Source organism: Vibrio sp. V12_P9A6T4, from assembly GCF_963874835.1.
Classification (GTDB): Bacteria; Pseudomonadota; Gammaproteobacteria; order Enterobacterales; family Vibrionaceae; genus Vibrio; species Vibrio anguillarum.
This window is the reverse complement of sequence record NZ_CAWNJO010000050.1, coordinates 1-41,541: the sequence shown is the minus strand read 5'-3', so window position 1 is coordinate 41,541 and position 41,541 is coordinate 1. Positions and strand designations below refer to the sequence as shown.

Sequence of the window (41,541 nt, the reverse complement as noted above, 5' to 3'; positions counted from 1 at the left end):
ATTCTAGAGTTAATTTCCTCTTTCTCATCGTGACGGTATCAGTAAGAGAATAAGCTTCGTTGATGAGGTCAATTGGAAGTAAGTCAGACAAAGTCTCAACGTTGCTAGGTTTCCAATCATTAATTATGTTTAGAGCTTGAGAAACATCCATAAAAAAATCCAAGTGCATTAAATACACTTGGATTTTGACAGCTCTGAAGGATCGTTCAACCGATCACTTTGGCCTTAACTGATCGGCATTACTCCCGCAGGAAGCCTTTTCTTAAGAGTAAACTGTGGATTAGTTTACGCCACGAGATTTCAAGAATTCAGCATAAGTGCCTTTGAAATCGGTCAGTTTGTTATCACGGATTTCAATGATGCGCGTTGCCAGTGAGTCCACAAATACGCGGTCGTGAGATACGAAGAACAGAGTTCCTTTGTAGTTCTCCAAAGCCGTGTTGAGTGATTCGATCGATTCCATGTCCATGTGGTTGGTTGGCTCATCCATCAACAGCATGTTTGGCTTATGCATCATTAGTTTACCAAGCAACATACGACCTTGTTCACCACCAGAGATGACCTTAACGGATTTCTTGATGTCATCTTGGCCAAACAACATGCGCCCTAAGAAGCTGCGGATCACTTGCTCGTCATCCCCTTCTTGACGCCATTGGCTCATCCAGTCAAACAGGTTCATATCTTCGGCAAAATCGTGCGCGTGATCTTGAGCGTAGTAACCAATGTTCGCGTTTTCAGACCATTTATAGCTGCCGCTACGAGGCTCAAGTACACCCGCTAAGGTGTTAAGCAGTGTCGTTTTACCGACGCCGTTTTCACCAATGATCGCTACGCGTTCGCCCACTTCAAAAATGGCGTTGAAGTTACTGAACAGATCGTTTTCAAAACCTTGGCTAAGGTTTTCAACTTCTAACGCGTTACGGAACAACTCTTTCGATTGTTCAAAACGAATGAAAGGGTTTTGGCGGCTAGACGCTTTAACTTCGTCCAATTGGATCTTGTCAATCTGCTTAGCTCGTGACGTCGCTTGCTTCGCTTTAGATGCGTTCGCAGAAAAGCGTGCAACGAAAGTTTGCAGTTCAGCAATCTGTGCTTTCTTCTTGGCATTATCAGAGAGCAGACGAGCACGCGCTTGCGATGCCGCTGTCATGTACTCGTCATAGTTACCCGCGTAAAGACGTAGTTCACCATAATCCAAGTCAGCCATATGTGTACATACGCTGTTTAAGAAGTGACGGTCGTGCGAGATGATGATCATGGTGCAGTTACGTTGGTTTAGCGTATCTTCTAGCCAGCGAATGGTATCCATATCCAAGTTGTTGGTTGGTTCGTCAAGCAGCATGATGTGCGGTTCAGCAAACAAAACTTGCGCCAATAGCACACGCAGTTTCCAACCTGGTGCCACTTCGCTCATCAAACCAAAGTGCTGTTCAAGAGGAATGCCTACTGCAAGCAACAATTCACCGGCTTTAGACTCGGCCATGTAGCCGTCCATTTCTGCGAATTCAGTTTCGAGATCCGCAACCTTCATGCCATCTTCTTCGGTCATTTCAGGCAGAGAATAGATACGGTCACGTTCTTGTTTAACTTTCCACAACTCTTTGTGGCCCATGATTACCGTATCGATAACCGTGAACTCTTCGTAAGCGAATTGATCCTGATTTAGTTTCGCCACACGTTCGTTAGGATCATAGCTAACGTTACCACTCGAAGGTTCAAGCTCTCCGCTTAGAATCTTCATAAATGTTGACTTACCACAACCGTTAGCGCCAATCAGGCCATAGCGATTACCTTCGCCAAACTTAACGGAAATGTTTTCAAACAGAGGCTTTGCGCCAAATTGTTGAGTGATATTCGCGGTGGAGATCAAAACCAGTACCTTAATAAATGTGAATTGTATAAAAAACTGCGCAACGTTACTTGTTCAAGGCTCGAACTGCAAGCGATGTTTTTGTTTCACTGCCCTCGTAGTGCTAGTAACTCGCTCATTTAATGCCTACCTGCCACTGATCATAAGTTTCGAGAGAGCAATCACATCCCCTGCGCTGGTTTTTGATACTTATTGATACATCTGCGACTATCACTGCAAACCTATAGGATACCCGTATGATTTCAGTTGCTTTGGTGGATGACCACCTCATGGTTCGCTCTGGTTTTGCACAACTGTTATCGGTTGAACCAGACATTCATGTCCACAGTGAGTATGGTAGCGCGCGCGAAGCATTTCGTGCGCTGGTGAACGCTTCTATCGATGTGGCAGTTATCGACATTTCAATGCCCGACGAAAGTGGGCTTGTGTTGTTAGAGAAACTGCGCCGCGCTCAGCCGGACTTTAAAGCCATCATTCTCTCTATTTATGATTCAGCGTCCTTTGTCAGTAAAGCGCTAGAAGCTGGCGCTTGTGGTTATTTATCAAAACGTTGTGGGCCTGGGGAGTTAGTGAGCGCCATTCGTACCGTGGCTAATGGTGATCGCTATTTGTGTGCCGATGCCTTAATTAACCTAAGCAATGCTTCAGGTACGCCATCTGTCCTTGAAGGGTTAACTAAACGCGAAAGAGAGGTGTTTGATCACCTGATTTTAGGCAAAGACGTCAAAGAGATTGGTTACGATTTATCAATTAGCCACAAAACGATTCACGTGCATCGGGCAAATATTTTAAGCAAACTGGGGCTTACCAACAATGTGGATCTCATCCGCTTTGCTATTACTCACCAACTGTTGGTTAACGAGACGTTATAGAAGCGACTATGCATTTTCATCATCGATTTTCTGAAGCTTTACCTCGGTTGTCTCTTTCCTCTGGCTTTAGCTATGCATTTGCATGCGTTTTGTATTCAATTGGTTGGTTTTGTTTATGGAACATCAGCCGCTACTTAACTCCTGATTTATTGCTGGCTGGTCTGTTTTTGCCCACAGGCTTAAAGCTGGCCACACTCGCTCTTGCACCACGTCGTTTTTGGCTTGGGATCACTTTATGCGAAATGGCTATAGTGGCGTTGCTCGGGCATGTGTTGGCTATCGCTGCTCATGAATATCTATTACTGCTGTTTGCATTGATCTCTTATTGGCTGGCGATTGCCTTTCAATCTCTCTGGACATCACTGCACGTTTATTGGAAAAAACTGTTGGCGCTTACCGGGTTGACGGTCGTTTACGGCATCTTATGTGGAAGCTCGGTTTTGCTGTTGGTCAAACCGCTCAACCTCGAACTGCATTACGTGGCACAAGCGACCGTTTCAGCTCTGACCGGCGGTATACTGCTCACTCCGTTCTTATTTCTCCTGTACGATTATCTACATCAGCAGATCTGGAGACCACTGTCACCCGATCTTATTCATCAGGACGTAACACTTCGCCCCTCTGCGTTGCTGTGGTGTTTGCTTTTTTTTAGTGGCGGATTGATCGCGGAGTTAACCTTGCTAGAGCAGCTCAAACCGATCGCCCTGCTCATTTTCCTGCTTCCCAATATTTTTATGGCTTATAAATACGGTTGGCAAGGCGGCGTATTGGCTAGTCTAATGAACAGTATTTTGCTTGCTACGGCACGGCAAATGACAGGTTCATTTGAATCCGATATTGAACTACAAAGTTTTATAGCGACGCAGGCTTTTGTTGGTTTAGGGCTTGGTATCGCGATTAGCCGTCAATATTTCTTGGCGCAACGCTTAGCTAAAATTAACCAAAAGCTGGCAATCGAACTCGCGAACAAACAGCAACTGGCTCGGCAATTAGTCAAGGTTGAAGAGCAAATCCGAAAATCAGTTGCACGCGAACTGCATGATGAAATTGGCCAAAATATTACCGCGATACAGATCCAATCCATGCTCGCTAGTCGCTTGGCACAAAATGAAAAACAAACCAACATCGCTGAGACGATCAACACGCTCGCGCTACGAATTCACTCATCGACACGTCAATTATTAACCGAGCTTCGCCCTCATGCGCTTGATGAATTGGGGCTTGAGAGTGCAATTCGGCAGCTTGCAAGTGAAATGAAATTTGCGGAACGACACGTCGATTTTCGTCTGAATTTCGGAATTTTTGCAGAGCGTTTAGATGACATTACGGCCGTTACACTGTATCGAATTATTCAAGAGCTGCTTAATAACGTGTGCAAACATGCACAAGCATCAGCCGTGCAATTAAGCCTTGTTCCCGGTGACATGTTCAGTGTCGAGCTGCGTGATAATGGCATTGGTTTAGCTTCCGATTGGCGCAGCAAAGGCCAAGGCTTACTCGGCATCGAAGAACGCGTCAGCGCACTGGGTGGCACATTTTTAATTGAATCGCAGCGTAGCCAAATACCGCTTGGGACGCGCATAACTGTTAACTTGCCCACAAAACCGCTCACAATATCAACAAACTAGGAAAATTTCCTAGTCACTTATAACTTTGTCTCATTCATTTGGTGAATCACTCCGATACCATCTCTTAGCACTAGGGAGAAACATTGCATGCTGGGTTTTCTGATTTCAAAACCGACATCAGCACCTATAGAACCACAGGACATTGATGCAACCTATCGTTACTGGCGCTTGCATTTAATGTTATCGATGTACGTCGGCTATGGGGTGTTTTATTTCACACGCAAAAGTCTCAATTTTGCTATGCCTGCGATGCTTACTGATCTCGGGCTTGAACATTCCGATGTGGGTCTGCTTGGTACGCTCTTTTACATGACTTACGGTTTGTCAAAGTTTGTTTCTGGCATGGTCAGCGACCAATCAAAACCGAGTTACTTCATGGGTTTGGGGCTGGTTGCAACGGGCGTGATCAATGTGCTGTTTGGTTTGAGCTCTTCCCTAGCCGCATTTACCGTGCTTTGGACATTGAACGCTTTTTTCCAAGGTTGGGGATGGCCGCCGTGCGCTAAATTGCTCACTACTTGGTATTCCCGATCTGAACGTGGGTTTTGGTGGTCTATCTGGAACACTTGCCACAATTTAAGTGGCGCGCTCATTCCGATCAGCATTGGTTTTATCGCTGTGACTTTTGGTTGGCGGTACGGATTTATTGCACCGGGTTGCTTGGCGATCATCGTTGGTTTAGTGCTCTGCTTTCGCATGCAAGATAAGCCCACAACGTTAGGGTTACCCCCAGTGGGTGAGTGGCGTAACGATGAATTAGAAAAGCGCCATGAGTCTGAAGGTAAAGGGCTGCCATTTCGCCAAATTTTAAGTCGTTACGTGCTAGGGAATAAGTACATTTGGCTGTTATGTAGCTCCTATCTACTGGTGTATGTGGTGCGTATCGCGCTAAATGATTGGGGTAATTTATACCTCACTGAACGGCATGGTTATGAGCTTTTTTCGGCCAACGCTGCCGTATCAATGTTTGAAGTCGGAGGATTTTTAGGATCGCTATTTGGTGGTTGGGGCTCGGACAAATTTTTTAAAGGCAATCGAGCGCCGATGAACTTGATTTTTGCGCTAGGCATTTTCATTTCAGTGGCCGCGTTATGGCTAACACCGATTGACAACTTTGTGGTGTTGTCGGGCTGCTTCTTTTCCATCGGATTTTTTATTTTTGGTCCGCAAATGATGATAGGAATGGCCGCCGCTGAATGTTCGCACAAGAATGCGGCTGGAACCGCGACCGGTTTTGTCGGCTTATTTGGCTATCTTGGTGCAGCGTTAGCCAGTTACCCATTGGCTGTCATTATTGAACAATTTAGTTGGGAAGGATTTTTCAGTGTCATTACCCTCTCAGCCGCACTGATTGGATTACTGATTTTGCCCTTTTTAAAAGCGCAGCAGCGTGCAGGGAATGCCGTCACTATGTCATAACCTTTCCTCACGTTGTTTTCTGATTTCGCTGTGTCATGCAGCAAAAACGAAATCACAGGAATGTGATGAAACTTAACGCTGCCCTACGTCTACGTTAAGTAATGAAAATAACAAGAGGAAACAGACATGAAAGATAGATTACCTCGCAGTGTACTTGCTACCTGCATTCTCGGTGCTTCGCTTGCCGCGCCTCAAGCATTTGCTGAAGGCCGACTCGTGGTTTATTGCAGTGCCACTAACGCCATGTGCGAGACAGCGACTAAAGCCTTTTCTGATAAATATGACGTAAAAACCTCTTTTGTTCGCAATGGCTCTGGCAGCACGCTGGCCAAAATCGAAGCAGAGAAGAAGAACCCACGCGCGGATGTTTGGTATGGCGGCACGTTGGATCCTCAATCACAGGCGGGTGAAATGGATCTCTTACACGCTTACCAATCCCCGCAGCTTGAATTCATTATGGATGGATTTAAAGATCCAGCGAAACGCAAAGGGAACTACTCTTCGGCCGTTTATATGGGTATTTTAGGTTTTGGGGTGAACACTCAACGTTTGGCTGAAAAAGGATTACCGATCCCGCGCTGCTGGAATGATTTAACCAAACCTGAATATAAAGGAGAGATTCAAATCTCTGACCCACAAAGTTCGGGGACTGCCTATACCGCATTAGCCACCTTCATTCAACTTTGGGATGAAGATAAAGCCTTTGATTATTTCAAAGCACTCGACAAAAACGTCTCTCAATACACCAAATCAGGTGTTACCCCTTCACGTAACTCAGCGCGTGGTGAAATTGCGATTGGTATTGGTTTTTTGCATGACTACTCACTCGAACAATCGAAAGGAGCACCGCTGGAGCTGATTTCGCCTTGTGAAGGTACAGGTTATGAAATTGGTGGTGTGAGCATTATCAAAGGGTCGCGTAACCTTGATAACGCGAAACGGTTTGTTGACTGGGTCATGTCAAAAGAAGGACAAGAGCTGGCATGGAAAGAAGGTCAATCTTTCCAAATTTTAACTAACACTCAAGCGGAACAATCCCCCAACGCCCTCGACCCTAAAAAGTTAACCTTGATCGATTATGACATGGATACCTATGGATCCTCCGATGAACGTAAGCGATTGATTAATAAGTGGGTTAATGTCGTAAAAATGGGTGAATAGCCAACGCACTCCCTTATCTTAGCCTCGATGGGCAGTGCCTACTGCCCTTTTTATAAAGCCAATACCAGGCTTATCACTGTGTGGCTACAAATAACTTTGGTACAGAAAAATGAATGAATTTACAGCAGGCACTGCACCACATCGGCCGCTAAAAACCTCGCATAGGGACCCGATTTTTTATTGGATCCTGACGTTATTGTGTGCGTTTGTGCTGTTGCCCTCTTTTGCACTTGATTACGGAGTGTTTGATTCAACATCGCAAGAGTTTTATGCCGCTATGGGTTGGAGCCGTGCCAATATTTCTTGGTTATGGTTTGCGCTTCCGGGTGTACTTCTCATTCGCCCTTGCTATGCAGGTAATAAGTACGCCAAACACCGTCACTATTTTGATATCGGTTATTCAGCGGCATGCATGTTTTTCGTGTTGGTCAGCTCTTGGTATACTCAGCAAGGTTTAGGTTATTCAACCATTGCACTATTTATTGCCTTAAGTGCTGTCATGACATTAGCATTGGCTCGTCTTGAGTTTTTGGGCGGTGACAGCTTCGTGATTGGTGCTCTGATCTCGATTATTCTCTTGATCACGATTTTTATTATCTTTCCGAGTATCGCCATCTTTGTACCGATGTTCCAAGATGAAATGGGGAACTTTGTTGCGTGGCAATTCATTGAAATTTTGAGCCGAGCGCAGATCATACAAATTGTTTGGAACTCCGTACTGCTTGGCGTATCTGTGGGTATAGGTGCCACTTTCTTTGGTTTGATCTTTGCTATCTATACCACACGCATTGCCACTCGCTCCGCTTTCATTGCGCGAATTTTTTCTATTCTTCCCATTGTGACTCCCCCTTTTGTCGTTGGGCTTGGGGTGACTTTAATGCTTGGGCGCTCCGGTTATATCACCGAACTCATGGTGGATTGGTTTGGGTTACAACAGACAAACTGGCTGTATGGTTTTACAGGCATTTGGATGGCACAAGTGCTCGCCTTTGCTCCTATGTCATTCATGATTTTAGATGGCGCGATGAAATCCCTACATCCATCACTGGAAGAGGCGTCCTACACACTTCGAGCCAATCGTTATCAAACTTTTTTTAAAATTGTCATGCCATTGCTCAAACCTGCTTTGGCCAACAGTTTCTTAATCATCTTTGTCCAATCACTGGCCGACTTCAGTAACCCGCTTGTACTTGGGGGCAGTTTCGATGTGTTGGCCACTCAGATTTACTTCTACATCGCAGGAGCTCAATTAGATTACGCTTCCGCCAGCACACTTGGGGCCGTCTTGTTGCTATTTTCGTTGGCGATCTTTGTTGTCCAATATCTGTGGATAGGAAAGCGTTCATACGTCACCATTTCCGGCAAATCATATCGTGGCGATGTGCAAGCGCTGCCTACCTTACTTAAACATACGGTTTCGGCACTGCTCTATTTTTGGATGGCATTTAACATCTTGCTTTATGGCAGCATCATCTTCGGCAGCTTCACCGTGAACTGGGGTGTGGATTACAGCTTAACGCTTAAAAACTATATTCATCTGTTTGGCATGGGAATGAGTGAAGGTGCTTGGCCATCACTCATCACGACGATGATTTATGCCGGCGTTGCAGCGCCATTGACCGCCTTCTTTGGTCTGTTGATTGCGTATATCGTTGTCCGTCAGCAATTTTACGGTAAGAAAGTGATTGAGTTTGCAACCATGCTTTGCTTCGCCGTTCCGGGCACGGTTGCGGGGGTATCTTACATTCTTGCATTTAATGATGCGCCTATTTACCTCACCGGTACCGCAGCCATTGTTGTGATTTCCATGGTGATGCGTAACGTGCCAGTAGGTATTCGCGCAGGTATTGCAGGGCTAGGCCAACTTGATAAATCGCTCGATGAAGCGTCACTCAGTTTGCGGGCTAACTCCTTTAAAACCATTACTCATATTCTGTTGCCGTTATTACGACCAGCAATTCTCTCAACACTGATTTACAGCTTTGTTCGAGCAATGACGACCGTCAGCGCCATTATTTTCTTGGTGACGCCAGAAACACGGGTGGCAACGTCTTACATCCTGAATCGTGTAGAAGATGGTGAGTATGGAGTTGCGATCGCATATGGCTCTATTTTGATTGTTGTGATGTTGGCTATTATTTTAATTTTTGATTTTATCGTTGGTGAGGCACGTGTTTCTCGTTCTAAAGCCAATAACCAAGAATAACCATTGGAGATATCACCATGGAAAATGAAAACTTTGTTGTTTTAAAGAATGTCTGCAAGCGTTTTGGCGATAAAACCGTCATTGGTAATTTGGATTTAGAAATCAAAAAAGGCAGCCTTGTAACACTGCTCGGCCCTTCAGGATGTGGAAAAACGACCGTGCTGCGTTTGGTCGCAGGGCTCGAAAAACCAACCAGCGGCCAAATTTTTATTGATGGTGAAGACGTCACGAGTACCTCCATCCAGCAACGTGACATCTGCATGGTGTTTCAATCTTACGCTCTGTTTCCTCACCTTTCCTTACATGACAACGTAGGTTATGGCCTAAGAATGATTGGCTTGAGTAAAGATGAAGTGAAACAGCGAGTGGATGAAGCCTTGAAATTGGTTGATTTAGAAGGCTTTGGGGAACGTTACGTTGACCAAATTTCAGGAGGTCAGCAACAGCGAGTAGCGCTCGCTCGCGCGTTGGTGCTTAAGCCTAAGGTATTGCTATTCGATGAGCCGCTCAGTAACTTGGACGCCAATTTAAGACGCAGCATGCGTGAAACTATTCGAGAGTTGCAACAGCGTTTTAATATCACCTCTTTGTATGTGACGCACGATCAGGCTGAGGCCTTTGCCGTTTCTGATACTGTGATTGTGATGAAAGATGGCGACATCATGCAGCAGGGGTCACCAACTCAACTGTATAAGCACCCAACCTCGATGTTCATGGCCAACTTCATGGGCGAAGCCAATATTTTTGAGGGTCAATATGATGGTGAACATTTGATCATCAATGGCTATAAGATCCCCGCTAATGATGACAGTGTCACGGCTTTGCCTGCGGGAAATTATCAAATTGGTGTTCGACCAGAAGCTATTTTGCTCTGCGCGGACGGTGATGCCTGCCAACAGTGTCAAATTACCAGTATTGCTTACATGGGGTCGATGTATGAAGTGTTGGTTAAATGGCACAACAAAGAGCTGTTACTGCAACTCAACTCGTCACAATTTGACCCCAGTTACGCTGATCACCCTTACCTGACGATCAACCCCGTTGGGTTATTCCTACTACCTGAAGATGCTTAATACTGCTTAGCTTGACCAAACGCCTCCAAACGAATGGAGGCGTTTGTGTCTTAGTGAGAGCAATGAAAAAGATCCACCCGCACAAGTGAGATTGGTTATAATCATCAGCCCGTTAGCACCAAGGCATGAGTTGGGTTATCATCCTTACCTTGGTTTGTCGCCACTAAAAATGGGCGAGTGATGCTCAATCAATGAGTTTAACTTGTCTGTACGGCGCTCTTCTCATCGCACAATTAAGAGACATTTCATGTTACTTCCCACACAAACAAGTTGGGTTATTTTAGCGGGTGGGCAAGCCAGCCGTATGGGTGGACAAGACAAAGGGCTGATTGAACTCAATGGCCAACCTTTGATTCAACATGTCATGAATAAGCTTAAGCCGCAATCTACTAGCCTGACGATTAACGCTAATCGTAACCATGCACAGTATCGTCAGTTTGCGCCTGTCATTTCCGATACCATGGCTGATTACCCTGGGCCACTCGCTGGAATTCAGGCAGGGTTAACCCATGCACAAACCGATTGGGTAGGATTTGTCCCTTGCGATTGCCCGTTGATCAATGACGATCTTGTTGCGCGTTTTTGCCATGCTGTTCAAGACTCGCATGATATTTTAGTCGCCCATGATGGTCACTTCGCTCAACCCGTATTCACCCTTATTCACCAACGTGTGCTGCCAACACTGACTGCATTTTTAGAACGTGGCGAGAGAAAAATCACCCGTCTTTATCAAGAATGCCACACAGATTACGTTGACTTTAGCGACTCGCCAAACTGCTTTTTTAACCTCAACACGCCTCAAGATCTGGCACAATTTGGAACTTTGACATCATGAAATATCAAGCGCCTTCATGCCCTTTACTTGGTTTTGCGGCCTACTCTGGCACAGGAAAAACGACCCTGCTTGAAGCCTTATTGCCCAAGTTAAGGGCAGCAGGCCTAACATTAGGCGTACTTAAGCACGCGCACCACGATTTTGATATTGATAAACCAGGTAAAGATAGCCATCGGCTGCGTAAAGCGGGGGCAAGCCAGATGTTAGTTGCATCGCGCTATCGTCATGCCATGATGACTGAAACGCCAGAAGCCGAACCCGATTTTGAATATCTTTTATCTCGCTTTGATTGCGATAAACTCGACGTAATTTTAGTTGAAGGGTGTAAAAACCTCGCCTTTCCAAAAATTGAATTGCACCGTGCTGAAGTGGGTAAACCTTGGCTATATCCAAATGATGAAAATATCATCGCTATCGCCGCGGATGAAGTTGTGAAAAGTGCTTTACCACAGATGAACATCAATGATCTCGATGCAATAGCGGCGTTTGTGATTGAATATGTACAGCGTTGTAAATGAAATATCCTGCGCTATTTCGGTGGTGAAAGCGTGACAATTATCCCACTTAAAGGCAAAATCTAGCCCATTACATGTTGGTTAGTCATGTTTCAGCGCTACCAACGCCCCCATTTTCAATTGGTTGATAGTAAGCGATCAGCCTTTGTTTATTTTCCCGAAATTGGGAATGACGATTTTAGAGAGATGATCATGGCTCGCACCATTTTGTACACTTACAAAAATGAAGATAAAACGCTGACTTTTTCTTACGAAAAGCATCACAACATTCAAGAAGCAGTAGCCGAAGCAGAAGGTATTGATATTACTGATTTTTTAAAAATGGAACAGCAGCTGGAAATGATTTCTGACGCAAAAGCGGTACGCAATTACCGCGATAACCACTTTAAAAAGTTAGGTTTTAGCAAGCTAACACTGCAACAAAAAGAAAACGTAGGTGTGGGTAAAAAAGGTGCTAACACCAAATAAACAGAACTTAGGTTAAAGAGTTAACTTTTGACTGATATAAAAAAGGGCCCGTTTGATTATAGGCCCTTTTTGTTTGATTTTATGATTTGATATTAAGGAAAGCCGCACCACGTACGCCGCCTGAATCACCATGTTTTGCTTTGATGATCTTCGGACATTTCGCGACAGAAAGCAGGTATTTCGGTACGCGTTTAGGCATCTCTTGGTAGATCAATTCAAAGTTTGATAAACCGCCACCGAGTGCAACAACGTGTGGGTCATTGGCTGTGAAGATGTTGGCAAAACAGATGGCAAGTAGTTCCATAAAGCGCTCAACATGCTCAACGGCTTTCGCTTCACCTGCTTCATTAGCGTGAATGATATCAATCGCTTCTTTGTGCTCGCCATAATAGTGCTCGTACAATAGCTCAAAACCGCGGCCAGAGAGATAACTGTCTAAGCATCCTTTCTTGCCACAACCACAGCCGAGCATCGGCGCGTTATCGCCAAGATGTAACCATGCATCAAGAGGCAGACGCATATGACCAAACTCCCCTGCTACGTGGTTACGACCAGAGAATACTTTCCCTTCATAGATAAGGCCGCCACCAAAACCTGTGCCGAGAATTAGGCCCATAACCGAAGGCTCATTTTTCAGCTCATCGTCCCATGCTTCAGAAAGCGCAAAGCAGTTTGCATCGTTTTCAATCTTCACGCTGCGGCCAATTTTTGCTTCTAAATCAGCACGCAATGGTTTGCCTTTTGCAGCAGGAACGTTGACGGTTAATACCGTAGCATCATCAGCATCTTCCATACCTGGTAGGCCAAGGCCTATTTTGCCTTCCACACCCAATTGCGCGTCATATTTATTCACCAACTGCGCAATGGTTTCAACTAGCAGATTGTAGTCGTTTGTTGGGGTAGGAACGCGCTCCGTTGCTACGCGTTCTAACTTCTCATTAAACGCACCAAACTCAATTTTAGTGCCACCGACATCAAAGCCGTAGTACATGCAATCTCTCCTAAAATTTGCTCATCAATGAGCTAAAAATAAAACTTTGGGCATTATCCACAGAGCTCAGCCTACAATCCGTGACCGAGTACCAATTTATCTGGTCTATAGGTTCGATTGAACAATTACTCATCACCGAATCGATCAACTTTAGAGTCACGTCTCGCTTTGCTGCTGGTCGATGAAACGTTTCAAGACTGGCCTGCTCAAATCATGCTTTAGGCGGGTTTTACTCAGCAAGTAACTTTCCCGAAACACTTCAAACCATTGGCTTAATAGCAGAGAGGCTTGATGCTCACCCACTTCAGCCAATACCAATGACGCCACTTCAGCCGTTGATAAATGCTGCTCATTATCAGATTTACGCATCATATATTGTGATACGCTTTTAGGTGCGATAGACATCACCGGAAGCGCATCCAAATAAGGTGATTTGCGAAACATTCGTCTTGCCTCGCGCCAGCTTCCATCAAGCAATATCAACAGTGGTTTGCGTTTATCGTGCGCGCTGGGAGGGCTTTGCATTACTCGAGGCTTTTCATCCACATACTCTTCGGGAAAAATGACGACTGGTTGATAAGCGGGATTATTCAACAGTGCTAGTATTTCCGCGTGAGGTTCGGTGCGATTCCACTGATAAACGTAAGTTTCTTTAATCACATCGGCAATTAGTCGACCAGTATTACTGGGTTTAAATACTTCATTTTCAGAAACCAGCAGTAATACTGCGATATCCGTATCCATATCCGGTTGATGGCCGCATAAGCAGTATTGCGTGGCGACCTGACAATAGGCGCAACGTTCAACTTTCGCACCACGAGCTTGAAAAGGTTTGGTCGATAACGCTAAGCGATGTTGGAACAAATGGTTAAATGCGTGGATTCTCATAAATCAGGGCGGCAAGCTGGAAAGTGCTGCCGATTGTACTTACAGTACAAGCAGATTCCTAGCACAAGACCATTGAAGATGAGCCATTAAGCATGAACCTGAACCCTGAATTGATCCGTTTGAGCGTATTTTTCGCTGTATTTATGCTTTGTGCGCTGTGGGAATGGTCTTGCCCACGTAAAACACTCACCCAAAGTAAAGCCACTCGCTGGCTGAATAATTTAGGTTTGGTTGGTTTAAATAGCGTGTGCTTATCGCTATTGATGCCAGTGTTAGCCATTGAAGCGGCTTATTGGGCGCAGCAAGACTCGATTGGTCTTTTTAATTGGGTGGATTTACCACAAGTGGCTGAAATTGCGCTGTCAGTTATTATTCTTGATGGCGTGATTTACGCCCAGCATGTGCTTTTTCACTTCTCTCCTTGGTTATGGCGTTTACATCGCATGCACCACGCTGACCAAGATATTGATGTGACCACTGGCTCGCGGTTTCACCCATTCGAAATGATTCTCTCTTTGTGGATCAAAATCACTTGCGTGATCATGTTGGGTGTCAGCCCATTCGCGGTATTGATATTTGAGGTTGTGCTCAATGCGAGCGCGATGTTTAACCACAGTAACGCAAAATTACCGTTGAAAATGGACCGTTGGCTTCGCTGGTTGGTGGTGACACCTGACATGCATCGGGTGCATCATTCAATCATTGTGCGAGAAACTCACTCCAATTTTGGTTTTTTCTTGTCATGTTGGGATCGGCTATTTCGTACTTATCGTGCGCAGCCAGAATTGGGCCATAAGCAGGTCATTATCGGCCTACCACTCTTTCGAGAGAAGCGTGAGCAGTGGTTGGATAAAATGCTTACCCAACCATTTAGAAAAAAGTGACAACGTCATGAAAATACAGAAATTCGCACTGGATAAGCTAGTTGAGCGTATATTTATGCAACATAGCCTGCTGTTCACCCGCAACTTCAGCCACCTGCTCTGAACTTTCGACCATGGCTTCAAGCTGTAATTTAGTTTGCTCACCTTGCGATGAAACTTGGCTGATAGATTGGCTTACATCGGCCGTCGCTCGCTCTTGCTCTTCTGTTGCAACGCTTATCTGCTCAACTCGAGCACGAATCTGTTCCACTGCTTTTTCTATCTGCTCAAATGTTGTTTTGACTTCTTGACTCGATTGCAGCGCATTACTCATCTCTTGGCGCGAATCCGATACCGCTTGACGAGAGCGCTGCGTTGCATTGGTGAGTTCATTCATCATGTCTCGGATATTGGTGGTTTGCTGTGATGTATCGCTGGCCAATTTTCGTACTTCATCGGCCACAACCGCAAAACCACGCCCTTGTTCGCCAGCTCTTGCTGCTTCAATCGCGGCGTTCAACGCCAGTAAGTTGGTGCTGTCAGCAATACCGCTGATCATATCCACCATCTCGCGAATTTTCTTCACGCGCTGGTCAAGCTCGTGCATTGCTTCATCGTTTAAATGCAGTGTATTTTCAAGAGATTCCAAGCGAACACGGTTTTGTTCCACTACTTTCACCCCTTGCGTAGAAAACTGGCTGGCAGCCACTGATTCTTCATAAGATTCACTGGTCACAAGCGCGATATTCCGAATCGCCGATTCCAACTCACTCACGGTGGAAACCATGTTAACCAACGAATCATTTTGTGCGGCTAAACTGCGGTTGGATTTATCGGCTGCATCGTGACTGGTTTCGGCATTTTGGTAGAGCATTTCACAATTGCGCGTTACGGTAGAAATTGAATATTTTGTTGATTCAATAACTTGGTTTAGTTGTAGAGCAACTTCTTTAAATTCACTCGGGCCAATCAAGCGAGCGGGTTGAGAAAAATCGTGTTGAGTTAATAATGCAAGCTTGGCCAATAAGTTATTCAGCCCCAGCTTTAGCCAGTGGCGTAACCCTAGCCATGCAAGTAAAACCAAAGCGACCAGAATAATGCCGCCAGTATATTGTACTTGCTTAACCATTAGCATTGCGTCATGAACCACGTTCTCACTGTGTTTGATCAACTCACTTGCGGTGGCAGAAATCGTATTTAGCAGTGCTACCGTGTCTTTGGCTAGCTGCGCAGCTTGTGCCATTTCTTGTCGCTGCTGCTGTGCTTGCCCAATTTTATTTAAGATCAGTGCTAAAATGCCATGCTCAACAAAACCCGCTTTAACCATTTCATAAGGTGCCGTCAGGCTTGCAAACTCCATAACATCAGGATGCCACTCTTTGAAATCATCAAAGGCTAGCTCAATTCCTGCCATGCGATTACGGATTTCCTTAAATTGCACTTTGGCCTGTTCAGGATCGCTTTGCATCATTAACAGTAAGAAGGTACTTTCCATCGAACTTGCACTGGCAATAAAGCGGTTAGCCGCATCCATCGATTCCGGGTTATCTAATGCGAGAAATGAACTGATCCGGTTCATCTCCGGTCCAATGGAGCTTAATCCGTAACGAAACGCGGTGGCGGCGTTATCGATAGCATTCTGCTGTTCAAGCAAAGAGGCCTGCGTTGATAAAATAGAATAGGTGAGCTGCTGAAATGCCGCACTTTTGCTGCGTAACGACACTTGATGATCTTGAGTAATCGCGTTACCGATACGAGTAGCGATGGAGAAAAGTTGGTCAATAAGTTGGTCCGTCTGCTGGTTTAACTGGCTTAATTGCTGGTTTACCGCTTCTAATTCTGCCGATTCCGTTGTGCGAATGCCATCGCCGAGAGATTGTACTTGTTCTAATATATTTTGCGTCAACCTTGCATTATTTAATGCCAAAGGTAGTGTTTGTTCAGACAATCCAGAAAACTGTAGCCCTACCTTATCGATGCTTTTTAAACTGGTGATGGATAAAAGGACCACCAGTAACGTCATCGTGATGAAAATGGCACTGATGGTTTGAATCAACGACAGTGAATGTCGATTATTTATTGAGGAATTCATGATAAATGCAACTAAGTGATTAGAGAATGTGTTAAGGCTCAACCATAGTAGGAATGCAATATTTCAAAAATGTTTCAGTTACATTTCATTGGGATGATAAATGATTAAAAGTCCAATACTCTTCGCATTATCAATAACTAGTGTGCTAACGGGTTGCGTAGGATCGCCTATTTCGTCCAATTCTGGCCCTACTTATGTTACTCAAGAAGAGATTCTGTCAATTGTCCAAGATAAAGACGATGGATTAGGCACGGTTTTTCAGCGCTGGCAAGGAGTGCCGTACCGATTAGGTGGTGAAACGTTGAACGGAGTCGACTGCTCAGCATTTGTGCAAATAGCGTTTAAAGATGTATGGCAGATCCCTCTACCACGAACCACACGCTCACAGAGTCAAACGGGGTTTGAGGTAAGTTATCAAAATGCGCAGCGCGGGGATTTGGTCTTTTTTAGAACATCAAGGACGAGCAATCATGTTGGAGTCTATCTAGGAGACAAAAAATTCATGCACGCCTCTACGTCTAAAGGTGTGATGATCTCAAGAATCGATAACCCCTATTGGGCTTCTAAATTCTGGCAATTTAGGCGGATTATAAGCCCGCCTAACTCTGATTAGTCATACTTCAATTAGTCGTACTTCGCAACGGCAGTATCGAACAGATTCTTCACTAAGGCGATGTATTCATCAAGAAAAAGGATCTGTTCATTGGTCGCAGGTTTACTCCAAACACCCGCCAATACTTCACCAAGATCTTCCACTACAGAATCGGCTTCTTTGAGCAACTGGAATCGAACACTGGAATGTAGCTCAGGGTTTTGTTCAAAAATAGCCATGATGTTGCTTGAAACCATGTCGGTCACAACATCTTCTACACTTTCAGCGCCAATATCTCCGCCTGATGTGAACACATCCATATTAAAAGAGAGATGCTCTATCAGAGCCAAATAACCATCGGTTTCTACAACCACTTTAATTCTCCGCTTTACCGCTAAATTGCTAGTAATCACTGTACCTTCAATAATACTAAGCCATGTCAGCCCATTTTCACAGATTTGATAGTTTAGACGTTCAAATTTCCCGCGATTTCTTGATAAGCATCTATTTCACGAGCATTTATTTTCCCCAAAGTAGGATACGCCATCCTATAAATTGGGTTACTAGTACCGAAGCAAGATCAACTTATGGAAAATATAGCGTTATTTTTAATACTATTTCTGTATTCGCATCTGCAAATTCTTGCACTTAATCACATTTATGAGCATTGGTGCTCCCTCAAAAGGAAAGTGGCTAAATTATGTGTCACGCACTTCTGAAATATTCGTAACCATGACCTAAACTACGAATTATTAAGTAAATCAAGGCAGAGGTCGTTATGTGGCAAACTCTCATTCAGCAGTTATCCGATACGCTCATGTTTGAATTTAACCCTGTTGAAAAAGAAAAAGTCAGCGGTGGTGACATTAGTGATTGCTACATGATCAGCGATGGCGAGCAACGCTATTTTGTTAAAGTAAACACACGAGACTTCTTAGCTAAGTTTGAGATTGAGGGTGAAAACCTACGTTCGCTTCGTGAAACGTCAACAGTACAGGTTCCCGAGCTAGTGATGATTGGAACCAGTAAAAATCATGCTTTCATTGTTCTAAACTATCTACCAACCAAACCCCTAGATAACGCGACGAACAGCTATGAGTTCGGTGTACAACTGGCCAAACTGCATCAATGGGGAGAACAAAAAGAGTATGGGTTTGATGCAGACAATTATATTGGTTCCACTTTGCAGCCAAATCCGTGGGACAAAAAATGGGGTCGTTTTTTTGCGGAACAACGTATCGGCTGGCAATTGCAATTGTTGCGTGAAAAAGGAATTGAGTTGTTTAATATCAGCGAGTTGGTCGATGTTGTCCAATCTCGCTTAGCTAACCATAGCCCTCGCCCATCTCTGCTGCATGGAGATTTATGGCACGGGAATGTGGCAAACTCTGTATTTGGTCCAATTTGCTACGATCCCGCCTGTTATTGGGGTGATCGTGAATGCGATATCGCAATGACAGAGTTATTTGAAGGTTTTCAACCTGAGTTTTACCAAGGCTATGAGAGCATCTTACCTTTGAGTTTGGACTATGTGGAACGTAAGAATATTTATAACCTCTATCATGTCCTCAATCACTACAATCAATTTGGTGGCCACTATCTGGTCGAAGCGGAAAGTTTGATCAAGAAAATCCTCTCCTTTTAACGGTGTAAACAACCGAGCTGTATAGACAACAAATGAGCCTTAATAAATGGCTCTTTTGTTGTTTTATGGGCCAATTCAAAGTTTGAACTTAATTTGCCGCTTAAAGGAACTTAGCGACTTAGTATTAAGGTATCTCCAAGGATGTAAGGAAAGAGATATGAAAAATTATACGGAAAGAATGGTCAACTGCCCTCACTGCGGTCATTCCATTCGGATCACCCTAGATGCATCAAATGGTAGCCAAGAGTTTTATGACGATTGCCCTGCCTGTTGCCATGCGATTCATCTCAATATGATGGTCGATGAACGTTTGGACAAAATAGAGTTGTTTGTTGATGCCGATGATGAACAAATCTTTTAAAAAGTGAGCGCTTGGCAAGCGCTCTTCTTAATGGTTACGTGCAACACGCCAAGCCCCCCTATCTAGCCTAATCAAGCTTTGTCTGAAATAGATTTCACCGCATATAGCGCGACGAGCAACCTTCCAAATAAACATTAGGTAATTTCATCAGTTTTTCATGGAGCTTAGTGTGACATTTCTTTATCATCCATGCCTACGCGATAAGTTGATTATTGGTCGCGATTTTTGCTTGTCCTTCCTCTGGAGATATTTGTGCATCGTTATAAACAAGAAGCTTCAAATTTAATCAAATTGGCAACACCTGTGTTGATTGCCTCTATTGCTCAAACTGGAATGGGCTTTGTAGATACCGTCATGGCAGGTGGTGTGAGTGCGATTGATATGGCTGCGGTATCGATCGCAGCGAGTATTTGGCTACCTTCGATTCTGTTTGGTGTTGGGTTGTTAATGGCGTTGGTTCCTGTGGTAGCGCAACTCAACGGATCAGGGCGGCAAAAGAAAATTCCTTTTGAAATACAGCAAGGCGCAGCGCTAGCGTTGTTTGTCTCTATTCCCATTATTGGTGTTCTTTTTCAAACTCAATGGATTTTGGGGTGGATGGATATTGAGCCGTTGATGGCTGAAAAAACTAACGGGTACATGTACGCCGTGATGTTTGCCGTACCTTCTTATTTACTATTTCAAGCATTGCGCAGTTTCACGGATGGTATCTCACTGACGAAACCCGCCATGGTGATTGGTTTCGCGGGCTTATTAGTTAACATTCCACTTAACTGGATTTTCGTATACGGAAAATTTGGCGCACCAGAGCTAGGCGGTGTGGGTTGTGGTGTGGCGACGGCAATTGTCTATTGGTTGATGTTTTTTATGCTGCTGTTTTATGTCGTCACTTCTAAACGCATGGCGCACATTAATATCTTTGGTGAATTCCATAAACCACAATTGAAGGCGCAAATTCGCTTATTTAAGCTTGGTTTTCCTGTGGCGGCAGCGATATTTTTTGAAGTTACTCTATTTGCTGTGGTCGCATTGCTGGTCGCTCCACTCGGTTCATTGGTGGTGGCGGCTCACCAAGTCGCTTTGAATTTCTCATCATTAATTTTTATGTTACCGATGAGTATCGGCGCGGCAGTGAGCATCCGTGTTGGCCATAAGCTGGGCGAAAAAAATATTGAAGGGGCAACCATCGCTTCGCAGGTTGGCTTGTTAGTCGGTTTATCTACTGCAATTATCACAGCGACGTTAACGGTCCTATTTCGTGAATATGTGGCTTTGCTTTATACGGAAAACCAAGCCGTTGTAGCCATGGCGATGCAGTTGCTTATTTTTGCGGCTATTTATCAATGTATGGATGCGATTCAAGTCGTTGCAGCAGGAGCGCTACGTGGTTATAAAGACATGACGGCTATTTTTAATCGTACCTTTATCGCTTATTGGATGATTGGCTTGCCAACCGGCTATGTATTAGCAATGACAGATTTCATTGTCGAACCTATGGGTGCCAGTGGGTTCTGGATAGGATTTATCGTTGGCTTATCCTCTGCTGCTTTAATGCTGGGTATCCGCTTACACTGGATGCATCAACAAGCCGATAGCGTGCAACTCGATTTTGCATCGAAATAACAGCTTGATTCTCTGAATTTCAACGTGGCGAAAAGGCGTTGCGATGAAATAATAAGGTCAGACATTGTCTGGCCTTATTTATATTGCTGGCCTTTCTCTCATAAAACGTGCAAATCTTGGTTTTCCTTCTGCAGTGAGATCATTAAAACGAAAAGTAATAATGGATCCGATCTTTGGCGGATTATTTCTGATCTCATCAGAAAAACCGCTGCCGATATAGAACTCAACACCGTTTTCTAAGCGCACTAGCACTGATCCCATCATACCTTGGTACTTGCCAGACCCCAGTTTATAACCAATGACCGTAGCTTCAGCATCTTGGTGTTTTTTAAGCTTAAGTAAATCGTTACTGCGGCCAGCTTGGTAATCGGCATTAATTTTTCGCAGCATCACCCCTTCACCCTGCCCATCACTTACGTTGTCTAAATACCCAAGCAGCTCTTTTTCTGAGTGAATTGGTGAATGTTCAATATAGGTAATATGCGGAGCATTCATGAGTGAGGATAAGTGGATGAGATGGCGGTATCGCTTTTGGTAGTCACCGATCGCTTCGGGCATATCAAACAGCATAAAGCGGATGCTTTGCCACGCTTCATCGGTTGGTATGGTATCCAATACCGTTTGTTGAACGTGATGAAACTGACCTCGTCCAGCCCAGAGCTCTCCTTCTAATGCTTTATTAGGTAATGGTGCAGTAAACCAAGCAGGCGCATTGATCTTATTACCATTGCGCGTATGAAGATATTGTCCATTCCAGACGGCGCGAATTCCATCCAGTTTTTCACTTTTCCAGTACTCAGCAACATCAATGCCATGTTGGTAACTATTGGCTGCTGTGACCGGAATAAACATCTGAGAGTTTTCCGTTGCAGTGACAGGAACTGTGTTCAATAAAGCGATGGAGAGTAGCGATAGTTTCAGTTGCATGCCATCAGGCTCGATCAATCAAAATGTGGTACATACTTAGCACGTGCCACTCATATGAAAACCATAAACAAGATAAATTGCGATGAAATTCATACTCAATCATCTCTAAAAAACAACTTATTACATAGACAGTTACGACATGTAGATAGTGTTTTATCAGCCTTTTAAACCTAAGCGTTTTTAGGCTGCACGTGTGTATTCAAGCCACTCCAAATGATTTTGCCCTGCTTTTAAGCCCATGTCATAGCCTATGTTGAGCAAAGGTAACTTCATCGTCAATCTCTTAACGGGAAACCCTTCAGGTGGCGCGATTACTCGAATGATGGCATCAGAAGGTGGATTGCGAATAAATTCAAGTGATTGGTTGTAATGTTTCGCACGAAATAGCATTGATTTAGCCATATTTGGATGGCGTGAAAAGAGTTTCTTCATCATCCACTTACTTTTAGGAGGCGACATGATATAGCTAAGTGGATGTGATAAAACAACCGTAATATCTCGTGCTCCACGGCGATACGCTTCTTTAACAGGGATCGAGTCAGCAACCCCTCCATCAGTGTAGCAACCACCATGGAAACAAGGCGTGTGCTTATAAACTATCGGTAGCGCGGATGTGGCCTCAATGGCCGTGCTCAAGTTTTCTTGAGTCACTCGATAATAATCGGCTTTACCCGTTTCGATATTGGTGGCAACGGCAAAGAAAGGGACTGAGTTAAACAGTTTGTCTTCATCAATCGGATAACGTCGGTTGGACTCATCGATTAGCCAACGCACATCGACGAGATTTCCCCCCTTAATAAAGCGAATTGGGTTAAAAAAAAGACGGTCGGTGGCAAGCTGAGTTACAACGTGATAACTGCGTCTCGGTTGCTTCGCAAGGTAGCCGATTAAGTTTGAAGCTCCAGCTGAAACACCTAATACAAAATCAAATGGGTTATGCTGATGTTGTAAAAAACTATCCAAGACTCCACTGGCAAAAATGCCGCGCATCGCACCACCTTCAACCACTAACGCTTTCATCATGATTCTCTCTCTGTACTTCATCGTTAAACGTTATGGTACGGAAAAAATCAGAAAGACAATAATAGGTTCTCTTTATCACTAAGATAGGCAAAACCGAACCAATGTCAGTCTTGATAATGACGATTCAAAAATCGTAAAAGGTCAGACGCCTCATCATCGGGCAGATGAGGCGCTATGATCAGATATTAGCCGTTTGCGCTTGCTGAACTTTTTGTAAACGAGAAAGGAATTTGATCCATCCTTTGGCATGGCTTGATGGGTTTAGGTTTTCAGCTTGCTTGGCTTGGTATAGAGCATTATCGAGTTGATTGAGTTTGTACAGCGCATGAACTCGCGCTAACGCGACATCGGCTTTTTTCTCGCGCGTGGTGACTTTATCCAACGCCTGTAACGCTTCTTTAAATTGCCCTTGCTGGTTGTACAGCAGCGCCACTTGCCAATAGTATTGCTCATCCTGTTCAGCTGCTTTTGTCCATGTTCTGATCGCGGATTGCCATTCTTTGGCTTGCTGCCAGTAAGTGGCTTGCTCTTTCAGTAAAGTTAAGTCTTGATCAGCATCAGATAATGTTTGCAGAACTTGCGCCGCACGTTCTGGAATGCCATTTTGCGCATACAACTGCGCGAGCAAGTGTTTATCCTTATCGGTTAATTCCACACCTTGTAATTTGGCTAACGCTAGACTGTTTAATGCTTGACGACGCTGATCTAAACGCAGATGTAAACCGACCAACTGTCGCCACCAACTGGCTTGGTCAGGCTCCAGCATGATCAGTTTTTCTAAAGTTGGAATGGCCGCCTTCCATTGTTCTAGCTGAAGCTGCGCACCTAATTTAAGTGACAGTGGGTTTTTAGTATTAAGTGGTGTCACGGTTTGGTATTTATCCAACGCATGCAGCACTTTTTTCCATTGTGCAATTTGGTAGTGGGTTTGTGCGATACGCAACCACAGATCGTCTACTTTCTGTGAAGGAGGAACGGATTTCAATAATTGGTAGTAGTGCGGTAACGCCTTTTCAAATTGTTGTTCATTGACATACAGATCAGCCAACATACGTTCGGTGGTCCATGCCTGCTCATCTTGCAGCTCTCCACTCTCTACAGCGTACTTGATCTGTTTGACTGCCGCTTTGGGCTGACCACTTTGCCAATAAAACACACCAAGCATCCGGGCAACAAATGCTTTATCGTAAAGACGTGACGTTTCAACACTGCTCAGTACCTCAATGGCTTGAGTGAGGTTCTCTTCTAATGCAAATTGCTGTGCTTTTTGCACTTTCAGGACTGTTGTCGCACTTAATTCGCTCGCATTTAAAGAGAGCGAGCCGATAACAAGTGATAAGCCAATCAATATACGTTTCATCATTTGGCAATTTTAAACTCCACAGTCACGGTTTGTCCCGGCTGCTCAATGGCTTTACCGTCGACAATCTGAGGTTGATACTTCCATTTTTTCAGCGCTTGCATCGCTTCACGCTCAAACATACGTTTAGGATTGGCATCGACGACATTGATGTCGACGGCTTTTCCTGTTGTATCAATGGTAAAGCTTAATGTAACGAAACCTTCTACACCTCGCTTTAGAGCTCGGCTTGGATAAACAGGCTCGACACGATATAACGGCATTGCTTGCTGGTTTGAGCCAAAATCACCAAAGGTTGGTGCGCTAATCGCTACCCCATTAAGCGCTGTATCCAAACCCAAAGCTGGTAAACTAGTGAGTGATGTAGCGGCCGTAGCGGTAGTTTGTGACTGTGTCACTTGTGCTTGCGGTGGCGGCTCAGGCAACTTTAAAGGTTCCGGAACGCTACGTTGGCGACGCTGTAAATCGTGTTCTTGTTCCATCATCACCATGTTAAATCGCAGTGCTTGAGTTGGTTTTACAGCGCGTTGATTACCGTTATCCACCATCCACGCCATAAAACTGAACAACGCCAGCGAAATCGCTCCTGCAATTGGCAAAGCAAGCAGTAAACGTCCCATTAACGTTTCTCCGCCGCCAATGCGATATTTTTCACTCCGGCTCCTTTGGCCGCATCCATCACTTTAACAACCGTACCGTTATAAGCATGTTCATCAGCTTGAATCACTAACGCCGCATCTGGTTGTTCGAGCAGCAGATGTTCTAGGGTGGCCTCTACACGTTCAACATCAATCAAGCGTTTGTCGATGTAAATATCATTGGATGCATTGATAGCGACAAAAATACCCGCATCTTTCTGGCTCACCGCGTGAGAAGCTTGAGGACGGTTAACCTCAACACCTGATTCACGAACAAATGAGCTGGTGACAATGAAAAAAATCAGCATGATAAAGACGATGTCGAGCATCGATGTTAAGTCTATCTGCGCCTCATCATTTCTTGGCTGGCGTCTGCCTAATCTCATCGCAAACTCCTTAACGATTTTTCTAATTTTAATTCAAGTAGATGACACTTTTTTGCAAGACGAGCATGCACAAACATGCCCGCAAGGGCCGCGACCATTCCGGCCATTGTCGGTAATGTGGCCAATGAAATGCCAGATGCCATCAATTTAGGATCGCTACTGCCTTGATTTGCCATCACATCAAACACAGAGATCATTCCGGTGACTGTGCCGAGCAGCCCTAACATTGGGCAAAGTGTGACGAGCAGTTTTATCATGTTAAGGTTGTGGCGCAGCATCTGCTGTGCTTCACCAAGCCAACCCTCGCGAATGGCATGGGCATACCATGAATGGTGTTCCGCGCGTTGATGCCATTGCTCTAACCACCCTTTTCGATATTTAGGAAAGCTCAATACCACAAACAGTACGCGTTCGATGATCAACAACCAATAAAGCGCCACCACCCCAGCTAGCCACCATAAGACGATACCCCCTTGCTGCATAAACTGCTGCAAGGTTGTTAGCCAGTCATTGCTGAGCAGTGCGCTTGGCAATACGCTGTTCATTACGCCGCATTCCTCATTGAAGCTTGGCATTCTTGCTCTGCTTGCGCAGCAACGAGGCCAATCCCCTGTTTTTCTAAAATAGAGCGAATATTTTCGGCTTGAGAGCTTAAGATATTATGAGCTAATAATAGTGGAATCGCAGAGACTAAACCCAGAACGGTAGTCACCAAGGCCATTGAAATGCCGCCCGCCATTACTTTTGGATCACCGTTACCAAATTGTGTGATCACTTGGAAGGTTTCAATCATGCCGGTCACCGTACCCAATAGCCCAAGCATCGGCGCAATCGCAGCTAATAACTTCAGCATCGATAAGCCTTTTTCCAAATGCGCTTGTTCATCGACCACCGCTTCCAGCAAGCGCAGCTCCAACGCTTCTACGCTGCGATTTTGCTCTTTGTTATAGACGCTGAGTACACGCCCCAATGGGTTATTACCAATTTTCTGTACATCTTTAAGCTGCGCTTTGATCTTGTGGTGAGTCATCACCAATGCGAAGCCGCGATAGAAAGCAATGATTAAACCAATACCAAGCAGTACCAAAATGATGTTACCGACCGCACCACCCATTTGTAGCCGTTCGGCTAACGTTGGCGTAAGGGCTAGCTGTTCAAGCATGATGCCACGCGAAGGATCGACCACTAAGCTTTCGATTTCTCCCGTATTTAGGCCAGAGAAAATAGGCCCATTGTCCGGTTGTTTCAAATAAGCGGTGGCGGCTTGTTTATCCCCGTTCCATTTGACATAACCTTGCTCTGTCACCAAACCAAAGGTTCCAATACGATAAGCGGCCACATTTTTCGTGACACCGTCACCATTGATAAATGCGATCTGAACGCGGCTTAGCTCACCACTGGCGATGATCTGTTCAACATAGCTGTGCCATAACCCCGTCAGCTGCGGCATCGAGGGTAAAGATTTTGCGGCGACAATTTCTTGTACCCGCGATGTATACTGATGGCGATCAACCGCAGTGATGGAAGATTCCAATTCACTGCTTAATGCTTTGGCATTTTGGCGTACCACACCAAACAGCTCTCCAAGGCTTCCTGTTTCTAAGCGAAGCTGCTCTTCTAAACGTGCTAGTCGGTTTTCATTATTACTGAATTGCGTGCTTAGCTTATCCGCTTGCGCTTGTAAATCTTGGCGCTGAGCTTCTAGCTCTGCTTTGGCGCGGCGTAGCTGCTGTTCGGTTTGTTTAAAACCCGCTTCGCGTTCGATATTGTGCTGCTGCTGCTGTTTGTTTTCCACTTTAGCGCTGCTGACTAATTCCGTAGAAGCAAAGCTGTTGAAAGCCAATAGTGTTAAACAGAGTGATGAGAGAGAGAAAACCATCTTCATTTGCTTTGCTCCTCTACTAACTCAAGTGAAACAGGTATCGTCATTAAGTTTGGTGTAATTAAATTGTTGGCCATTTTGAAAGCGGTATCTAAATCGGCATATAACCCACTATCGACATCGGTCCACTGGTGCGAGTTTTGGCTCCAGCTCCAATACTGTTTGCCATTTAAGCTACGAGCCACCAGCGATAAACGGCCAACGTATAAAATGTCAGCTTCAATGGTTTTGTTTTCATTGAGCACCACTGCGCCTTGATAAACACCCAGTTTAGTCCCGTAATCAATTTCGATTTGGTACGCTTCAAGAATACGGCGGTATTTTTCAGCATCGCTGACATCCGATCGCACCATCATCGATTCCAGCTTTTCTAAACGCTCTAAACGCGTTTCGCGCTTTAATGGTTTGTCGTTTTCGATTAGGGTACGTAGCCCGTCGATCATCTGATACATCAAAGGAACGATGCCTTGGCGAGTCAGTTTTATCTCATCAATTTGTGACGATAGACTTTGCGCTTCCTGATTCTGGTTTTCCACCAGCGATGCCAAGTGATTACGATAAATAGTGAGATTTTTCACTTCTTCTTTTAACTGATCGATATCAGCTTGCATCAGCAACGCTGATTGAGAACTGTGATTGATGTTCTGTTGGCTGGCGACTGAAGCCGAATTGGTTTTATTTTGGATGGCATTCGCGTCACTGAGTGTAGAAGCATTTACTGCGAACAAACTGGTAGTCGCCACCAAGGACAAGCTGATTTTTAAAAGATTCATAGACGTTATTCATTACCTTCAACGAAGTGTTATCACCTTGTTGATAAAAGCTCTCATTATCATCAAGGATCGCATTCTAACGATTTTTTCCGGTGCAAACAACCACAGTATGCGGCGAACACTCTTTGCTGATGAGTTTTAAAGCCACCTACCCTTTATTTACCTTTGCTGACCCCAAATTGCCAAACAGACTTCATTAAACTTTTGACTTTTATTTTGACCACTCGCCAATGTGTGATGGGCCGTATAGGTGCGGTATTTAGCAGGTGTTGGTAGGTTTTTTCGCTCAAACGCCCCTCTTTGCCGTGTGCAAGAAGCAGTGTTTCTGGGTTGAGCTTGAAGATCCGTTCAAGTGACTGGCGATATTGATTGGGATGGAAAATAGGAAAAGGGGCAATCAACTGCTTTTTCACTTCAACCATTAAATCGGCAACATACACAATGCCTTGTTGTGCATGGTAGACAGACAAATCTCTGTCGGTATGCCCTGGGGTTTCTAAGATTTGCCATTCGTTAAAATGAGGAATAGTGTCGCCATCGTTGAGCTTAATGTCAGGCTTTAAGACACGTGGATACCATAAATTCTGCCGCGGGCGGCCTAGGCGATTCGCCATCCAACGCGCAAGCGCAAGATCGGCTAAATGCATACAAAATCCGTCCAAGCCACGATACCAATCATGATCTTTATTGGCAGAGATGATTTTACAATCCGTTAATGCACGCAATTGATGAGCCGCCCCTGCGTGATCTGGATGCATGTGAGTTACCACAACGGTATGCAGATGAGAAAAAGGACGGTTCAGTTCATTCTCAATGAAGTACTGCAACGTAGGAATGTCTGCTCGACTTGCACCGTCTAGCAGTAATAATCGTTCTGGATATTCAGCCAGATACATATTCTGAATATAGCCTTTGATCGTATGTAGCTTCACCGTTATCCCTACTTGACAGATCAGACCTCCTGCCTGATGTTGGATAAGCATAGCATTAGCGAAAGTGATGTCCAAAGCGCGTCGTCTCTCATTTCCATCAATTTGAAGACAAAATAGAAGGCGCGCGCTATGCTGAGCCGGTTTTAATTGTGTAGAGATAACGCTATGAAGCCTATGATTATTGGCCACCGCGGAGTGGCCGGCCATTACCCTGAAAATACGCAAGTGAGTGTGCAAGCCGCTATTGATTTAGGCCTAAAGTGGGTTGAAGTGGATGTGCAACCGACTCAAGATCATATATTGGTTGTTTGCCATGATCACACCATTGATCGTTGCAGTAATGGCAAAGGGCGCATTGATTCTTACACGCTTGAGCAATTACAACAGTTCGATTTTGGCGCTTGGTTTGATCCTCAATTTGCCGGTGAACCCATCATGACATTAGAGACGTTGCTGACACTCGCAAAGCAGCACAGCCTTGGTTTAAACATTGAAGTCAAAGTGGATAAACACGATGTTGCTCAAGTAGCTGCTCAGCTTAAAGCACAACTGGATCAATGTGGATTACCAAATGAACAGATTGTTCTCTCCAGTTTTAGCCACGCTATCATGCGCGAGCTTTATCAGCATTGTCCGGGTTATAAATTGGCGGTGTTGAGCGAGCGATTAACGCGTAAAGATAAGCAAGTGTTAACCGAAATTGACGCCTTTGGCTGTAACCTTAACTATCAATGGATCAGTGCAAAACACATTGCCGAGTTACATCAAGCGGGTTACCAAATTTGGTGCTACACGGTGAATAATCCGAAAAAGTTCAAACATCTCAACTCGGTTGACGCCATTTTTAGTGACGATCCACAGTGCTTTTTGTAAGCCAGCAAGCGTTTAGCTGACTGGTAGAATCTCTTTATTGAGAATGATTCTTCATAATGCGCACCTCTTCCACTCTGTCATCACTCAATAATATGGATGATTTCCTAAGGTACTCTCTATGATACTTGACTCATCGTTATGGATTTGGATCCCGCTGCTTTTTGCCGTTATCTTCAGTTTTCAAAAGCAGTTACGTCCAGCATTCGCCTTGCTAGCACTGTCGTTAGTGGGCGGATGGTTCACAGACCGATTATCGTTAATGGCCCTGCTGTATGTCGCCATTGGATTATGTGGTGCTTATTACATTCCACAACTGAAAGGCCGCTGGAAATGGTTTGCTCATGGTGCGTTGCTATTATGGGCAATTGCACTGCTGCTGCATGCTATTCCTGGTTTTAATAACCCTAAAGTGCTGGATAATGTGGTGGCTGGTGCCAATAGTGCCCCCTTTCGTCTCTACTTGAACCTAGATAAACCTATGGTATTTTTTGCTTTGCTACTCGCTTGGCCGCCACTCCTTGGCAACCATCAAACCATTCGTTGGGCCGCGATCGGTAAAGTGTCGATTCCTCTTTTTGCTTTGCTTTTTTTCGCATGGGCGCTTGGCGCGATTAAGCCCGAGTTATCTTTACCGACTTGGTGGTGGCTCTTTACTCTCAATAATTTGCTTTTAACCTGTGTGGTGGAAGAAGCATTTTTCCGGGGCTATTTACAAAAAGCCGTGAGTGAAAAATTCGGTCTATGGCTCGGTATTGCGCTCGCTAGTACCCTATTTGGTCTTGCGCATTTTTCTGGCGGCGTGACTTTGGTGCTATTTGCCACATTAGCTGGCATTGGCTACGGCGCGATCTATCATCTAAGCGGGCGTTTATGGACGGCTGTACTCTTCCACTTTCTCTTTAATTTTTCCCACCTTATTTTCTTCACTTATCCAGTATGGGTACAGCGTTAAAACCTTTAAGCCAGCTGAAGTTTTCGCTGGCTTTTTTCTTTTTTTCAGTGGATGAAATACCTTATTGATAGTTTAGTGACAACCGTTATGAACAACTGAGTATAAAACGAATTGTTCTCATTATTCCTATTTTTGGCCTAGGGTTTATGGTCAACGTCATGTTGATAATAATACTCCAGGGAGGAGAGAATGAACCAGAAACAAACGTTATTGGCGATTGCGCTAGCAGGCTGTTTCAGTACCGCTTATGCAGAAGAAAAGGTGTGGATTTCGATTGGTGGTGACGCGACGCAAACGGCTCTTCGCTCTGGAGCCCAAAGCCTATTACCTGAAAACATTGTTAATCAAACATCAGTATGGGTTGGGCAAGTACCAGTAAGCGAGTTGGCGACGCTTTCACATGAAATGCACGAGAATCATCAGCGATGTGGTGGTTATATGGTGCACCCCTCTGCACAAAGTGCGATGAGTGTCAGCGCAATGCCGCTGAATCTAAACGCTTTCAGTGCACCAGAAATAACTCAGCAAACCACCGTTAATGCTTGGTTGCCATCAGTATCAGCGCAACAAATCACCAGTACCATCACCACCTTAACCCAGTTTAAAAATCGCTTTTATACTACCTCGACTGGTGCTCAAGCATCGAATTGGATTGCAGATCATTGGCGCTCACTCTCTGCGTCACTGCCCGCAAGCAAAGTGGAACAAATCACACATTCAGGCTACAACCAGAAATCGGTAATACTCACAATTACAGGCTCTGAAAAACCTGACGAATGGGTGGTGATTGGCGGGCATTTAGACTCCACCCTTGGCTCTCGAACCAACGAAAGCAGTATTGCTCCGGGTGCGGATGACGATGCATCAGGTATCGCGGGCGTGACAGAAATCATCCGTTTGTTGTCTGAGCAAAATTTTCGTCCTAAACGCAGCATCGCTTTCATGGCTTACGCTGCTGAAGAAGTGGGCCTTAGAGGTTCACAAGACTTAGCCAATCGTTTTAAAGCCGAAGGTAAAAAAGTAATGTCTGTGATGCAGTTAGACATGACTAACTACCAAGGTTCACGCGAAGATATTGTCTTCATAACCGATTACACCGACAGTAATTTTACCCAGTATTTGACACAACTATTGGATGAATATTTACCGTCATTAACCTATGGATTTGATACCTGTGGCTATGCCTGCTCTGATCATGCCTCTTGGCATGCGGTTGGTTACCCAGCTGCGATGCCTTTTGAATCCAAATTTAATGATTACAACCCTAATATTCATAGCCCGCAAGACACTCTGCAAAATTCCGACCCAACAGGATTGCATGCGGTGAAATTTACTAAACTTGGATTGGCTTATGTGGTTGAAATGGGTAATGCCTCAACACCGCCTACACCGAGTAATCAACTGAAAAATGGCGTACCTGTGAACGGTTTATCGGCCAGCAGAAATAGCAAAACCTGGTATCAATTTGAACTGCAGGAAGCGAGCAACTTGAGTATTGTATTGTCAGGGGGAAGCGGCGATGCCGATTTATACGTTAAGTATCAAACTGATGCTGATCTACAGCAATACGACTGCCGTCCTTATCGCAGTGGCAATAATGAAACGTGTCAGTTCTCCAATGCTCAACCGGGCCGCTATTCTATTTTGCTGCATGGATACAACAATTACAGCAATGCAAGTTTAGTGGCGAATGCTCAATAAACAGCGCAAAGAAAAGCCAGCCGCAAGGCTGGCTTTTCGATTAACTCTCAGCATCGGGCTGGTTTTCTGGTGCAGCGGCAATCAACGCCGGATGAGCACGAAGCTCAGCAGTGATTCGTTTGATGATCGGAAACTGCGCCATATCAAGATTAAAGCGCTCCGCGTTATACACTTGTGGTACTAAACAAACATCCACTAAGCTCAGTTGATCACCAACACAGTACTCCCCTGATACTGTCGCCAATTTCTTTTCCAAGGCATAAAACCCCGTGGCTATCCAATGCCGATACCAGTCTCCTTTTTGACTTTCATCCACGGCCAGTTCACGCGTTAAATATTGTAAAACTCGTAGATTGTTCAGTGGATGAATATCAATAGCAATGTCTTGCGCCAGTGCTTTAACCTGATATTTCTCTTTACCTGATAGCGGAACCAAACGTACTTGGGGATACTGGTCATCCAAATATTCGATGATGGTTAACGACTGAGTAATGCAATGTCCGTTATCTTCCAGTACCGGAATTAACTCACTCGGATTGAGAGCGCTAAACTCGGCTGAATGTTGCACTCCGCCCTCCTTAACTAAATGGATAGCAATCGACTGGTAATCGAGCGCCTTGAGGTGAAGTGCGATGCGTACTCGGTAAGCGGCTGAAGAGCGCCAATACCCATATAACTTGAGGCCACTCATGACCCTTTCACCACGCGTTGATCGATTAAACCAAACAGGCTGTTCCCTTTATCATCACGCATTTCTAACGTTATCCTGTCACCAAATTTCATAAATTCGGTGCTTGGTTTACCGTCCCGAATGGTTTCAATCATTCGCACTTCTGCAATGCATGAATAGCCGACTCCCCCTTCAGCAATCGCACTGCCAAAATCGGTTCCCTGTTTATTGGAAACTGTACCAGAACCAATAATAGTGCCCGCGCACAAGGGGCGCGTTTTTGCTGCGTGAGCAATTAACTGTGGAAATTCAAACGTCATGTCCACGCCAGCATTGGGGCAACCAAATGGTTTATTGTTATAGGTTGATAGCAATGGCAGGTTGAGTTTTCCGCCGTCCCAATGGCAGCCTAGTTCATCGGGTGTCACAGCGACAGGAGAGAATGCTGAAGACGGTTTGGATTGAAAAAAACCAAATCCTTTAGCAAGCTCTTGAGGGATCAAACCACGCAGCGATACATCATTTACCAACATCACCAATCGAATCGCTTGCGCCGCTTCACTTGGGGTTGCACCCATTCTGACATCATCGGTGATCACAGCCACTTCGGCTTCAAAATCAATTCCCCATGCTTCATCTTGCATTTGAATATCATCACGCGGTCCAAGAAAAGCATCCGAACCACCTTGATACATTAACGGATCACTCCAGAAGCTTTCAGGGATCTCCGCACCTCGTGCTTTTCGTACTAACTCGACATGGTTGACGTAAGCAGAACCGTCAGCCCATTGATACGCTCTAGGCAGCGGCGAATGACACAAGGTTTGATCAAACGGCATCTCTTGCAGCAATTCGCCTTCATTCAGCGCCGTATAAATTTCGCTGAGCATCGGTGCGGTTTCCTGCCAACGGTCTAAGGCTTGCTGTAAATGCTCGGCAATCTCAGGCACAGCAACGCATTTTGATAAGTCATGGCTGACCACGACCAATAAACCATCTCTTGTGCCGTTTTTTAGCGTAGCTAACTTCATGTCACTTCCTTATTCGCTCTTCCAACTGTAGACGTACTGTTGATTTTCAACCTGCTGCGCCGCCTCACTAAAGTGTAATGCATGCCGCGTATCAATCATCACAGCCACTTCATCGGTAAATTTTTTCTTATGCTCTTGCCCAGCTTGGAACGCTTTCGGATGTGGGCCATGGGTAAACCCGGCAGGATGAAAAGTGACCATGCCAGCTTCAATATTATCGCGGCTAAAGAAATCACCCGCATGGTAGAAGAGCACTTCATCGTAATCATCATTGTTATGATAAAACGGAACCTTTAAAGCGCCGGGGTCACTCTCAATCGGCCGAGGCACAAAGGTGCAGACCACAAAACCTTGGCCAACAAAGGTTGTGTGAGCAGAGGGCGGCAAATGGTAGCGATGCGACATCAACGGCCGAATGTCTCGCCAGTTGAGTTTCACCACGGAAAGATCACCGTGCCAACCTACTGCATCCAATGGGTTAAATGGATAAGTAATGACGCTGATTTTCTCATGACGTTTTAAATGAACTTGGGTGGTCTTTTCTGAATACTGCGCTTTAAACTCTGGGTTAATCGACGGGACTTGCAAAACCGCAGGATCGAATATGGCGTGGTTCCCTACTAGCCCTTTTTCTGGCAAAGCATACGCCGCATCCGTATTCTCTATCATTAGAATGAACATCGGCTCACTTGGCTCAAGCCGCCAATTGGTTGAGCGCGGGATCAACACATAATCTCCTTGTGAAACGCTCAAATGCCCGTAATCGCAATAAAAATCAGCGCTTCCTTGATGAATAAAAAGTAACTCATCCCCATCGGCGTTACGCACTAAATGATCCATCGCTTGAGCCAGCCTCCATACTCGGACTTTACATTGTGCATTATGCAATAGATGCGGCACGCTCCACGGTGAACTTTGTTTGGCTTGCTCGATCAAATTAAAATTAAAGGCTCTCGGCCTTAACTCACCTTGCCATTCACTCCACCCTGTCGGTGCATGTTGGTGATGGAAATGGGCCGCAGGGCCAAAAAAGCCACTGCGTCCTGCTTCTCTTTCATAGATGGCCTCTTGCGGGAAGTCGGCATGAGCTTGGTTTGAACATACCCCTTCTCGATGAGGAAATGTGATCCATTTATGCATCGCTGAGTACTCCTCGTCGAATTTGATCTTCTTCAATCGACTCAAATAACGCTTTGAAATTACCTTCCCCGAACCCTTCATTGCCTTTGCGTTGAATGATCTCAAAAAAGACTGGGCCAATGACGGTTTGAGTAAATATTTGCAGCAAAATTCCATCTTTCATCGGTGCACCATCAATCAGGATCCGCAGCGCTTTTAACTGATCAACATCTTCTTGATGCCCTTCAACTCGATCACTGACTTTTTCGTAGTAAGTATCCGGTGTTGGCATGAAATCCATCCCTCGTTCGCGCAGAGTACGTACCGTCTGGTAGATATCATCAGTGGATAAAGCGATGTGTTGGATCCCCTCACCATTGTATTCACGAATAAACTCTTCTATTTGTGATTTATCGTCAGACGATTCATTAATTGGGATGCGAATTTTGCCGCAAGGCGCTGTCATTGCACGGCTAACTAGCCCCGTTAGCTTCCCTTCAATATCAAAATAGCGAATTTCACGGAAGTTACCGATCCGCTCATAAAAGCCAGACCAAACGTCCATGTGGCCTTGTTTGACGTTATGCGTTAAGTGGTCAATTTCGAACAAGCCAACATTGGCGTGAGTCATTCGTTGTTTGGCATCGGCATAGAACTTGAAATCCACATCATAAATGCTCTGGCTACCATAACGATCGACAAAATAAAGCAAGCTATCGCCAATTCCATAAATCGCGGGAATACTCAGTTCCATCGGGCCAATTTGTGTTTTGTATTCTCGCCCGCCATTTGCCTGCACATGCAGCATGGCGACAGATGCATCATGAACGCGAAACGCCATCCCACACACTGAAGGTCCATGCACTTTGGCAAACGCTGCAGCTTGGCTATGGGGTTGAGAGTTAACGATAAAATTGATATCCCCTTGACGATATAGCCACGCCTCTTTTGAGCGGTGCTTGGCTATCTCAGCAAAGCCAAGAGAAGTAAACAGCTCTTTTAACTGCGCGATTCCAGCGGGATCAGCCGCGGTGTACTCCACAAATTCAAAACCGTCTGTTCCCAATGGGTTAAATGTTGAGGTCATCTCGCGCTCCTTTTTTGTTAACGCTTGTGTTGAGTATTGCGAACATGGCGTAATTTTCAGCAAAAATGAACCCTATAACGAAAAACGGTTTAGCGGAGAACAAATAGTGTCAATGTAATTAAAATGTTACACAAATCTATTAATGAGCAGTAGGATAGTAAATTAGCGAATTTCACAGAGATGATTTGTTTTTATTTGACTGAATACTAAGCACTTTTCCTTAATTGGCCACGTTAATCACAAGTCAATCATAACCAGTTGCTCAGTAAAGCGAACAGCACGGCGTAACATTTTAGCTACATTTATTAAAAACCGACACTGCCTCAGGCGAAAAACACACAATCGACGAGGTGTTAGGCGCACATGATTTTTATATGCCGAGCTACACGGACAAAACATTAGCCCAACACAGGTGAATCATTAAGTTAAAAACAATAGTCATTGGCTTATATGTAAGCGAAAAATTCGGTTGTTTTGTCGTGCTTCTTTGATTTATCGCAGAACATCGCGTCATCCACACGCGATATGGTATGGCTTCTGTTTCCTACGAGATAACAAAATGACCATGATAAATGAACAGCGCTTGGTTGAGCACTTTCTACAACTAATTCAAATTGACAGCGAATCGGGTAACGAAAAACAGATTGCAGAAACGCTGTCTGAACAATTGGGTGAGCTTGGTTTTTCAGTCCAAAAACTGCCCGTACCTGAACATGTTTCCAATGGCTTTAACCTTTATGCTCGCCTAGCAGGACAACTCGATGACAGTGTCGTACTGAGCTGTCACATGGATACCGTCAAACCGGGGATTGGTATCACACCAGTCATTGAAAATGGCGTCATTCGCTCTAACGGTGACACCATTTTAGGCGGCGATGACAAATCGGGTATTGCGGCCATTATGGAGGCGATCCGAACGATTAAAGCGCAAAAACAACCTCATAAAACCATTGAAATTGCATTCACCGTCCATGAAGAAGGCGGGCTACAAGGCTCCAAACACTTTGATATGTCTCATATTCAATCGGCTAAGGCGATTGTACTCGACACTGGTGGTCCAATAGGAACCATCGTTAAAGCCGCCCCAGGGCAGCAAAAAATCATCGTTAATATCAAAGGCAAACCCGCACACGCAGGCCTTGCTCCTGAAGAAGGTATTAGCGCTATCGCCGTCGCAGCCGATGCGATTACCCAAATGAAATTGCTGCGTATTGATGAGGAAACCACGGCGAATATCGGCCTTGTTCATGGAGGTGGCGCAACGAATATCGTCATGCCTGATCTTAGAATTGTCGCTGAAGCCCGTTCATTGAATGATGATAAGTTGAGCCTACAAGTTGAACATATGGTGTCAACATTTCAGGCCGCGGCGCACAAGCATGGCGCGCAGGTTGAGATTGAATCTACTCGTGCTTACAACGCCTTTGTATTGGATGAAGAGCATCCGCATATCGTTGCGATCAAAAAGAGCTTTGAATCGGTTGGGATTGCACCAAAAACCAAACGTACTGGTGGAGGCAGTGATGCAAACAACTTTAACGAAAAAGGATTAGTGACCGTCAATTTGTCAACGGGCATGGCGAAAGTTCACACCACCGAAGAGTATATTGCGATCAGTGATATGGTGAAGATTGCAGAATTCCTAACAACGTATTTGACCGAATAAGCCTTACGATAAAACAGGCCTCATTTTCGCGAGGCCTGTTAAAGAAACATTGGTGGGATTTATATAAATTATAAGCCTATATTTTCCGTTAACGCTTTGATTTGTTCTAAATCCATGCGGTGAACTTGGATCATCTGATCGATTTGGCTAATTCTTGAATTCGCTTCATCTTGCTTATCACATGCGTCTGATTTTGCATCCCACGACTTACCTTCTAGGTAGACATCACAATCGGTTTTGAGCGTTTTGAGCTTCGGTACTAAACTTTCTTTCTCTTTTTGCAGCGCTTCTAACTCTTGCTTAATTTTCAATTCACGTTGGAACAGTTCGCGTGAACGTTCAAAAATCGTTGCCTGCATATCGGCTTGCCGATTTAATTTAGAATTTTTGTTCTCAACTTGCGCTAGTGCATTTTCCTGTGTATTAAGTTTCGCTTGCAGCGCTTTATTTTCTGCCATTAACGCTTGGTATTGGCTTTGCGCTTGATCCAGCTCTTGTTGATACTGCTTTTGTTGCTCTTCTAATGCTTGTTGAAGTTTATTTGCTACTTCAGCGTCGACACTGGCGACTTTTAATTGCACTTTTTCAGCTAATTGGCTTTTATCTTGGGTGAGCTGTTCATATTTTTCTTCTAGCTGATGGTATGTTTTTTGCCAGTTATTCGTGGTGATACTTGAACCGATTAAGCCACCTAATGCTAACCCCAACACCCCTGCTAACGCGATGTAGACGTAGGTGCGTTTGTCTCGTTCTTCAATCACTACGACATCGTCTTGTGCATCAATGTCCGTCTGTTTGTTCACTCTTTCGCTCCTATCTATCTCAGCGAGTTAATTCAGTAATCACAATTGAGGCAGCATAAATGACAAAAGCAGTGAGTAAAGAAACCACCACCCCTTTTTGCAACTTTTCGTTGGTACGATAACGAATAAAAATAAAAGCAATGGCGATCAATAAAATAATGGTGATGAGTCGTGTCATTAGCCTATCCTCTCACGTAGTGTATATCATTTATAACACGCGATAAGTCAGAAAAAAGTAGAACAATCGACAACAAGCGTAAAGTTTTCACCCCTCATCCTACGTTTACGTCTATAAATGGTTAACAAACCACCAAACGGCAGAAAATTGAGATCAAAAGCACAATTTTTCTTGTCTTGAAAAACGCTTTATGTAACATATCTCGCCTTGATGGTAAGCGCACTTATCATCAGTTCCGATGAAGACTGCAGGAGAGTAGCCTTAGTTTATTCAAAGTATGAGTAAACAGGCTCGCCGAAGAAGTAAATCTTTCAGGTGCTAATGCTCTCTCTTATGAGAGCTGGCGAGGACTGTAGTTGGAGGAACCTCTGGAGAGAACCGTTTAATCGGTCGCCGAAGGAGCAAACCCTATTTGGGGTGAAACTCTCAGGCAAAAGGACAGAGGAGTGGAAAGTTACAATCATAAATAGGTGTGGTTTCTTCACCACCGGCCTGCTGTGATCTTTTTGTGGGATCTTTTCAGATTACTGCCCTTTCCCTCTTCTCCTTAACTGTCGTTTTATTAAGGGGAACTAATGAACAACCTGCAATCTATTCTTGAATCTATAGACAACTTTGTCTGGGGACCACCACTTTTAATTTTATTGGTCGGTACAGGCATCTATTTTACGTTTCGTCTCGGTCTTATCCAATTTCGACATTTACCTACCGCACTTAAGATGGTGTTTAGTAAAGACAAAGACGCCGGTAAACAAGGCGATGTATCAAGCTTTGCCGCCTTATGTACCGCACTTTCCGCGACGATTGGAACCGGTAATATCGTTGGCGTAGCGACAGCGATTAAGCTCGGTGGGCCGGGCGCGCTATTTTGGATGTGGTTAGCCGCGCTGTTTGGTATGGCGACCAAATACGCTGAATGTTTACTGGCAGTAAAGTATCGTCAAGTGGATGACAAAGGCCAAATGGTTGGTGGCCCGATGTATTACCTGCAATATGGCGTGGGCTCGCGAACTTTGGCGGTTTTATTCGCCCTATTTGCCATCGGCGTCGCTTGTTTCGGCATTGGTACATTCCCACAAGTCAACGCGATTTTAGATGCTACTGAAATCTCTTTTGGTGTGTCACGCGAAATATCAGCAGTGGTTCTAACGCTGTTAGTCGCATTTGTCACGGTCGGTGGTATTCAATCAATTGCTAAAGTGGCTGGGAAAGTGGTACCTGCCATGGCCCTTTTTTACATCCTTGCGTGTTTGAGTGTGATCATCAGCAACAGCGATCAATTACTCACGGCTATCAGTTTAGTTATCACTTCTGCCTTCACTTCCACAGCCGCTACTGGTGGTTTCTTAGGAGCGAGCATCATGCTGGCGATTCAATCAGGGATTGCGCGCGGTGTATTTTCTAATGAATCTGGTCTTGGCAGCGCGCCAATGGCCGCGGCGGCAGCGAAAACTGACTCTTGCGTAAAACAAGGGTTGATTTCAATGACTGGTACTTTCTTTGACACCATCATTATTTGCACCATGACCGGGCTTGCGCTGATCTTAACTGGCGCATGGCAAAGTGATTTTTCTGGTGCCGCTATGACAACCTATGCATTTGCCGTGGGCTTAAATGCGCAAACCTTGGGCCCGATGATGGTCTCCATTGGTTTGATGTTTTTTGCTTTTACGACGATTTTAGGCTGGAACTATTACGGTGAGCGCTGCGTGGTGTTTTTGTTTGGCACCAAAGCAGTAATGCCTTATAAGCTGATTTTTATCGGTTTGGTAGCATCAGGTGCATTCTTGCACCTTGATATGATTTGGATTATTGCTGATATCGTTAACGGTTTAATGGCTATCCCTAATCTGATCGGATTAATCGCATTACGTCATATTGTGCTTGAAGAGACCAAGCTATTTTTTGAAAAACAGTCAGCGCCTTTGGCGCGTAATCCTCAAACTCAATACTGAGTAACCACATTGCAGGTAGGCATTAAATCGCCTACCTGCGGTTTGAAGCCTGTCTTTTCCGCTTTTTAATCTGTTTATCCAAACAAGAATACGATAAGTTTAAAACAGCTAAAATGATTATCGAGGTAGGAACACCGTATCCCAAGGCTAATCCTTCCAGAAACAACAAAAAACACACTAAGATAACTGCACAAATAACCAATATATTCAAATTACCCTCAACACGTGATGTCTCGTAATCCATGCAAGGTTTTATATCGTAAATTTAAAGCAGTAACTTCAAAAAAATGTCATTCTAGCTTTGTTCAGAAAACTCCTACAACTAATTGATTAAATTATCTTTTCTCAAGCATTAATTTTAGACCCAGAGCAACTAGAACCACACCTGTTGTCCCTTCCATCCATTTCATAAACGACGCATTTTTGAGTAAGTTTTTTGCAAAGCTCAATGCGCCCGCTAAACCGCACTGCCAACACATAGCG

Annotated in this window: 39 protein-coding genes, 2 pseudogenes and 1 riboswitch; of the genes and pseudogenes, 19 read left to right on the top strand and 22 right to left on the bottom strand. The window is 44.7% G+C overall.

Features of this window, described 5'->3' with window-relative positions:
• Together AACQ42_RS08195 and AACQ42_RS08190 are read right to left on the bottom strand one after the other, a co-directional pair.
• Positions 1-151 (bottom strand): transposase domain-containing protein (locus AACQ42_RS08195; RefSeq protein ID WP_176429627.1); only part of this gene is annotated, 151 nt, incomplete at its 3' end.
• A gap of 129 nt (positions 152-280) precedes the next feature.
• A complete protein-coding gene (locus AACQ42_RS08190; RefSeq protein ID WP_017042874.1) occupies positions 281-1,870 on the bottom strand; it encodes an ABC-F family ATPase in 1,590 nt (529 codons plus the stop codon).
• A gap of 236 nt (positions 1,871-2,106) precedes the next feature.
• Here AACQ42_RS08190 and AACQ42_RS08185 point away from each other — a divergent pair, with 236 nt between their 5' ends.
• The 9 genes and pseudogenes from AACQ42_RS08185 to AACQ42_RS08145 all read left to right on the top strand — a co-directional run bounded on the left by AACQ42_RS08185 (position 2,107) and on the right by AACQ42_RS08145 (position 12,047).
• Positions 2,107-2,742 (top strand): response regulator, encoded by a 636-nt coding sequence (locus AACQ42_RS08185; RefSeq protein ID WP_013856877.1) that lies wholly within the window; start codon positions 2,107-2,109, stop codon positions 2,740-2,742.
• Between the two features lie 8 nt (positions 2,743-2,750).
• A complete protein-coding gene (locus AACQ42_RS08180; protein ID WP_094166336.1) occupies positions 2,751-4,370 on the top strand; it encodes an MASE1 domain-containing sensor histidine kinase in 1,620 nt (539 codons plus the stop codon).
• Positions 4,371-4,457: 87 nt separating this feature from the next.
• Positions 4,458-5,789 (top strand): MFS transporter family glucose-6-phosphate receptor UhpC, encoded by a 1,332-nt coding sequence (gene uhpC / locus AACQ42_RS08175; protein WP_094166335.1) that lies wholly within the window; start codon positions 4,458-4,460, stop codon positions 5,787-5,789.
• Positions 5,790-5,915: 126 nt separating this feature from the next.
• Complete coding sequence (locus AACQ42_RS08170) at positions 5,916-6,950, top strand: ABC transporter substrate-binding protein (protein ID WP_013856874.1); 1,035 nt, start codon at positions 5,916-5,918, stop codon at positions 6,948-6,950.
• Positions 6,951-7,059: 109 nt separating this feature from the next.
• Positions 7,060-9,156 carry an ABC transporter permease gene (locus AACQ42_RS08165; protein ID WP_026027999.1) on the top strand — a complete coding sequence of 699 codons (2,097 nt, stop codon included), beginning with the start codon at positions 7,060-7,062 and terminating at the stop codon, positions 9,154-9,156.
• A gap of 17 nt (positions 9,157-9,173) precedes the next feature.
• On the top strand, positions 9,174-10,229 hold the full coding sequence (gene fbpC, locus AACQ42_RS08160) for a ferric ABC transporter ATP-binding protein (protein ID WP_094166334.1): 1,056 nt from the start codon (positions 9,174-9,176) through the stop codon (positions 10,227-10,229).
• A gap of 247 nt (positions 10,230-10,476) precedes the next feature.
• The gene (mobA, locus tag AACQ42_RS08155; protein ID WP_094166333.1) at positions 10,477-11,064 is read left to right on the top strand and encodes a molybdenum cofactor guanylyltransferase MobA; all 588 of its coding nucleotides are present in this window, start codon (positions 10,477-10,479) and stop codon (positions 11,062-11,064) included.
• A pseudogene (gene mobB, locus AACQ42_RS08150) lies at positions 11,061-11,573 on the top strand (molybdopterin-guanine dinucleotide biosynthesis protein B); the annotation flags it as partial. The gene mobA and the pseudogene mobB, both read left to right, overlap by 4 nt.
• 198 nt (positions 11,574-11,771) lie before the next feature.
• Positions 11,772-12,047, top strand: coding sequence for a DUF2960 domain-containing protein (locus AACQ42_RS08145; RefSeq protein ID WP_026027239.1), 276 nt, complete (start codon positions 11,772-11,774; stop codon positions 12,045-12,047).
• A gap of 79 nt (positions 12,048-12,126) precedes the next feature.
• Here AACQ42_RS08145 and nagK read toward each other — a convergent pair whose 3' ends face one another.
• Complete coding sequence (gene nagK / locus AACQ42_RS08140) at positions 12,127-13,038, bottom strand: N-acetylglucosamine kinase (protein WP_094166332.1); 912 nt, start codon at positions 13,036-13,038, stop codon at positions 12,127-12,129.
• Between the two features lie 156 nt (positions 13,039-13,194).
• Positions 13,195-13,926, bottom strand: coding sequence for a tRNA-uridine aminocarboxypropyltransferase (locus tag AACQ42_RS08135; RefSeq protein WP_094166331.1), 732 nt, complete (start codon positions 13,924-13,926; stop codon positions 13,195-13,197).
• Between the two features lie 92 nt (positions 13,927-14,018).
• Here AACQ42_RS08135 and AACQ42_RS08130 point away from each other — a divergent pair, with 92 nt between their 5' ends.
• Positions 14,019-14,810 carry a sterol desaturase family protein gene (locus tag AACQ42_RS08130; RefSeq protein ID WP_094166330.1) on the top strand — a complete coding sequence of 264 codons (792 nt, stop codon included), beginning with the start codon at positions 14,019-14,021 and terminating at the stop codon, positions 14,808-14,810.
• Between the two features lie 37 nt (positions 14,811-14,847).
• Here the strand turns inward: AACQ42_RS08130 and AACQ42_RS08125 are convergent, their stop codons facing one another.
• Positions 14,848-16,923, bottom strand: a complete 2,076-nt coding sequence (locus tag AACQ42_RS08125; protein WP_094166329.1) for a methyl-accepting chemotaxis protein — start codon at positions 16,921-16,923, stop codon at positions 14,848-14,850.
• Between the two features lie 58 nt (positions 16,924-16,981).
• Here AACQ42_RS08125 and AACQ42_RS08120 point away from each other — a divergent pair, with 58 nt between their 5' ends.
• Entirely contained in the window at positions 16,982-17,494 is a 513-nt protein-coding gene (locus AACQ42_RS08120; protein ID WP_094166328.1) for a C40 family peptidase, read from the top strand.
• 11 nt (positions 17,495-17,505) lie between these two features.
• Here the strand turns inward: AACQ42_RS08120 and AACQ42_RS08115 are convergent, their stop codons facing one another.
• On the bottom strand, positions 17,506-17,847 hold the full coding sequence (locus AACQ42_RS08115; protein ID WP_026027237.1) for a DUF3802 family protein: 342 nt from the start codon (positions 17,845-17,847) through the stop codon (positions 17,506-17,508).
• A gap of 404 nt (positions 17,848-18,251) precedes the next feature.
• Here AACQ42_RS08115 and AACQ42_RS08110 point away from each other — a divergent pair, with 404 nt between their 5' ends.
• The 3 genes from AACQ42_RS08110 to AACQ42_RS08100 all read left to right on the top strand — a co-directional run bounded on the left by AACQ42_RS08110 (position 18,252) and on the right by AACQ42_RS08100 (position 21,102).
• Entirely contained in the window at positions 18,252-19,118 is an 867-nt protein-coding gene (locus AACQ42_RS08110) for a fructosamine kinase family protein (protein ID WP_017042505.1), read from the top strand.
• 157 nt (positions 19,119-19,275) lie between these two features.
• Positions 19,276-19,479, top strand: coding sequence for a CPXCG motif-containing cysteine-rich protein (locus AACQ42_RS08105; RefSeq protein WP_010320526.1), 204 nt, complete (start codon positions 19,276-19,278; stop codon positions 19,477-19,479).
• A gap of 252 nt (positions 19,480-19,731) precedes the next feature.
• On the top strand, positions 19,732-21,102 hold the full coding sequence (locus tag AACQ42_RS08100; RefSeq protein ID WP_026027236.1) for an MATE family efflux transporter: 1,371 nt from the start codon (positions 19,732-19,734) through the stop codon (positions 21,100-21,102).
• Between the two features lie 78 nt (positions 21,103-21,180).
• Here AACQ42_RS08100 and AACQ42_RS08095 read toward each other — a convergent pair whose 3' ends face one another.
• The 9 genes from AACQ42_RS08095 to AACQ42_RS08055 form a co-directional block, all read right to left on the bottom strand.
• Positions 21,181-22,023 carry a DNA ligase gene (locus AACQ42_RS08095; RefSeq protein ID WP_441351199.1) on the bottom strand — a complete coding sequence of 281 codons (843 nt, stop codon included), beginning with the start codon at positions 22,021-22,023 and terminating at the stop codon, positions 21,181-21,183.
• Between the two features lie 186 nt (positions 22,024-22,209).
• Positions 22,210-23,073 (bottom strand): patatin-like phospholipase family protein, encoded by an 864-nt coding sequence (locus tag AACQ42_RS08090; protein ID WP_017047626.1) that lies wholly within the window; start codon positions 23,071-23,073, stop codon positions 22,210-22,212.
• 157 nt (positions 23,074-23,230) lie between these two features.
• Positions 23,231-24,415, bottom strand: a complete 1,185-nt coding sequence (locus AACQ42_RS08085) for a tetratricopeptide repeat protein (RefSeq protein WP_094147899.1) — start codon at positions 24,413-24,415, stop codon at positions 23,231-23,233.
• On the bottom strand, positions 24,412-25,032 hold the full coding sequence (locus AACQ42_RS08080; RefSeq protein ID WP_013856856.1) for an energy transducer TonB: 621 nt from the start codon (positions 25,030-25,032) through the stop codon (positions 24,412-24,414). Before AACQ42_RS08080 ends, AACQ42_RS08085 begins: the two co-directional genes overlap by 4 nt.
• Positions 25,032-25,436: an ExbD/TolR family protein gene (locus AACQ42_RS08075; protein WP_013856855.1), complete on the bottom strand. Its 405-nt coding sequence runs from the start codon at positions 25,434-25,436 to the stop codon at positions 25,032-25,034. Before AACQ42_RS08075 ends, AACQ42_RS08080 begins: the two co-directional genes overlap by 1 nt.
• Complete coding sequence (locus AACQ42_RS08070; RefSeq protein WP_013856854.1) at positions 25,433-25,981, bottom strand: MotA/TolQ/ExbB proton channel family protein; 549 nt, start codon at positions 25,979-25,981, stop codon at positions 25,433-25,435. Before AACQ42_RS08070 ends, AACQ42_RS08075 begins: the two co-directional genes overlap by 4 nt.
• On the bottom strand, positions 25,981-27,321 hold the full coding sequence (locus tag AACQ42_RS08065; protein WP_094124351.1) for a MotA/TolQ/ExbB proton channel family protein: 1,341 nt from the start codon (positions 27,319-27,321) through the stop codon (positions 25,981-25,983). The genes AACQ42_RS08070 and AACQ42_RS08065 overlap by 1 nt, the downstream gene beginning before the upstream one ends.
• Positions 27,318-28,091 carry a DUF3450 domain-containing protein gene (locus AACQ42_RS08060; protein ID WP_019282153.1) on the bottom strand — a complete coding sequence of 258 codons (774 nt, stop codon included), beginning with the start codon at positions 28,089-28,091 and terminating at the stop codon, positions 27,318-27,320. Before AACQ42_RS08060 ends, AACQ42_RS08065 begins: the two co-directional genes overlap by 4 nt.
• Positions 28,092-28,246: 155 nt before the next feature.
• A complete protein-coding gene (locus tag AACQ42_RS08055; RefSeq protein ID WP_094166326.1) occupies positions 28,247-29,023 on the bottom strand; it encodes an MBL fold metallo-hydrolase in 777 nt (258 codons plus the stop codon).
• Between the two features lie 165 nt (positions 29,024-29,188).
• Between AACQ42_RS08055 and AACQ42_RS08050 the strand changes: the two genes are divergently transcribed.
• The 3 genes from AACQ42_RS08050 to AACQ42_RS08040 all read left to right on the top strand — a co-directional run bounded on the left by AACQ42_RS08050 (position 29,189) and on the right by AACQ42_RS08040 (position 32,549).
• On the top strand, positions 29,189-29,896 hold the full coding sequence (locus tag AACQ42_RS08050; protein WP_094166325.1) for a glycerophosphoryl diester phosphodiesterase: 708 nt from the start codon (positions 29,189-29,191) through the stop codon (positions 29,894-29,896).
• A 118-nt stretch (positions 29,897-30,014) separates the two neighbouring features.
• Positions 30,015-30,848 carry a CPBP family intramembrane glutamic endopeptidase gene (locus AACQ42_RS08045; protein WP_094166324.1) on the top strand — a complete coding sequence of 278 codons (834 nt, stop codon included), beginning with the start codon at positions 30,015-30,017 and terminating at the stop codon, positions 30,846-30,848.
• Positions 30,849-31,037: 189 nt separating this feature from the next.
• Positions 31,038-32,549, top strand: coding sequence for a M28 family metallopeptidase (locus tag AACQ42_RS08040; protein WP_094166323.1), 1,512 nt, complete (start codon positions 31,038-31,040; stop codon positions 32,547-32,549).
• 40 nt (positions 32,550-32,589) lie between these two features.
• Here the strand turns inward: AACQ42_RS08040 and maiA are convergent, their stop codons facing one another.
• The 4 genes from maiA to hppD are packed head-to-tail and all read right to left on the bottom strand — an operon-like array spanning position 32,590 to position 36,456.
• A complete protein-coding gene (maiA, locus tag AACQ42_RS08035; RefSeq protein ID WP_094166322.1) occupies positions 32,590-33,240 on the bottom strand; it encodes a maleylacetoacetate isomerase in 651 nt (216 codons plus the stop codon).
• A complete protein-coding gene (locus AACQ42_RS08030; RefSeq protein ID WP_094163529.1) occupies positions 33,237-34,250 on the bottom strand; it encodes a fumarylacetoacetate hydrolase family protein in 1,014 nt (337 codons plus the stop codon). The genes maiA and AACQ42_RS08030 overlap by 4 nt, the downstream gene beginning before the upstream one ends.
• Positions 34,251-34,259: 9 nt before the next feature.
• Complete coding sequence (locus tag AACQ42_RS08025) at positions 34,260-35,390, bottom strand: homogentisate 1,2-dioxygenase (protein ID WP_094166321.1); 1,131 nt, start codon at positions 35,388-35,390, stop codon at positions 34,260-34,262.
• Positions 35,383-36,456, bottom strand: a complete 1,074-nt coding sequence (hppD, locus tag AACQ42_RS08020) for a 4-hydroxyphenylpyruvate dioxygenase (protein ID WP_094166320.1) — start codon at positions 36,454-36,456, stop codon at positions 35,383-35,385. The genes AACQ42_RS08025 and hppD overlap by 8 nt, the downstream gene beginning before the upstream one ends.
• A gap of 559 nt (positions 36,457-37,015) precedes the next feature.
• Here hppD and AACQ42_RS08015 point away from each other — a divergent pair.
• A complete protein-coding gene (locus AACQ42_RS08015; RefSeq protein WP_094166319.1) occupies positions 37,016-38,122 on the top strand; it encodes a M20/M25/M40 family metallo-hydrolase in 1,107 nt (368 codons plus the stop codon).
• A gap of 68 nt (positions 38,123-38,190) precedes the next feature.
• Here AACQ42_RS08015 and AACQ42_RS08010 read toward each other — a convergent pair whose 3' ends face one another.
• On the bottom strand, positions 38,191-38,925 hold the full coding sequence (locus tag AACQ42_RS08010; RefSeq protein ID WP_017050909.1) for a hypothetical protein: 735 nt from the start codon (positions 38,923-38,925) through the stop codon (positions 38,191-38,193).
• Positions 38,926-38,944: 19 nt separating this feature from the next.
• Positions 38,945-39,103: a hypothetical protein gene (locus AACQ42_RS08005; protein ID WP_010319274.1), complete on the bottom strand. Its 159-nt coding sequence runs from the start codon at positions 39,101-39,103 to the stop codon at positions 38,945-38,947.
• A gap of 358 nt (positions 39,104-39,461) precedes the next feature.
• A riboswitch (glycine riboswitch) is annotated at positions 39,462-39,555 on the top strand.
• A gap of 123 nt (positions 39,556-39,678) precedes the next feature.
• Here AACQ42_RS08005 and AACQ42_RS08000 point away from each other — a divergent pair.
• Complete coding sequence (locus tag AACQ42_RS08000; protein ID WP_017050528.1) at positions 39,679-41,058, top strand: alanine/glycine:cation symporter family protein; 1,380 nt, start codon at positions 39,679-39,681, stop codon at positions 41,056-41,058.
• A gap of 335 nt (positions 41,059-41,393) precedes the next feature.
• On the opposite strand, the pseudogene AACQ42_RS07995 reads toward AACQ42_RS08000, so the two are convergent.
• Positions 41,394-41,541: pseudogene (locus AACQ42_RS07995) on the bottom strand (LysE family translocator); the annotation flags it as partial.

What these genes read in the sequence shown, in the direction of transcription:
- AACQ42_RS08165 (WP_026027999.1), top strand. Translation starts at nt 7,060, where the DNA reads ATGAATGAATTTACAGCAGGCACTGCACCACATCGGCCGCTAAAAACC.
- AACQ42_RS08040 (WP_094166323.1), top strand. Translation starts at nt 31,038, where the DNA reads ATGAACCAGAAACAAACGTTATTGGCGATTGCGCTAGCAGGCTGTTTC.
- AACQ42_RS08135 (WP_094166331.1), bottom strand. Translation starts at nt 13,926, where the DNA reads ATGAGAATCCACGCATTTAACCATTTGTTCCAACATCGCTTAGCGTTA.
- mobA (WP_094166333.1), top strand. Translation starts at nt 10,477, where the DNA reads ATGTTACTTCCCACACAAACAAGTTGGGTTATTTTAGCGGGTGGGCAA.
- AACQ42_RS08030 (WP_094163529.1), bottom strand. Translation starts at nt 34,250, where the DNA reads ATGAAGTTAGCTACGCTAAAAAACGGCACAAGAGATGGTTTATTGGTC.
- AACQ42_RS08045 (WP_094166324.1), top strand. Translation starts at nt 30,015, where the DNA reads ATGATACTTGACTCATCGTTATGGATTTGGATCCCGCTGCTTTTTGCC.
- fbpC (WP_094166334.1), top strand. Translation starts at nt 9,174, where the DNA reads ATGGAAAATGAAAACTTTGTTGTTTTAAAGAATGTCTGCAAGCGTTTT.
- uhpC (WP_094166335.1), top strand. Translation starts at nt 4,458, where the DNA reads ATGCTGGGTTTTCTGATTTCAAAACCGACATCAGCACCTATAGAACCA.
- AACQ42_RS08110 (WP_017042505.1), top strand. Translation starts at nt 18,252, where the DNA reads ATGTGGCAAACTCTCATTCAGCAGTTATCCGATACGCTCATGTTTGAA.
- AACQ42_RS08025 (WP_094166321.1), bottom strand. Translation starts at nt 35,390, where the DNA reads ATGCATAAATGGATCACATTTCCTCATCGAGAAGGGGTATGTTCAAAC.
- AACQ42_RS08180 (WP_094166336.1), top strand. Translation starts at nt 2,751, where the DNA reads ATGCATTTTCATCATCGATTTTCTGAAGCTTTACCTCGGTTGTCTCTT.
- AACQ42_RS08170 (WP_013856874.1), top strand. Translation starts at nt 5,916, where the DNA reads ATGAAAGATAGATTACCTCGCAGTGTACTTGCTACCTGCATTCTCGGT.
- AACQ42_RS08080 (WP_013856856.1), bottom strand. Translation starts at nt 25,032, where the DNA reads ATGGGACGTTTACTGCTTGCTTTGCCAATTGCAGGAGCGATTTCGCTG.
- maiA (WP_094166322.1), bottom strand. Translation starts at nt 33,240, where the DNA reads ATGAGTGGCCTCAAGTTATATGGGTATTGGCGCTCTTCAGCCGCTTAC.
- AACQ42_RS08105 (WP_010320526.1), top strand. Translation starts at nt 19,276, where the DNA reads ATGAAAAATTATACGGAAAGAATGGTCAACTGCCCTCACTGCGGTCAT.
- AACQ42_RS08000 (WP_017050528.1), top strand. Translation starts at nt 39,679, where the DNA reads ATGAACAACCTGCAATCTATTCTTGAATCTATAGACAACTTTGTCTGG.
- AACQ42_RS08130 (WP_094166330.1), top strand. Translation starts at nt 14,019, where the DNA reads ATGAACCTGAACCCTGAATTGATCCGTTTGAGCGTATTTTTCGCTGTA.
- nagK (WP_094166332.1), bottom strand. Translation starts at nt 13,038, where the DNA reads ATGTACTACGGCTTTGATGTCGGTGGCACTAAAATTGAGTTTGGTGCG.
- AACQ42_RS08070 (WP_013856854.1), bottom strand. Translation starts at nt 25,981, where the DNA reads ATGAACAGCGTATTGCCAAGCGCACTGCTCAGCAATGACTGGCTAACA.
- hppD (WP_094166320.1), bottom strand. Translation starts at nt 36,456, where the DNA reads ATGACCTCAACATTTAACCCATTGGGAACAGACGGTTTTGAATTTGTG.
- AACQ42_RS08015 (WP_094166319.1), top strand. Translation starts at nt 37,016, where the DNA reads ATGACCATGATAAATGAACAGCGCTTGGTTGAGCACTTTCTACAACTA.
- AACQ42_RS08065 (WP_094124351.1), bottom strand. Translation starts at nt 27,321, where the DNA reads ATGAAGATGGTTTTCTCTCTCTCATCACTCTGTTTAACACTATTGGCT.
- AACQ42_RS08185 (WP_013856877.1), top strand. Translation starts at nt 2,107, where the DNA reads ATGATTTCAGTTGCTTTGGTGGATGACCACCTCATGGTTCGCTCTGGT.
- AACQ42_RS08075 (WP_013856855.1), bottom strand. Translation starts at nt 25,436, where the DNA reads ATGAGATTAGGCAGACGCCAGCCAAGAAATGATGAGGCGCAGATAGAC.
- AACQ42_RS08005 (WP_010319274.1), bottom strand. Translation starts at nt 39,103, where the DNA reads ATGACACGACTCATCACCATTATTTTATTGATCGCCATTGCTTTTATT.
- AACQ42_RS08050 (WP_094166325.1), top strand. Translation starts at nt 29,189, where the DNA reads ATGAAGCCTATGATTATTGGCCACCGCGGAGTGGCCGGCCATTACCCT.
- AACQ42_RS08145 (WP_026027239.1), top strand. Translation starts at nt 11,772, where the DNA reads ATGGCTCGCACCATTTTGTACACTTACAAAAATGAAGATAAAACGCTG.
- AACQ42_RS08120 (WP_094166328.1), top strand. Translation starts at nt 16,982, where the DNA reads ATGATTAAAAGTCCAATACTCTTCGCATTATCAATAACTAGTGTGCTA.
- AACQ42_RS08060 (WP_019282153.1), bottom strand. Translation starts at nt 28,091, where the DNA reads ATGAATCTTTTAAAAATCAGCTTGTCCTTGGTGGCGACTACCAGTTTG.
- AACQ42_RS08090 (WP_017047626.1), bottom strand. Translation starts at nt 23,073, where the DNA reads ATGAAGTACAGAGAGAGAATCATGATGAAAGCGTTAGTGGTTGAAGGT.
- AACQ42_RS08085 (WP_094147899.1), bottom strand. Translation starts at nt 24,415, where the DNA reads ATGATGAAACGTATATTGATTGGCTTATCACTTGTTATCGGCTCGCTC.